The following is a 57,671-nucleotide window of genomic DNA, read 5'->3' as shown; positions in this document are numbered from 1 at the left end:
GCCTATTAAGGAATGGCAAATAAGAATGGAATTTCAAATGCAGAAATTGGTTGCGGAAGTCATCGAATTTATCTGCCTTTCGATTCTCAGAATTTGTGTCTATCTCATCTTCTTTATTCAAAAGATCTGGGCCTATATATTAATCATTCTTGGTCCTATTGCGGTTGGAATGTCCCTGATTCCGGGATTTGAAAACTCTTTTTACAGCTGGGTTTCCAAATTTATCAATATCAATCTCTACACTTTTGTTGCCTATACGATTATCAACATTGGTCAGCAGTTAATTGCGTCAGGCTATACAATGGAAATAGAAAGATATGATACGCTTTTAACGAATGGAACTATTACCAACCTGGATGCTTTAATGGTCTATGTTTCAAATTCCGGAATGATTTATAATCAGCTTTTTACCTGCGTGGCTTATATCGTTACAGGAATCGGAGTTCTAATGACTCCAACCATTGCTGATACTATTGTGACAGCAGGAGGGGCAGGTGCTTTGACAAAAATGAAAAGTGCAGCAGGTAAAATGGCTAGCGGTGCAAAAGCAGCTGTTTTGGCTATTAAAACTGGAGGAGCTTCAGCAGTTGCAGCTTCTGCAAAATCAGCTGCCGCAAGTTCTGCATCAAGAAGAGTACAGGATTCAATGAAAAGTAAAAAGTAATCTAAAAGAATAACTAAAAATGCTTATAAAAAATATTGAACAGAGAATCAAGATCAATAAAGTGGTGTCATTGGGAGCTATTGCATTTGCAGTCTTTATCATCATTGCAGGTTTCTTCTTTGCTTACAGAATGATTCAGGATTCGAGAAAATCAATCTACATTCTGGACAATGGCGTTCCAGTTCTTGCCAAGCAGACCGATGTACTTCTGAATAGACCTGTAGAATACAAAGCACAGATCGAACTATTCCACAGACTATTTTTTACGCTCGCTCCCGATGATTCTTATATCAAGGAAAATATCCAAAAATCATTATACCTCATCGATGACAGTGGGAAAAAGGAATATACCAATCTAAGAGAAAAGGGATTTTATAATCAGATCGTTGCTTCAAGTTCAATGGTCAGTATCCATACCGATTCCATTAGCCTGAATATGGAAAACAAGAAGTTTCAATTTTTCGGAAGACAGATGATCACCAGAAAATCGTCTGTTATTACCCGAAAATTATTTACTGAAGGATTTTTTGATGACATCATAAGAAGCCCTAACAATCCTCACGGTGTCCTTCTCAAAAACTGGCGAATCATCAACAACGAAGAATTGTCTAACCAAAATAAAAACTCATACTAAGATGAATGCTTTTTTTAAAAAAAACGGACAGAAATGGTTAGGCTGGGCAGTCAGAAATCCTAAGAAGTTTTTTATGTATTCGATGGCTTTCCTATCCGTTTCATTCATCATATCCATTGTGCAAGGTATCTTCTTTCCTTCAGATATGACATTCAAGATAAAGCCTCCAGTTATTTATTCCAAGAGTTCAGTCATTCAAAATACTTTACCTAATAATGACAAGGAAATGGAGAAAATAGTTGCTGAGCTCCAATCATTGAAAGTAAAAAGAGATAGGCAAGATTTAAGAAAAGAAGACAGCTTGAGAATAGAATATCTGTTTAACCAATACCAACACTTAAAAAATGGACATTAAGAAAATCAACTTTAAAGAAAAAAAATATGTTCTGCCTCTCCTTGCTTTGCCGTTCATTTTACTGTTCGCCTATGTGGGCGCTCAATTTGTGAAAGAAGATAAACCTACTGAAAAACCCAAAGAACTTTCCATAACACTTGGTGAATCGCAGGATTCGATTATGACCAAAAATGATGCGTATGATGCATTCTTCAAAAAAGAAGATAACAGAACAATGCTTGGAGGATTGGATAAGGAACAGGATAGTCTGTTAAGCTATGACGACCAATTGTCGTTAGCTCAGAAAAGAAGGATTGATTCTTTAAAAGCCTTCAATTCAAGGCAGAATCAATATCAGGCAGCAGGAAATCCTTCATCGTACTATACCCCTAAACAGGCTAACGAAAATCAGGACTATAAAAGATCGACTGAGATTATTAAAATGTTGAATGACAAATCCTACGGAAAAGCAGAAGATAATATTCAGAGTGAAAAACCCAAAACAAAAGAACAAAATATACAGCAGGATCCAGTAAAATATCTGAAGCAGCAAATGCTGGTGATGGATTCTTTAGAGAAAGCAAGAGACCCCGATTATCAAAGCAAGCTGGCGGCTGAACAAAAGCTAAAAGCCAATAAAGAAAAGATGGACGAGTTCATTAATTCTACATTCAATGTCAGTAAGTCAGATATCAATAATGACTTCAACGCAATTTATAAAGAAAAGGAAAATAGTTTTATCAAGGCAGTTATCGATGAAAATAACAAAGGTTTTTTAGGAAGCAGGATTAGATTCAGATTATTGGAAGACATCTTTGTTGGAAACAGGAAAATCAGTAAAGGTTCCATTTTGTATGGTCAAATCTCAGGATTTACAATGCAACGAGTCGATTTGAAAATCATCTCAGTATTTTCTAAAGGAGAGATTTTTCCAATTAACCTTTCGATTTACGATGTTGATGGTATGAAAGGCTTGTATGTTCCCCAAAGTGTATTCATAGATATGATCCGTGAAATGGGAAGCAACTCGGTTCAGGGAACCCAAATGGATATGGGAGGAGAAGGATTTTTTACCACCATTGTTTCCAAACTATTTACATCCACTTCCAAGTCGATCGCTAACCTGATTAAAACCAACAAAGCCAAGTTGAAATACAATTCCTATGTATTTCTGATTGACGAGAAACAATTAAAAGAATCTCAAAACCAACCCAAACCTTAAAGCAATGAAATCATTTTTATATACACTTTTACTATTTACAGCAACCCTCAATGCACAGACAGCAACCAAAGAACAGATCATTTCTGATTTACCGAAGATAGAAATTACCGAGGGTATTAACCTGCATATTATTTCTCCAGAACCTATACAATACGTCGATCTGTCTACAGAAAAACTGACAGGAGATTTACCAACAACCAATATTGCAAGAATCAAAATTACAGACAATCCAACATCTGAGGAAAAAGATACAAAGAAGAAATCCTCCGCTTTTTTCAATGGATATCAAGTCGGAATTATTACCGTTGTTGGACAATCTTTTATTGCTCAATATAAAGCGGTTTACAGAAACTCTGAAAGCTTGAATACAATCACCAATATTCACATTCAGCCTGAAGCGATGCAGCCGATTGAATTTGACAAGATGGTATTCTCTAATCTTGAACTCAGAAAATTTGCAATGGGAATCATTCAGAAGAAATCTGAAAGCAACCCCATCAGAGAGGAGAAAAATCTTAAACTCAGTTTCCAGCTCAACAATGTCTATGTCATCAGTGATTACATTTTTCTTGATATGACTTTTAAAAACAATTCTAATCTGAGTTATGATATTGAGGCGTTGAAATTTTCCATAGAAGATAAAAAGATCCATAAGGCAACCAATAACCAAAGCATCGAAATGATTCCGCTTTTTCAGCTGAATCCTCAAAAACATTTCAAGAAAAATTTCAGAAACATCTATGTTTTCAAAAAGTTCACTTACCCGAATTCTAAGGTAATGATGATAAGATTAATTGAGGAACAGCTTTCAGGAAGAACCATTGAAATGAAAGTTAATTATTCTGACATTCTAAAAGCCGATACTTTCTAAGTCGAAGTTCGATTTCCATTTTATAATAAAAATAACAAAATGCAAGAGCAACAACATCAAATCAAAATCTATGGATTCCTGCAAAAGGTAGTCTATGCTGTGGTTGCATTGGATTGTGCCTCGCTGTTTTATCTGAACGCTGATGTTCCTGTGGTTTCGAATTTATTGAAGAACTTCTCAAAGATGAGCTTTATATATCCTCCCATCAATGCCAAATTTGCCACGGTGATTTTAATTGGATTGGTTGGGGTTGGAACAAAAGCTAAGAAAAAGAAAGACCTCAATATCTATACAGAGATTGGAATTCCTATGGTGTTAGGATTATTGATGATTTTTTTATCCTTGATCTGGCAGAATGAAGCAGGAAATGAAGAGCTACCTCATATTTTTCCAGGGCTTAATCTGTATCAAATCATTTACGCAGTTCTTTCTTTTTTAGGAGCAGTTATTCTTCAGATGGGAGCAGACAGTATTTCAAAGTTGATGCAACAAAAAATGGGAAAAGATCGGTGGAATGTGGAAGAAGAATCTTTTGATCAAAACAAGGAACTTGTAAACACTGATACCTCAATCAATATCCCGTATGTTTTCAGATACAATAACAAAACCTATAAAGGCTATATTAATATAGATCCTTTTAGAGGTACTATTGTAATCGGAGTACCGGGTTCCGGAAAATCGTTTGGGGTAATTAATCCTTCCATTCGACAAATGATTGCTAAAGGTTTTTGTCTTTGTATTTACGATTTCAAGTTTCCTGATCTGGCGCAGATTGCCTATTACCATTATTTATTGAAGAAGAGTAAAGAGTCAGATTATAACTACAGTTTTCATATTATCAATCTGAATGAAGTAGAAAAATCAAGAAGAGTTAATCCATTTCACAAGAAATATATTCAAACCTTAGCTGAAGCTCAGGAAATGGCAGAATCAATGGTTTCATCATTGCAAAAAGGAGGAGCAAGTTCCGGAGGTGGTTCAGAGGCATTTTTTACCCAGTCGGCAATTAACTTCCTGTCTTCTTGTATCTACTTTTTTGCCACGCTGGAAAATGGTAAATATTCAGACCTGCCTCATATCTTATCTTTTATGAACCACAGTTATAAGGAAATCTTTGATACACTTTTTACCAACGAAGAAATTTTATCCTTGCTTTCACCATTCAAAACAGCATATGACAACAAGGCTTTCGATCAATTGGAAGGGCAAATTGGAACTTTAAAAATCTTTCTTTCCCGATTGGCAACTAAGGAAAGTTTTTGGGTGTTTTCAGGAGATGAAGTTGAGCTGAAAATAACGGATAAGAAAAATCCTTCGATTCTGATTTTAGCATCTGATCCCAGTACGCAGGATATTAACTCAGCTTTGTATTCGTCAATATTGAACAGGACTTTACGCCTAATCAATTCCAAGCATAATCTGCCGGGTGGAGTTGTTGGTGATGAATTTCCAACCATCTACATCCATAAAATAGATAATGTAATTGCAACAGCACGAAGTAACAGGGTTGCTGTATTACTTGGGCTTCAGGAAATTCCGCAGCTTAGACAGTTTTATAAAAAGGAAGTTGCAGATACTATTTCTGCGATTGTAGGAAATGTTCTTTCCGGTTCTGTAAGAGATAAAAATACCTTGGACTGGCTTGAAAAATTATTCGGGAAAATTAAACAGAAGTCTTACTCCCAATCCATTTCACAACAAGGAACATCGACGAGTATCAATGAAAAAATGGACTTTATGATTCCTGCTGGCAAAATTGCAGCCCTTAAAACCGGTGAAATGGTTGGAATGATTGCGCAGGGTGAAGAGAATAGTACTGAAGAGTACAAAACCTCTGCTATAAAAGGAAAGATTAATCTTGATATGAATGCCATTAAGGAAGAGGGAAAAAATTATGCAGAGATGCCTTACTACTATTCATTTATAGACAAAAAAGGTATCAATCGAAAAGAAGAAGTCTTAATGACGAACTTCAGAAAAATCAATCGAGAGGTGGAGCTTATCGTCAATGAAAATATTAAAGAATAATAAAATGAAATTGATAAGAAAATACTTTATGACGGCGTTTGCTCTGGGCTGCCATTCATTGGTTTTTGCTCAGTTCAATACAATCATCCCTAAAAAAATTAAATCGAAGGCAGCTGATGATGAGAAACAAAGTTTTCAAAAAGAATCTGCTTTTAAGAAGAAAGAAGTTAAGGAAAAGGTTATTAAAAGACTTTTCAATGCCCCGACCAAACACGATTTGAAGAAGGAGATTGACTCCTTGAAATCAATGATGCTTCTTCATTACAACATATCAGGTTTTGAGCGAAAAGAAGCCAGTTCTGCAAATAATGATGATTCTCGTATGAAAATGAAAGATGAAAAATTGATTAATCAAGGGCAGACAAGTATAGAGAAACCAATTAAAAAAATCGATTTCATTAATGAAGAAGAATTTATCTCAAAAATAAGTATGCCTTTGGATAGAAGCATTGTGGTTACTTCTCCTTTCGGAAAGCGAAGCCATCCTGTTTTAGGAACTACCAAAATTCATACGGGAACCGATCTCAAAGCCAGTTATGAAAATGTTTATGCTGTTTTGGATGGAATTGTTTTAGCATCGGGATGGGATCCAAGTGGAGGTGGGAATTATATAAAAATCAAACATTCCGGTTCATTTGTAACCTCCTATCTCCATCTTTCCGAAATTTATTATAAAGCCGGAGAAGCTGTTAAGGCAGGATTCATTATTGCAAAAAGTGGGAATACTGGAAATTCAACAGGAGCACATCTCCATTTTTCTGTTGCTGAAAACGGAAAATATATTAACCCAATCCGCTTTTTAAATGATCTTATTAAAGCCAACAATTTGATTGCTAATTATTATGATACAGAAAAAAACTCAAACAGCCGATATTAAAATACTTACCATTATGCAAAAACACAATTTACCTACGGACGAACTTAAAAATTTTGGAATCATCAATGATGATCTTACATTTTCCAAAAAGCTAAGCGAAGATGATATTCAGAAATTTCTGCAAGGATATACTATCGTTGCCGACAATGATAAGAATAGAGCCACTTTCCAGCTCACAGAAGATAATACTAAACTTAAGGTCATTTTTCTTGAACGTGATAAGAGTCTGAATAAACTTTTAGAAAATAGCAAAGACAAAGTTCAATACACAGATGTAAAAGAGCTTTCAAATGAACATCCTTCATTTGAAAAAAAGGCTCTTAACTACGATACTGAAACAGGAAAAGTTGTAGAGTTTGATTTCATCAAAAATGCAACAGAGCTAACCGCCATCATTGCTAATAAAAAGAATGCAGAGGAACTTAACCGTTACAAAAACGAACTTCTAAAACTTAAAGACTTTCTACAAGATAAAATTGACCGATATCCTGAAATAGCTAAGGAAATTACAAATGATGTGAACATTGTTTCGAGAGAAATTGCAACTGTAAGTCGCATTGCTGTTACAGAAAAACAACTTTCAAAAGGTGGTGATTCGGATATTCAATTGAATGTTAATGATAGAGATATGTATGAAGACGCTAACAGGAACAGGGAGGAACAGGAAGAACAATCTGAGGAACAAGAGAAAAGAAAAAGCTTCAGAAGGTAAACTTTCAAAATTATGGAGAAAAAACTATCCTGGTTTGACAGAGTGATTACTCCAAAAACCAAAGCTTACAAAGATTTTGAAAATGAAATCAAAAGTACGGCTCCAGAAATTTTTTTTAGAGACGGGGAAAGAAATTTTTCTGATCAAGAAAAAAGATTTATGCAAATCTATAAGTCTATAGAAAGTCAAATAATTCAAGAATCTGCCTATACTGTCAATTCTATTTTTAATGCACATACTAAAGCTCCGGTTGAAACAAATTTTGAAAGTTTTGGTGAACTAAGTTTAGGAATGACCAATACACCAATAGATGAACGGCAGGCTAATCATTACCGTAATTATGAGATTGAAGCAAAAAAATTAGGGACTGAAATTAAACCTCTCGCTGAAGAGTTTAACAACAGTAAAGAAAGTAGTAATCAGCTTGGTTGGCAAGAAGACAATTTCGAAATTGATGATGCGTTTTCGCAAGATGACTTTAACGAAAACTTGGTTTCTGCATCTGGTCTTCCTGAAGGATGGGTTTGGCGTGAATATGATGATGGAAGTGGTTCGTTGAAAAGTCCAAGTGGTTTTAGCTACTATGGCTACGATATACAGACTCAGGAATATAGATTACCAACATTAGACAATCGTTGGACAAACATGAAAGATTTTTACGACCGATCTAAAAGTTTGAACGAATTTAAAACCTATGCGGAAACTGATCTAAAAGGAAAAGCAGCACAAAATAATCTTTCCCCGAAACTTTCTGAAGATGAGAAAAATGATCTACTCAATTACATCAAATTTAATAAAGAAAATGGATTCATGCTTGAAAATCTGTACATAACCGATGAGCAAAGAAAGAGTTTTTCAGAAAAGGAGGAATTTGGGACAACGAATGGCTATTACTCACTAACAAATAAGCAATTAGAAAAAATTCCAGATGTCCTTGATGGACATTTTTTATCAAAGGCTGATAAATACGCATTAGCCTTTGGCTTTTTAGAGAAACAAGTAAATGGAGAATCATATGAATTATTAGAAAATGGTGAAATCTTAAAAACCTATCTGGATGAAGATTGTTTACAATTATTTAGAACATTAACAGTCAATGATATAAAATTTAACACACAAAACCCAAACATTATGGAAACACAAAAAGAATTTGACCAAGTAAAATACCTGAAAGACCAATTGAAATATCTTGGCTTTGGCGAAGATGAAAAAATTCATAAAGATTTAGAAAATGGTATTAATTCAAATAAACAGGAGTTCACAATTAAAGCAACTTCTGACAAAACCTTACCTGAAAATAAGGTTGACTTTACCTTAAATTATAATAGAAGTGAAAAAGGTGGAATATTTCTAAACTCTTATGATGCAAATCTTATTAATGAAAAAGCAGAATCTATTGTACAGAATTTTAGAGTTAGTAGAGAGAGCTCATTTACAGTGAAAGAAGCTATTAACCTTTTAGAGGGTCGCTCCGTGAAAATTGAATTTGATAACCCAAAATCGAACGAAAGAGAATCTGCTTTTGTAAAGCTGAACTTTGGAGAGGATAAAAACCAATGGGGCAACTACAATTTTCAGACTTTCTATAAAAATTATGGCGTAGATACAGCCAATATTGTTGAAAAATCCAATCTCGTATTTGATAACCCGGAATGGAAAGAAGGTGTCCTAAAATCACTAGAGAAAGGAAATATTGTGAAAGTGAAATTCAAATACAATGATCAGGTCATTGAAGGTAAAGCAGTGTTGGATCCTCAAAACAGAAATCTTAAGCTCTACGACAATGAAATGAACAGGCTTAATACAAACAAACCTTTAGAGGGTTTGGAACAAGATAACAAGCACGAAAAGTCGAATGTTAGAGAACAAAGCATCAAACGATAAAGATTTTACTCACTTATATTTTCATCAGGAGCGGTAAATCTTTTAAAGACTTACCGCTTTTTTATAAACTCACTTGATATGAATTTAAAATTAATATTTCCTTTTTTTGTATTTCACATTTTTCTAAATTCCTGTCAAAAGGAAATCAAATTAGAAAAGGGTGGTATAGACCTTATCTCAAACGTTTATTTTAATGCTTCCAATGGTTTGGATCAAATGAAGAGCATTCATTTATCCAAAATCAATTATTCGCAAAATCAAATCATAGAATTAGTTCCTGATACTGCGTTTCCTGAAGTTTGCAAAAGGATGTATTACATTAGGGATTCATTATGTTATCAATTGGATCAATCCCAGAATACTATTATATTTTCAGATGTTTTTCAAAAACAAAAACCATTTTTAGTTTGGGATAAAAAAGAAGGTGCTGTATTTTCAAAAGACTGGATTCTTAATTATAGAAACAGAAGAAATTTATCAGACACGGTTCTATTTAATAAAAAATACAAACGTTTTGAGATCAATTCTCCATGGAATTACACTCGCTTTTATATTTATCCAACAGATACTATTGTACCATACTCCTTCTATAAACATGCCGAAATAGACTATCACGGAAGGTTGGAGCGAATTGATTCTTATAATAAAAAGAATGACATTTTCGTAACCCTTCAGCTGTTACCTAGAAATAGTTGGGATGAACAGGCTAAAGAACTATTTGAATTCAATCATTTCGTAAGCAATAAAAACGGTAATTAAGTATGTCATTGGATTCTTTTAATTATAAAGACGATATTTCTATTATTAATGGGAATAAGAATGAGCTTATAGTCTTTGAAAAGGAAGCTGATACACTTTCGTTTTTAGAGTTGTTAAAACTTAATAATCAAAATAATAACAGGAGTCTTATCACGCTCAATTCTACAACGAATACTAAAAAATTTCTGAATCGCTATCAAAATTTTGATGGAAAAATTTTTCTTTGTCTGGAAGGAAGCAAGATAGGGGATGCAGCCACACATAAAATTCTTCTAGAATTTAAAGAAAAAAATATAAAAGATATAAGAACTATGTATGAGATTTCCCAAGTGGGAAATAAAGATCTAAGTACATACCTTCAAAATAAATTAGATCTTCAAAATAAAAATATTACTTTAGTTGAACCAAAAAATTCTGAAAATGCAGATGTTATCATTAAATCAGAAAGATTATCCGACACTCAGCACTTGGGATCCAGTTTTTCTGAACGAAATTCTGGAGAATCTCTCGAAAGAAGCCAATCCGAACAAAACGGAGATTACTCAGGAGGACAAACTTTGGGCAGTAACAATGCTGGAAATGGACTTGAAAAGCCAGAGCGGAGCGATACTGGAAACGGAGGAAGCGAATCCATTGACACAGCAAAACCTGACAATGTTAAAGAGAATGAAGGAAGAAAAGATTCCTTTGGCGGAATCTTATCCGGGAGAGTTGTATCCGATAGAATCGAAAGAAGATTAGGTGATTCCAAAAATATTGAGGAATTAAATTCTCTTATTTCAAAATATAAAGGTCAAAAACTGACCAATGAACAGGTTGCGGAGGTGGTTTCTGCAGCTTGTTTTGTTTCTGAGGATAAAAAAATTACTTTTCATCCCAATGTTGAAATTACTGATGATCTAAAAAACATTTGCAATCAATATAAAAGCGGCGGTACTGCTAAGGAGGGACGTGGAATTCTAGATGAATATTACACCGATTCAAAAATCGTAGAAACGATTCGAAATCTTATCAAAGACCAGTTTAAAAATCAAAAAGAGATTTCAGTTTTAGAGCCAAGTGTTGGGACTGGAAATTTTCTCTACGCTGTAAAAGAGCTTTCTTTAAAAACTAAAGTTACAGCTTTTGAAATCAATGATACTACAGCCAAAATAGCTAAAATTTTTCATCCTGAAACTGACATCAATCTACGTTCATTTGAAACTGAATTTATTGATGACCGAGGACAAAAGACTGAAGCAAAAGAATATGCAGAGAAATATGATTTAGTTATCGGTAATCCGCCCTATGGGGAACATCGTGGTTTTTATAAGGGATTGGGAGAAGAACCTAAGATTAGTAAGTACGAAGATTATTTTGTTAAACGGTCTTTAGATTCTTTAAAATCAAATGGTCTTTTGGCAATGGTGCTTCCTTCAGGTTGGCTGAATAGACAAAAGAAACTAGAAAATGCTGAGATTTCAAAGGCATACCGTTTACCAACCAGAGCCTTTGCTGGAACTCAGGTAGGAACTGATATTATTATCCTTAAAAAATCATTGCTAAAAATCACTAGAGATATTTCTAATTATTTTGAAGAGAATCCCGAAAATATATTAGGGGAAATTCGAGAAAAAAGTAATCGTTTTGGAAGAATAGAACAATATGTGTACGGAAACTTAGATGAAGCTTTAACCATCTGGGAAAAGCTGCAAACAAAAAAAGAAACCGAACGAATTGGAAACCTTTTTGAAGATTTGTTTTTAGAGAGTTCAGATTCTGAAAATCCCGTCATTGACGTTATACAAAAGAATACTCAAATTGAAATTAGTGTTGATGAAGTTCAAGAGAAGATCGAAAAGGTACTTTCAACCTTACATGAAATCAAATTTAAATCTCCAACAGTTATTAAGGAAATTGAAAAGTACATCAAGCTTAAAGAACAAATAGAAACAAATAGTCAGTCATTTTCTGCTGTAAAACTAAAAGAGACTCTTGATAAATCTGAGAAAATTCTTCAATCTCAAAATAGAAAAGATTTAGAATATAGAGTCCAGACGAAACCGGAAATAAAGAAAGGTATTCTAAAATATCTGTTTTCCAAATCTGATGAAATAATAAATACATCTCTTCAAAATAACACTTCCATTTCCCATGAACAAATTGAAGCTTTTCGTGATACAAATTACGATGGAACTTTGAATAATAAAGACAAACACTACCAATTTGCCAATTTCATTGACGGAAAATGGGTACACGATTTTTATTATGCAGAAGGAAATATTTATGCTAAACTGGAGCAGTTGGAAAAAGACTTTGTTGATAAGTACGCCGTTGATAGAACTGAGGAGCAGTATCATAAGCAAATGAATCTACTCCTTAAAGTTGTACCTATTCCAAAATCTTTGGATGAAATATCAGTCAGTCCCAATCATGAATTTGTACATCAATTTACTCTAGGTCAGGTAGAAAAAGAACAATATAATAGTGCAACTAGACTTGTGGAAACTGTCATTGTTGATTACAATCTTGCTGAAAAATTTAAAGATTTTGTTGGGAGTTTATCAAATGATGCTTTTGCAGGCTCTTCAGCTTGGGAGGTTAAAAGTTTTGTAGATAATGAAACTGTAACAGGAAGTGATAAAGAGCGAAATGCATTAGTTCGTGAAAGACGTAAAGTTGCAGCTAATGATCTTTTTCACAAATTCGTTCGTGAAGAGTTATCAGATGAACTAAGGGAACGTTTTGTAAAGGATTTTAATCGAAATTTCAATAGTATTTACGTTCCAGATTATTCCAGATTTCCGTTGTTTTCTAAAATTTTCCAAAATTTCAAAGGGAAAGAACTTAAATTGACTGAAGTTCAGAAAGCCGGAATCGGACGATTGACGACAAAAGGAGTTGGCTTATTGGCGCACGAAGTTGGTTTTGGAAAAACGCTTTCCGGAATATTGTCAATGCACGAAGCAATGGAACGTGGGAATGCAAAAAGACCATTGATTGTTGTTCCTAATGATAGCATTTTAAAACAATGGGTGGAAACAATATTTGAAACCATTCCAAATGCAAAAGTAAATGTGTTGGGCAATCTTGGAAAGGATTATGATCTATCCAAATTTGATAACAAAGACGGAGAAATAACCATTGTTACCTATGAAGGCTTCAACAATATCGGTTTTTCAGAAAACATTACCCAAGATTTAGCTTCAAAATTCTCCTACATATCCGAAAGCGAATTAAGAAGTGTGAACTCTATCAGCGAGAGAGATTTTCAAATAGAATTGGAAAAAGAGAAAGAGATTGAAGGAAAGATGAAGCGAGGTAAAATCTACGATTGGGAAGATTTTGGTTTTGATCATATGACTTTTGATGAAGTTCACAATGCCAATCATATTGTAGGAAAAGTTAGAATTGAGGATCGAAGATTTGCTTCAGATTTTAGAAGTCAAAACCAACAAACTTCCAAACTGGGGATTAATACCTGGATGGCCTCACAGTATATTCAAGATAGATATAATGGTAGAAATGTAACTCTACTTTCAGCAACGCCTTTTACCAATAAACCTCTAGAATATTATTCAGTCCTATCGTTGATTGCCAATAAGCGGTTAGAAGAATCAGGATATTTTAATGTGAATACATTCTTTGAAACCTTTATGGAGGCGGATAATGATATGGAAATCGATGCCAAGGGAGATGTGAAATTTAAAGCCAATGTTAGAAGGTTTAAAAATAATTCTTTATTTCAACAGCTTTTGTCAGAGTTTATTGATATAAAAGGAGAGGAGGATAATCCTGAATTGATCAGACCAAATAAAATAAACAAAGAGTATAAAATTGAACAGAATGATCTAACTCAAGAACAGTATGACTTACTAACAGATAACTTTGATGATACTCAAAAAGGCGCAATTTTAACTCATATTCTAAATGCGAGGCTTATAGCAATTTCACCATATTTGTCATCCTATTATGATAAAGAATTACCTTCAGTAAAAGAATTTATTGAGAATTCTCCTAAGCTTAATGAAACAATGAATCTCATACGACAGAATAAAATGGATATTCCTGATTCAGGTCAGATTATTTATTCTGAATTAGCGGTCTCAGAGTTTCTTAAAATGAAGGACTATCTTGTGACTGAAGTAGGTTATAAACCAGGAGAAGTAGGTGTGATTACAGGGGTAACTACTAAGCCCAACAGATTGAAAATTCAGGATGATTTTAATTCAGGAAAAATTAAAATCATCATTGGTAGTGAAGCGATCCAGGAAGGAATGAACCTTCAAGAAAATACTACAGATTTGTATTTGCTTTCTCTTCCCTATAATTTTACAACTTTGAGACAGGTTGAAGGTCGTGCTTGGCGACAAGGAAATAAGCACGAAAATGTTAGGGTAAACTTTATGCTTACTAATGATAGTATTGATGTTTTTATGCTTCAGAAACTTCAATCCAAACAGGCAAGATACTTGGAAGCAATGAAGAAAGGGGCGAATGTTCTAGATGTTTCTGATATAAGTACACAGGAACTCAAAACTTCTATTATTACTGATCCTGAAACGAGAGCAAATATTGAAATTGAACTCCTGAAGAAAAAGATAGAAGTGGAGAAAAATAAGCATTTGGCAGATATAGCCTTTGTGCTGAGGAAGCATAATGACTTTTTGAAAGTGAAAGAGATGGTAACCAAAGCAGAGTTATCTTATAACAGGATCTTGGGATATTCAAATGATGAAGGTGAGAATTCGGGATATTGGAAAAATCAACTTCCATCCTACCAGAAAACAATCGATTTGGCTAAAGCTGAATTGCAAAAAACAATTGAATTTTTAGCTGAAAAAGGAATTAACGTTGCAGAAATAGAAGCCCAAACAAAAAACACTGAGGATAAAATTAGTGAGTTAGATAAAAAATTTGAACAGCTTCCTGATATAAAATTAGATTTAGTTACTCGATATAAGAAAGAAAAGGATGAAAGCTTAAGATTAAATCAATTTAAAGATATTGTAAAGGAGAGAAATATTGAAAACAAAACTTTTTTTGTTATTGGTAAGGTTGTTTCACATCAATTACTCAAAGAAAATCAAATACCGCCAAAAGAAGGCAAATCTGAACAAATTTTTTCGGGTTCTGCTGGAATGAGAAGATAGAATTAAATTATTCGTAAAATACAAATCTTTAAATTTTATATTCACTTTTAAATGAATTTGACTATGACAGTTTGACACGTAGTAGCACAGGCTTTGAATAAATTAACTGTCAAAATTTCATTTTTTATAAAAGGCTCAACTTTGGTGATTGTGGTCACTAAATCTCTGTGTGACAGTGAAAAAAATCTAACCATTAAAATTTTATTTATGAGAATAGGACGCAATGATCGATGCCCTTGTGGATCTGGATTGAAATACAAAAAATGTTGTATTGATAAGCCAAAGAACAGCTTGTTACAGATTAGACCTTCGAAGAAAATGGATAGTATTACATTTTTTTCAAAATATGATAAGTTAGAATTGTTGAAGATATTTGCTGGGCTATCAATTCTCCCTGAAAATCATGGGAAAAATGTAAGACTTGAAGAATTGGTTGTTAAAACATTTCTTTCTGAAAAATACGGAGCGGATGCCCCAAATAGTACCGTATTAGATCAATTCTTAGCTGAAGCATATTCTTCTCATGATATGGAAGATCTCTGTACAAATACTTTTACAGATTTGATTACTTTCCTTGGAGGCGACTATGTTATTTTTCCTGGTATTACTGAAAATGGACAAGGACTTTTGAGCAACCAGCTTGGATCTATTTTCCATTGGCCGAATAGTAATATTCCAGAATGGTTTAAAGATAATACTGTTACGGCATCATTATTTATGCTTGGTATTTCTGATCTTATAGCAAAACGTTTGGGGTATACTAGATATATGGTAGACTCTTCGGAGACTAATAAATTGATTGTTCCTGATAATTATAAGTTGGAACAATTGAAAAATGCCATCTTTATTAGTAAAGAGGAAATGACAGATTTTTTAGAAAAGAAAAACATTTCACCAGAAATAGTGGATTTTTTTACTATTGATCCCGAAAGAGAAATCACAGAATCTTCAATAGATCCTTTCAGTAATGCAATTTTATATAAACCAATTTTAAAAACAGAGGAGGGGTACATAATACTTTCACCTACGACAATTTGTCTTTCTCTTAGTCGTTTTATTTGGAACATGGCTGAAAATAATCAATGTATGAAGGAGGTTAATGACGCTTACCATGCCTTTGCTTGGAACAATTTGCAATTAGGATTAGATAAATTAGGGTTTGATTTCGTTTCAATTCATGAAATAGTTTTGGATGAAGATATGAAGGCTGGTTTTTACCAATTTGATAGTGATAAAATTGCGTTTGTGAGATACCTTGGAGATAGCGGGAAAAACTACAGCTTTTCTGAGTTTGGATTTGAGGATATTGCAAGTCTTGAAGGAGTAGGGCAACCAACAAAAATAGTAAGTGCCCTAAGAAATGTTGAAAAGTATAAAGATTTCAAAATTTTTTCGATATCCATTCCGTCAGTAATTGGCGGAATTTTAATGTATTCAATTAAAGAGGATGGAGCAGATGAAATTTTAGCAATGCCGATTCAGGAGCTTGATGTTTTGATTCAAATGCGGAATGTAGATGCGATTGATCTGTGGAAATTTGCCAAATCCCGAAAAGCATTGGTGAAGTCAAATCCTTTGTTTTTCAGTTTTTCAACTTTAGATTTATTACAAGTCTTTATTGAAAATTCCAATTCCTTTTATCTTTCTGATGAAAGTGCAAATGTAGCACCATTTGCTGAACCTGGTGATGCGAGGGACTGGTGTATCGAAGCGAAAACTAAAACTGATAAGCACTCAATACTCCGAAAAAAAGGAAGCGGTTATTCTTTTGTTGGTGTCGAAAAGAAGGATAGTTTTATGCCTGTATATTATAATCAGCATGAGCTTTTAACTGGGAATCCTTGTTTTGCTGTTGAAGGATATGATAACCCAATATGGGTAATGCCTCATAGTACTCCAACTGTTGCATCCTATGGTCTAAAAAATATGTATTTCCAAATTTCTGAGGGGATTAGCTATTGGCTTTGGCAGATACAGGAAAATATTAAGATGTACATTAAACCTCTTCTAGTAAAACCTTTTGAAATTAAATTTGAATTTGATAATCCTGAGAAATTTGATGCAATAGAGAGAAATTATAAAAGAGAAGAAAATCTTGAAACATATTTTAACCTTGTCTTGGAAGATAGTGGTTTTAAATTAATAATACCTAAAGAAATTGTTGCCTATCTTTATGGAGGTGACAATGAGGGTGAAAGAGTTTTAGTGAGTCAAATACTAAAAGGTTTTAACGAATTATTGGTTAGAGAAGGTTTTGATATGATTCCAGAAGCTAAAGTTGAGGAAACAGTAGAGAATGACGTTCCACTTGGGATGAAGAAAAAGTTTTATATTTTAGATACAGTTGATAATTTGTTGATGGACCCTACTAATCTTAAAAATTATAGGTACATTCAGGAATATGATTCAGGAAAAGTATTGGATCAAATTGTGGGTCTTCTTGGAGACAAATGCCCTGCCATTGGCGAAATAGCTACTAAAGATGAACGTTTAAAACTTGTAAGAGGAATAACAAATGATGCTTTGTTTGGTCTTTTGAATGCCAAGCTTGAAAATTTTAATTCGTTAGAATTGCTAAAACGGCTAACAGGTTTGAATGAAAGTTTAATTAGAAAAAGGGAACTTTTAAAAATAGAAATCCCCACAAGAATAGCCTGTTTTGTCACTGAAGAACAACAGATAGAAGACGTTTATCTTACACTTTCTAAGCTCAACAGGACCACGGTTTCTGTTCGATGTCTCATTGAACATCTTGCTGCAGAACAGAAAGATGGTGGTAAGATTCCATCTACTACGGATGTTGACGAATTAATTGCTATAATGGATCAAATTATAAAATGGGGATCAATAGCAGACATGATATTCTTTGACCTATTTGATGTTAAAATGAGTGTTTTGCCGTCGGGTCGTATCGGAACTATAAAACAAGAAATGGCTGATGTTTTCGACCCCTATCATAAGTCGAAAACATCAGAAAATGTTCACGATACTGTGGAAGCATTTGACCAAATCTTTGCACAAAATCTGCAAGATAAAAATGTTTCAGATGTACCTGAAAAGCTTGATAAAGCATTTATAGAAGATTATGGAGTGTCTTTTACGAGGATATGCTATTTTATTGATATTTTGTCAGAAATTGGATTCAAACAAGCATTTGATTATGCCTCTTTTCCTTTAGATAAATTAAAAGAAGAGATAAATAAAAATGCTGTACTCAAATTTTCTGACTCGGAGTTTGATAGTGTATTGAATTATTTATCCTTAGAAAAAAGAGGAACCGTACATTTTCTGCCAAAAAATTCAGGTTTCGAAATTTCGGATATAGTTCCTTTCAAATATAATAGAATGCTTTCGCTGCTAAGGAAACCTATAGTACTTTTTGGAGAACAGAGTTCATCTGACAGAATTGTATTTTGGGGGCCTAGACAGGTTTTGGACAGTAAGAGAATTTTGGCAGACCAGTGCCAGTCTGGAAGACTCCGTGTACCGAAAAAGGAATCTGCCATTATTTCAGTCTTAGGAGCATTTGCTCAAGAACGAGGAGATGGATTAGTTAGGGCTATTATTGCATCTATTGATCCAACAAATTTAGTCATTGATCAGGAACTATTTATTGGACCTGGTTTCGAATTTAAACATTCTAAAGATATTGGAGATATTGATGTGTTGATAATTGATGCTTCTAAAAAAATACTATTTAGCCTAGAAAGCAAAAGCATGTCTCCTAGTCGCAATATAATGGAAATGGTTTCTGAAGTAAATAAATTATTTGGTAGTGATGGTACAAGCGGATGGGTTAATAAGCATATGGATCGTGACACTTGGTTAAAAAGTAACAAGGATCAAATAACTAAAAAATATGGAATTGATGTCACAGATTATCAAGTAAAATCATTTTTTGTCACTGAAGAAGATATGCTTACTCCCCATCTTAGGAAGATGCAGTTGCCTTTACCTTTTATTACACGATATGAACTGGAAAAGCATGGATACCAAGTACTACTTAAATAGAAGTATAATTTGAAATTAAGTGATAATCTTTGATAATTTTAATGCTATAATAACAGAATAATTTTTGAGGTTATTAGTGGTATAGCGGGAGGAGGAATTCCCTTCTCCCCAATCGTAAGAGCTAAAATAACTAGAATTTAAAAACATCAATCATTTCTCTATACCATCTATTTTTTTATTATAGAATATTTAATGAGTGAAAAAACTATATATAATGATCAGTATGGTTTTTTATTGCATTTTGAAATAAGTGATATTTAAGAAATGTCTTTTAGTCGCCAAGTAAGCTCTAAAGCTTCCTGCCAGCCTGAGCTTGCAAATTGGTCTAAAATTGTTAAAAGATTCAAAAAACTTACCTTATTGTTCAACACCGCTTTATGATCAGATAAAGCTTTTTCTGTTAATTTAACTATTTCCCGCAATGTCATATAATCATACGTAAAACCATTTGTAGCTGAGCAATTAACTACTTTAAAAGCTAAAGACAATAAGTATTCTGGATCAAAATCAAAAACAACATTTAATAGTTGCATAAAGTAATAGCCTGTATTTGCAACCATATAACCAGAGTCGACTTGAAGCGAGCGGTCAGTTATCTTATCAAGTAAAGGTTTAATTTTAAAAAAGAATTCCTCAACTTTGTAATTATCAATCTTTTTATTTACATTCTCACCTCTACCTATTGAAATTGCGAAGTACAATTGTTGTACACAGTGATCAATTAATGTAAAATCATCTTTTAAATCATCTTTTTCTAAGTTCTTTTTTAGTAATGACTCAAAGCGGAAATCAATGATTTCAAGTAATATATCAAGAAGAGAATTCTCGTTTGTAATTGTTACATTATCATTATGTGGATCAATAGTATGTACAATAGAAATTACTAATCTTTTGCTAAATCTAAAATCATTTATGCTTTTATATATGATAGTTTTTGAAATTAAACTATTATGAAAAAGATATAATTTTAAGAGTAGAACAACGTAACTACCAATTATTTCTTCTGCACGCCTACCTGATAAATTCTGAAAGGCAGGAAATAAATTATATACTATACTTTCTATCTTTTCAATATTTTGTGATATAGTATCTGAGTAGCTTATATTTTCTATTAAACCCGTTAAACATATTTCTTTCTGTTCAATATTTGAGCGCTGATGTAGAATGTTCCAAAAATCTTCATTTCTGTTATGCCAAAACCAACCTGCATTATTTAAAAATTCGAGACGAACTTGTGGATCATCATCATGGGAAATCATAATCATCAGCTCAGCTAATTCGTCGGTTTTTTCTTTCCTAAGCATGTTAGCGATTGCTCTAGCTATATTAGGCCTAAGATTACTTTCTTTTAATCTTAAATGTAAATTATCGTCTTCACTGGATAATAGTTTTGGCAGTTCTATTATGTAGTAATTAAATAAACGTTTAAAGAAAATTTTATGTTCATTTCTAAATCTTATGTTGGAATTGGTCAAAATTCTAATACATTTTGATGTAATATTATCGTACGTTAACCGAACTCTATCATTTTTGTAATTGCGTGTATTGACATGTTTAGATAATTTTAATAATGTTGGATAAATTTTTTCAAAATCTCTTTTTAATGGTTTCTTATTATTTGTTTTATCAAATGTCTTATTAAATACATCAATTATTTGACAAGTTTTAAATGCACTGATATCTTTTTTATTTTCTGGATCAAAACCAGCATATTGCATTTCTTCTTCAATACTTCGAGAAACTATATCTGCCATAACGACACCTCGAAAAGATGGTTTATTTTCAACATGCTTGTTATTTAGTATAAAATTGTTTGTTTCATTCAATACTGTATTTCCTTTAGGAATACAATTTAGCAAACGACTTACAATTATATTTCGATATTTAATCATTGGCTCTTCTCGCACATCATATTCTAGGTCAAGTATGAGTTTTTCCAATAGCTTTCTTTCAGCCGTATTAAGGTGTTGCCAAACCATCGACAAGAGAGAACCTGCTTCTTCAGAAGTATCACTACACAACAGTATTGTTTCGTTGCAAAGCAAACTATAGCCTGTTTTATATGTAATATCAGGATATTGGGTTAAGAATTTTAAAAATCTGCGCCACAAATTGCAGCTATGTGCTTCTTTTATAAAAATATTTAAGTAAGCATTTAGAAGCTTATACTCCTTACTCTCAATTAACTTTACAAACCATTTAAAAATATTAGTTCCAAATGATAAAACGCCATGATCTTGATCATCAATTATATCCTCAATAAAGCTCTCAATAATAAAATATGTGCTAATATTATTTACATTTAGAATTTTTTTTCGAATTGCGTTGAAATCGAAACTGTGATATTTGTTCACTAATTCAATTCCTAAGCATAAAACTTTATTTGGATAACGTTCTAACAAAGTAGAAAATTCTTTTTCCAATCTAAAGTAAATTAAGCTGTAATCCTGTGATCTTGTACTTCTTAATGATAATAAAACAGTTCCAAAATTTGTCTCTTTTTTGCTGGTTTCATGATGTTTGTAGAGCCTTCTGAAAATATGACAACCGAGATTTTGATCGTATTTGAAAATATGGGGGACGAACTCCGACAAACTTAAAAATGGCCGAATTGGGAAGTCTTCTTCATCAAGAAAATCAAGAGTATTATGAATCAGATTTTTTATATTAGTCTTATTATATTGAAAAACTTTACATAAATTATCAATACCAAAAGGACTTTTTTGATCAATAAGTTCTTTTTGAGAAATTGATAATTTCCTTTCATTAAGTACATATTCCCAGTAATTACAGCATATTTGGGCTAAGATTTTCCATTCATATTGATTAGATTCATTTGATTTTTCAAGTAAAATGATATAATCATTAATTTGTCGTCCGAATTCCCACATAAAGGACCAATGCATTTCATTACTTAAAGACAAAAATAAGTTGAGGTCTTTTTTTCTTAAATGAGCGTTCGTAATAAACCTGATAGCCTCCAAAATCTTATTAATATAAGTCCCCTTATCGATAATATCTAAACCATTAAACATTGGTAAAAGATCTTGTGTGTATTTGTAAGAATCTACAATAACATAATTTAAGATTGTCTGATGTAATAGTCTGAATAAAGGAATTTCTTGTTTTTTTATACCACGGTAATGTGTCCAAAATAGTTCTTTGTGTTCTCTCCAAAGTTTATCATAGAAATACACAAATGCCTGACGAAATATAAATGGCATTTTTTCATACATGTTGACAAACTCAATAAGCTCGAATACATCTTCTGAAATTACATATTTAGACAGAGCATAATCCAGCATAATATTATGATTAAAACCAATTTTACGATTATTTATAGACATAGAACTAATAACACCTTTACTATTCAATTCATCAAATACTAAGACGTTAGATTCATTTAAAATCGTAGTTTTATCGACAATCAAACTCTCTTTTTCTGCCAAACCTAAAGTCAAATTGTACAAGAATATATCTGTACCAGAAGATTCAACAACTTTTGTATTCCAATAGAACGAGAGCAACTGTTCTTCAGTTTCAATCTGTGCAATTTCTTTAATTGATAGCTTATTTTCCTGCTGTAAAATTTGGTTTAAGATGTTAAGGAAATAAGGTATATGCAAAAGTTCTCTTAATTCTATGCTAGCTCTTTTGAAAACTGCGCTCAGTGAAACATTCGATAGTAAAACAGTTTCTAGTTCTTTGCTCGATAGTTTGGGGATTTCAAGATGACGGCAATAAATATCTTTCTTTAAATTATCTATTGGAAACATTTCACGTAATTGAAGTGATTTGGAAGCATCAAAACTTCTTACACTTACTAGTATATTCCATTTAAGTTTTAGAACGGTAATTGATTTTTTAATTTGTTTTAAAACTGTTTGCTTTAAAAGGGAATCCTTTGCTGTATCATAAGCATCAAAAATCAAGATACCCTTTTTACCTTTGTAAGGTAACGTATAAGAAGATAAAATTTCCAGCCATCCTTTTTTTATTTGGAGCTGCTCATTAATTTCATCATCTATTCCTGTAGTTAATTCATTAATTCTAATAATTATACAAGGAATCTTCTTTACTTCGCAAAGTCTTTTTAACTCCTCTAAAATAAATGTCTTTCCATATCCGTGACTACCAATTAATAAACCATTATCAATTTGAACGAAATGGAAAATTTCTTTTATAAGGTTTGTTCTTTTAACATATAATCCGCTCGATAATTCTAGAGAGGGCTGGTGAATTTGATTAACAGTAACAACATCTTTTCCATAAGTGAATCTTAACTTTACAGGTTCAACTACATCTTCTAGAATTAAGTTTATTTTTTTAAGATCTGAAGGTGTTGTATTTTTATGATAAATCATTTTTGATAGTTTGTCAATATCAAGACCTTCAAAACTGATATTTTCTATTACTTCTTCTTTTAAGATAGAAGATGAACATTTGTGAGTTATGAACAGAATGAAAAACTTTATTTTCTTTCTGCTCCGATTATGTTTCAGAAATGATTCTTGGCAACTTTTTCGTTTGGATCTATAATTCTTATTGGACGTCACCTGCACATAAACACCCTTTTTAACATCATACAGATCAAAACTATCCTGATTACTTTTTTCTTCATTGGCATTTACTAAATTCCATCCGAAACTTAAGTTTAAAATATTTAAAAAGATATTTTCAGCGTTAAGTGCTTTATCTGTTAATCCTAAAGAATTATTAGTAGAAATGACTTCGCTATATTGGACTAAGTATTTTAATATACCATCAAAAAACACTTCTGAACTCATATCTATAATTAATTTTTTTCTAATTTATTTAATTTCCAGAATACCAATTTAAGAATTTAATGTGGTCAGCAAATCAAATTATTTAAGCAGATTGTGGAAATAGAGAAAATTTAAAACAACTTCATATCTGATCACCTTCACCTTGCTTCGATAAAAAAGCTCGCATCGATTCTGAAATAGGAGGTGTTATAAGAAATTCCCCATATTTTGATTTAAACTTATCCCATCTGGATTTCAAGATGCCTGATCTTCTTTCTTGTGGACAAACCCATATCCAATCTAGTACCCATTTAAAGTCATTTATAACTTTCTTAAACCTAAAACAACAAGCTCCAACAATTGAACCTTGTTGATTCGTAAACAGGTATCCTTCTACATCAGAATTACAATTCTTTTTTCGACTGTGCCATTGTAAGAAATCAAAATGTAATTCCTGTTTAAAAGCTCTTGCACGAATAAGCATTTCGTTATGTTTCCAAACAGGAGAATTGTGTGTAACCAATTCAAATTCTAAATTTTGCTCAATCTCTTCTAACATCTTCGGTAATGGTTTTGGATTTAAGTACCACATCCTTTTTTTATGTTCTTTTCTATGATTATAGCTAGATGATGGATTGCCTTTTTCCCATCGTATCCCGCAATCTACACAATCAACAAAACTTGTAGTCCGAGGGCGCCTGAATTTAGAAGGGAAAATCTTTATGATTTTCAGATTCTCCGATAAACCATATGAAACTATTTTATAATTTTTTTGATTAATAAAAGATTGAAGCATTTGGGGCTCAAAGTCAATCTTATCATTGGTGCATAAGCTTATTGATAACTTATGCTGTTCTCTGTAAAACATTAAAATTACTGCTTCAGATTCATTAATTAATTGTTTGGTTTTATCTTTAATTTGAGGAATTAGAAGATCAACTAAAGCTTCTGGATAAATTTGAAATCCGATTCTTTCAAATAGTATTAATAATAAAGTTGCTTGTTCAAATTTAATTGCTTCAAACCAAATCGCCTCTCTAGCATTACCATTATTTTTGAAGCAAACGTTTTCCCAATTTATTCCAAGCTTAATTGAAAGATCCATAACATCTAATCTATAATAATCTAGACGACTATCCATATAATATAGAAGATCTTCAAAATCAGTTTTTAAAAACCAACCCATTCTGAAAGCCCTTTTTACCATAATATCTGTAACTCTTAAATCACTGGGGAAAGTATCTTTTTTTAGACATTCCAAAAGAACCAAAAGATAGTGCTTGTCAAGTACGAATTCACGAAAGTTATTTTCTTGCAGTTTCATTTTGAGGTATATAAATTATGTTTATCTATTTGATTTTTTATCTAATTTAAGAATGATTTTAGTTAAGTAACGGTTCAGATGTCAAGTTTTTTGGATTTTTAATGATAAATACTGTATAGAAATAAATTGAAAACATAAAATAGTGACTAAGAAATTTATTTGTTTTTCCCAAATTATTCGGAGATTAGATTGTTACTTTGGTTTAAATATTTAGTATTGAACGTCAAAATGAATTTATTCATTTACTTTATCGAGGCAGGAATAATATCACAAGATAAACAGTGCTATCAGTTCAAAAAATGCAAAAAAAAAATATTCTTATCGTACATGACAATTTTTGGCACTATTTACTAAAGTTATAGTAATTTGCAATATAATCGTTACTAAAACTATTTCTTTGCTTTCCACTTGTTTAAATTTCAGTACTTTAAAACAGTATTTATTTGTTATAAAGTCCAAATTTATTTGTTAAAAAATTCAAACTCACTTTATAACAATTTGCTGGATTTTTTTTAGATAATTTTTTGTTATAAATAATAATTATGGAGTTGTAGGGATTTCATTATCTTCATTAGAAATAAGACTTTTAATATTTTATACTTATGCATTGGACTTATTTTTAAGAAAATGTAGTTGTATCGGATTTACAAAAAATATAACATATTTATTATGTAGCAATAGACTGGTATGTAAGTTGAAGATTATGGCTTGGATTTTTAATCTAAGCCTTTCTTATATTCAATTATTTCTTAAAGGATTATACGTTAGGCTTAAAATTGATATTAAATTATTAATTCCAAGGTAGTATTTTTTCTTCGTTATTACTCTTTACATTTTCCAGATTATTCTTTAGTATTCTTAATTAAATCAATTCTTTGTAATGCTATTGCTTTCAATAAATTGATGTGTCAAATTTGTAAAAACAATTAGTAAATACAAATCCGGAGTCTATGAAAATAAATCTTGTTACTATAGAAGACCTTCAGGAGTTCAAAACCGAATTACTTGAAGAAATTAAAAATCTTTTTTACATAAAAAATTCAGAGCAAAAATTATGGCTAAGATCATCAGAGGTTAAGGAACTTCTGAAAATTTCTAGCGGAACATTACAAAATCTACGTATTAACGGTAGCCTATCTTTTACTCGTGTTGGTGGAACATTATATTACAATTATAAGGATATCGAAAAGATGTTGGAGAACAAAGGGTAATTAACTTCCTACTTGCAATCTAAATTTATTAAAATGAATTACATAAAACATCTTACTGGCTTTTACGAAAAATTACTCCTTGATAATACACTTAATCCTACGCATATAAGTCTTTATATAGCTCTATTCCAATTCTGGAATTTCAACCGTTTCAGAAATCCGATCAGTATTTCTCGAGATGAGGTTATGCGGATCAGTAAAATAAACTCAAAAGCGACTTATCATAAATGTCTGAAGAATCTACATTCTTTGGGTTATATTGATTACCAACCTTCATACAATCCATTTAAAGGGAGTCAAGTTATTATGTTTGATTTTGCAGGAAATTTAAAACCAGCAAAAGAAAAAAGTTAGACTTCTTCAAAGAAAATATTTATTATTGAATTTCACTTTCCCATTAAATTCAGTTTTTGACTTTTATAGTTAGCCTTTACAAAAAAGCAGTTTAGTTTTTGGTTCAAAAGGTTGTAGATCTGAACGAAAATTCCTAGTTTTACTAAGTAAAATTTAGATTAGGATTTTACCACTTTTTTGCAGGTGACCTATTTAGGGACCTTCATAAGAAGCTGCAGCGAAACGCTTATCAATAAAGGGATGATGGGAGGTTACAAAATCCCTCACTCGCCACTTTTGATAGTTGGATTTGTTCCAAGTCAAAATCTTCATTTTTTCTATCTCCTCCCTTCAATATTGAAGATTTGACTTACCATAAATCATATTTTTATAATGTCGCAATAAAAAGTCATACATAATCATTTCAAATAATCGCTGATTTGAAACAAATGATCTGTTAATATGCATATGAAATATACTTTGGAAAAACCTAGATAACGAATCATTGTTATGCTCTTTAACTTTTTCAATAGCACTATTGCTCTCAGTTATATTTCTAATAATCAAATTCTTTATATCCGAAAACTCATCTGAATGAACAAACTCCAAATATTTGGGTTTAAACGATCTAAATTTTTTGTCTAATTGGCTATTTAGGTATTTATCACCATTAAATTCCTTCTTAAAGGCGGTGTTATAATCGCCAATCCATTGTAATTTATCCTGATCCAATAGTTCTATTTTTGAAAGAATCGTATCAATATAAAACATTGAAACCATCAGCTTCTCTTCATCATCAAAATCCAAAAAATTTAAAATCAATTCACTACTTTTAAAGAATAATTGTTCAGCATCTTGAATTGTAGTTTCTCCGTATCTCCCAATTTCTCTAACATATGAATCTAATATTACATTTGATATTTCCCCTGAATCGACAAAGCATTTAAATGCACTACTGACATTGTGTAAAACAATTTTGAAGTAGTTAAGATCAGTAAGTTTAAAACGTAATCTTAAATGAAATTTAGGGTCATTATAACGAATGAAGAACCACTGACTGATATATTTCTTATTCTTAAAACAATCCACTAAGGGAAATACCACTTGTTCTAGAATTTGATCAGAAGTTTTTGCACCAGTATAAATTTTGATGTATAGCCATTCATCTCCTGGAGTAAATTTTCGAATTATCATTTATCGATCGTTATAAATTGAAAAGATGAATTGGTGTGCGAATTTATTTTTCTGATCATACAATAATTCTTCAACATAGATCATATCCTCATTCTTTACTGAATCTAAAAACATATGTATCATATCCAAATTTTTCAGATTAACGACCAAAATATTATCCGATTTTACCCATTGGATCCATTTCGGAATTTTTCTCCGTTTTCTCCATATTTCTATTTCTATTGGTAATTTAGAGTTATCATTGATGAATGATATCAAAGTTTTGATTTCGTGGTGATTTATTTTCCATTGAGCTTTTGATAAAATAATATTTTCGTATTCAACTCTGGGTAGAAAACTATAGATATCTTTCAGTCCGCCCCAATCAAAATATAAACTCGGACGTTTGTTTTGGGTATTGAGATCACAGAGAAAATGATAGACTGGTAATGAATTCTTTGGATAGTTATGGGCATTCGTCAAACAAGGAATTATTTCTTTGTTATGTTTTTTTGATCTCAAGATGACTCTCCCATTTTTTATAGAAATATATAAATCACACATAGGTATTTGAAATTCTGTTGGTAATGAAGATTTAGCTAAATAAGGAATTTCGAATTTTCTCATCGTAGGACGCCTAAGTATATTCCCAATTCTGGACTCTGGAAGGTGGATAATCTCTGCCAAAATTTGATCTGAATTTATTTCAGCTTCTTTGCCAGCTATTTTCAGTACAAAATTTTTGATATTTGATTTTTCTGAGCAAAATCTTGCCGACAGTCTACCAGCATTCCCACTACCACTATTTAAAAATAATTTCTCAGTATCATTATCTGATACTATCTCCGTTATAAAAGACATTGTTGCTGGCAGATCCTCCCAAACTTCTTTAAAATCTGTGAAATCATTATCCGTTAATTTTATTGATGAAACATCTCCTGATAAAATCAAATCCTGAATTTTACTATTCAGAACAATATGAATTGGATTAAGCTTCAATTCCAGTGTTTTGGCTTTCTTAGATTCAGGAAGAATTATATCATCAAGATAAGGATGAATTCCTTTAGTGCGTTCGTCTGATAGATATCCGATTCCTAGTTCAGTATCCAAGGCGAATGAAAGCAAGATCTCCTCATCTTCGAATCTTTCATAAAAAGCTTTTTTAAACTTTTCAAAATGAGTATCGCTCCCGTAAGGTGTAATTTTATTCAAAAAAGAAATTCCTTTTTTTAAAGTTTTTTTCCAGCTATATGAAAGCTGTTTTTCATTTTTAAAATAAAGATCAGTTTGGAAAAGGTATTTTTTTTCATAGTCAACACTGAACAATTTTATAAGTTCTATTATTTCCTGATAAGCAGAAATATTGTTTCCAATATGAGAATCCAGTCTTTGTATTTTTTCTTTTATAGAAAGCAAAAGGTCCCTTTCTTCATACGCTTTAATTTTATTCAATATTGAAATAATTGAATCCTGAAAATCACTTCCGGAAATAATAGGATCTAGCTCACTTATCAACAGCTGATTGACAATAAGTTCTTCTACAAAATCTTTTGCTTCATGTTCGGAAATTTCTTCATTAGTAAGAATATTTTTGATTTCATCAATAGTTTTACCTTTTTTAGAAAAATTTAATATGTCTTCTAATTCCTTAGTATCTCTAACTGATGAAATAATATATTCTCTTATCCCATCTATATTTTCATATTCAACATACCTGATATTTGTACCCACCTTATAAATACTGTTATTTGGGAAAAATAAAATTCGTTCTTTAATTTTTGGTATCGTCAGCAGGTGCTGAGAAAGTGCGACTAGAAAATACATATCCTGTTTCGTATCTCGCGTCAAATCTCTTGCATCTATTAGCTCATCTTGACGTTCTTTATCAAACTGTCCAATTCCGACACCAGAGAATAAACCAAATGGAGTACATCGCGTACTCATACGAGAATAATATTTAAGAATTGTATTTCTTAACTTAAGTGAAAGTGTCGTGTCTGTTAGAAGCCACTGTTCAATTTCTTCATAAATTAATGGAGAAGCCAGATAAATAGATTCTTGAAAAATCTTGTTTTTACAGATTTCAAGAAAGTTTTCTTGTGTTAAATTTTGTTGCGAAAATGTTGTCAGAAATTTATCGAATTGAAGTATTGGACTTCTAAAAATAAAATCATCAAAAAACTGATATGGAAATCGGGGCATATTATTTTGCTTTTGGCTGATAGTCAGGGTGTCCTAATTGCCACAATGCGAAAGCAAAAACATCAGCTGTATTAGCATATTTCTGTTCTACAGGAATATCACTACCATGTCCGCCATTATAATCGATTTTTAAAAGAATAGGATTTTCTGAGTTACTGTTTGCAATCAGCTTGGCTGCAAACTTTGTTGGCATCCAAACCGACACTCTTGGATCATTGATACCGGAAGTAATTAAAGTAGCAGGATAATTCTCATTTTTTTTGATATGCTGAAAGGCATCCATTTCCAGTAAACTTCTAAACTCAGATTCATTACTCAAGGAACCAAATTCTTTTGCGTTGTTCAAACCATTGGGTGTGAATTCCATTCTTGTAGCATTGACAATACCAGCCTCAATAATAGCGACTTTAAAAAGATCGGGTCTTTCTGTAATAGCTCTACCAATAGTAATACCGCCTGCACTACCACCCCAGATCGCTATCTTAGATTTAGACGTATAGCCTTGCTTTGTCATATAATCCGCACATGCAATCAGATCCTTCCAGGAGTTAGGTTTTGTTTTCTTGAATCCACCTTCATGCCATAACTCGCCTTTTTCACCTCCGCCTCTTACATGAGCCACAGCAACAATTCCGCCTTTAAGTACCCAAAGCATGTAGGTTTTAGATAATGAAGGACTGGCATTGACGCCATAGGCACCGTAGGCATATATTAACAAAGGGTTATTGGAATTTTTTTTAGTACCTTTCTTGTACATTAAAGATATCGGAACATCAAGTCCATCATGTGATTTTATAGTAATTTCCTCTACTACAACATCATCAAATTCAGGATATTTAGAAATTGCAGCAATATTCTCTGGAGTAAAGTCCTTCTTATTAGCATCATACTTAAATCTCTCATTATCATTTTTCCAACCACTACAGGTTATCCAAAAATCATTAGAAAAATCATTTTGTGTCGTGATGGAAATATCTCCGGTTGGAATGGGAAGAATAAATATTTCAATCTTATTGTCTTGGTAACGATATAATTTTGCTTCTACACCATTTTTTGATGTGTTGAAAATAAATCCGTTTTTCAAACTATAAACACCACTGATTGTCTCTGTTGCGATTTGAGGAACTAATAATTCTGGATGCTTAAAGTCTGGGTTTTGTAAAGACGTTTTATAAATAGCATTGGAATTATTTTTTTCGGAAATATAAATAATATAATCCCCTTGGATAATAAAGTCACTAATTTTATCTTCTTTGGAAAATAGAAACTGCCATTTTATTTCTTTTTTAAAGTCATTGACTGGTGAAAAATATGTATCCTTAAAAGTTGCTGCACCTGATATTTGTCCAATAAAATACTTAGAACTTTTAGTAGGGAGACTTGCACGTGGAAAGTCTTCAGAATTTATTTTCAGGTCAGGGTTGTTTTTTTTCGATAATATAATACTTCGCTTTTCGGGATCATCTCCTAATTTATAAATTACAGCTTCCATGTCCTTCAAAAATAGTTTGGAAGTAGGATCAGTAACTGGATAATGCAAGTAAATAAAGCTCTTATTATCAGGAAGCCAGGAGATACCTCCACTATCCGAGGGCCAGCAATTGGTAATGGTAATAGGAAGAAGTTTGTTTAAGCTTAGATCATATATTACCATTTCGGAGATTTCCTTTCCACTTTCTGTGAGTGCTATAGCAACCTTAGAACCATCGTGATTAGGCTTAATGTAATTGATCTGGTAACTTATGTTTTTACCAAGTCTATAATTCGCCGGATCAAAGATTTCAATTTCCTGTCCCGATAATTTTTTTTTATAAAATAACTTGGATGTTTTCTCCTCCGGGCTTCTTTTTAAGTAAAAGTACAGCTGGTCATCCGTTATACTTAAATGACTTACAGAAGCTACCTGTTTACGATCATATTCGATCCTTTTATCAATATAGTATTGTCTATTTGGTATGGCTTGTAACAAAGACAGTGAATGTTTTGTTTGATCCTTCATCCATTGAAACGTCGAGGAGTCTTTTATATTCTCTAGATTTCTATATTCATCCTTTACCTCCAAACCGAAATAATTATCAGTAGCAACTACTGATGGGGCAAAATTATTTTTTTGAGCAGTAACTAACACAATAAACGAGATAAAATAAATTAAAAAGAACTTACGTCGATTTTTCATGGATTGAATAAATTTAAAAGCAGTTACTAAAATTACAAAATATAATATCAATAACTGCTTTTATAACATTTATCATTTAGAAACACCAGGATGTGTTGGATCAGTTCTTGTATCACCAGTTTGTCCGGTATTATCTCCAACTGCTCCGCCTACAATAGTACGAGGGTTAGTGATTTTTACAATTTGCAATTTTTCTAATGATAATTTTTTGACTGTTTGACTCTTCTTTTTCATGTTGATTTTAATTATGCCAGCAAATTAAATTAGAAATAATATTTATTCCTAAATAAGCAAGTCGAAATTGATAAATTTGGAGTTGATAAAGAATTAACTATTTGTAATTCAGTTAAATATAAACTAGCTGTTTTTATTGAGGGCTTTTATAAAATATGAAGGAAGAGTTCCTGTTATCTTTCTAAAAGCATTAGTAAATGATTCAGAATTATTAAAACCAGCAGATTCGGCGATGGATGCAATCGTATATTTCTGAAGTGTCTTATTGATTTTTAGCTCTTCTACGATATAATATATTCTTAGTTCATTTAAGTACTGTGAGAAGTTTTTACCTTTAAGTTCATTAACCGATTTTGATAAATAAGCTCTATTTGTATTTAGTTCTTTAGCCAAAATATCCAAATTAATATTTTTATTTAAAAAGCCTTTCTCTTTTTCGAATTCATATAATTTTATATCTAGCAGCTTTAACTGATCGTCAGATAATGTGGTTTTTATTTTTTCTTCTGTAAAACGGTCAGCTATTTCTGAGACTTCAAAAATAGGAACTACAGGAATCTGGGATAGTTTTTCTGCTTTATTCTTATATAACTTAATCTTTTTTCGGTTGTCAACAAATAAGAAGATTAAAATACAAATTACAAATCCTCCTAAACCAACTACCCAAAATAAGAAGTGGTTTTTAGAATTAAGTTCATAGATCAACTTTTCTTTTTCACTTAATAAAATAGGGGTGTCATATTTCTTACTGATTTCAACTGCCAATTTATTATATTTCTTATACAATAAGCTGTCTACTATTAAGAGCCGTTCAATATAGTACAACTGTTGATCTTTATTACCGTTTTTCTTATAAAAGTCAATTAAAGTAGGGTAAACATCTCTTAACTCAAAGGAAACATCATTAGTTTCTTTAATATATGCATCAACATTTTGGTATTTATTTAAAAATCCGTCTTTACCTGTTTTCGTCAAAATCTTACCTGAATAATATTCACTTAAAGCTATATTAAGATTATCAGGAGAATATTTCTTTAAAAGAATTGCAACTTGCGAAAAAGTTTCCAATGATTTATTATAATTCCCTGAGGAATATTCATTCAACCCCGTTACTAGCATTAGATTCGCGTATGATGATCGGTTTCCGCTTATCTTGTTTTTTTCAAATCCAAGTTTCAAATACTCATCTGAAGTATTGACTTGTTTTATTTTATTATAAGAATATGCCAGAGCATAAAGACATCTTTCATAATTATCGTGCTTAGATATGTGATTTTTTTCTAAAAAATTTTTATATCCTAAAAACAGATTAATTGCCTCATCATAATTTTCTAATTCCAATTTCAGCAAACCTATATTAAAATTTATAATATTATAAGTTTTAATATTGTTTTCTGCATAGCCTCTTGCTGTCAAATAGTTATCAAGAGATTTTGAATACTCTCCTAATGAATAGTAGTAATTCCCTTTATAAGTATATGCTTTAGATAAATTGTCTGTATCTTTTAATTTCTTTGAAACTGAAATCATACTATCCAGATACTTTGGAGAATTCTGACTACCGTTTAGCTGAGAAATAAGAAAGTAACCCTCAGCCAAATGGATGTTGTTTCCCTGTTTTTTTGCTTGGTAAATAATTATTTTAGCAAATTCAATTGCTTTTTCAGGATTAATTTTAATTGTTTTGTCAAAAAGAATTTTTAATTGTTCGTGATTTCTAGTCTTTGCAGGATCCATCATTCCAAAATCCTTCGATTCTTGTGAAAAGTATATATTTTGATATAAAAAAAATATCAAACAAAACATAAATCTGCTCATTAGTCCATTGTAAAATGCAATAATACTTATTATATACTTACAAAACTATACGGAATTTTACTAAATAATATAAATGACTAATGTGTTATTGGATATAACTTAAAATCTAAAATATAATAACACGATATTTATCAATTACGGCATGTTCTTGTTGTTTAAGCAAGTAGACTTATTCATATTTGCTACAACAAAAACACATATGTTTATTTTTTGTACGTCGACAGTAACGAAGATTTATTAAAATGCTAATCAGCAAAAGGTCCTACACTAGGGTCTATATGGCAGAAACAATTATTAAATTTAAAAAAATTATCTTATGAAAAAATTAGAAAGTTTGAAATTAAAGAAATTCAAAATGCAAAGCGTAACAGGAGGAAATTTAACAATTGAACCCGGTACTTATGGGGCTGAAGCTACTTATAGAGGAGGTATATATTATACTGACATGGTTTCAAGAGATTAGAACACAAGTGGTTCGTAAAAACTAAATTTTTGAATAATTAAACAGCGGAATCCGAAAAGCTAAAGAGTAGGAAAATTTAATATATTATTTTATGAAAAAATTAGAAAGTTTGAAGTCGAAGAAATTCAAAATGCAAAACGTAACAGGAGGAAAGTTAGCGATGGATCCATATACTTATGGACATGACTATACTTATCGCGGGGGTGTATATGTTAATGACACCGTTATAACAGACACGAACACAGGTGCTGCGTAAAAATTAAAATAGGCTATTTGTAACTAGAAATACAAATAGCCTAATTTTATGATTTGACATTATGATCATTATTTTTAGTAAAAATTACGGGGAGAATACAACAGATGATGTTTTAAATTGGTTATATCATCATAAAAAAGACAATGAAGCAATAGTTCGGATTAATGGTGATGACTTACTAGATAAAGACTTTTATATTGATATTTCCAATTCTGAATTTAAATTTAATAATCAAAAAATTGATAACCAAATCTCCAATACTATTTGGTTTAGACGCACTTTTGATGAAGATTTTATAACGATTGAACCTCAGATTTTTAGTGAATTTTATAATAATAGAACTCTACAAAATCACTTATTATCCGAATTAGGAACTATATACAGGTATTTGGAATCGTTTTTAGACAATTCTATCTGGATAAACAAATACAGCGAAAGTTTAAATAAGCTGAAAACTCTGAAACTGGCTGAAAAATTTGGTCTAAATATTCCACAAACACATATAAGTAACAAAGTTGAGATTATCAATAAATTAGTAATAGAAAAAAATCTAATCACAAAGCCGATAAGTGATGCTGTAACATTTTATGATACTGATTCTCATTACATGATGTATACAAGTGAGGTGAGCGAGATTAAAAAGGATGGATATATTTTTCCTACCAAAGTTCAAAATAAAATAGAAAAAAAATTTGAACTTAGAATATTCTACATAGATGATGTATTTTATTCAATGGCAATATTTTCTCAAAATGATAATAAAACTAAGGTTGATTTTAGAAATTACAATTTACAAAAAGGAAACAGATATGTGCCATATCAATTACCCATTAATATAGAATTAAGTTTAAAAAAATTAGTTAAAGAATTAAATCTGAAAACTTGCTCAATAGATATGCTCGTTTCAAAAGATGAAGAGTACTATTTTCTTGAAATAAATCCTGTAGGGCAGTTTGGAATGGTTTCCAAACCTTGTAATTATTATTTAGAAGAACAAATGTCTTTGTTAATATTAAAAAATTATGAAAAAAATAGAAACAAAATTAAAAAATAAAAAACTTCCGCTTTGCTATTGGAACATACAAAAAAAAATATCAAAAAAAAATTTGAGTGATATTGCTATGATGTATTCAAGTTCGGATTTTTATCAAACAAGGGGTTATATTGTAGAAAGCTCCAGAGTAGTTATATCTAAAATTATCAGTTAATTATGAAAAATGTTATTGCTTGTTCTATCCTATTTTTAATATTAAGTTCTTGTGTGAAACATACTAATGCAGAATTAAATTTAGTAAAAGTAATGCAAGAGGCAGATAGTTTGAATTTGCTATCCGATAGTGCAACCATTTCAAATTATACCCATAAAAATTTAATTCCATTATTTCATTTATATAATGATTCAAAAAAAGCTATAATTTTAAAATATCTAACAAAATCAAAAGAAAAAAATAATCTTTTATTAGCTGAAGAACTTATAAAAAAAAACTATAATAAAATAAATAAATGTGATTTAATAACCATAGAACTTATACAGATATATAATCAGTACAGTAAATGCAATAATAACAGTGAATTAAGCCAAATCAACTGGAATAAAATTTATGAAGATGATCAAAAATACAGAAGATTATTCACCAAATACAAAGAAGATTTTCAAAAACAAGACAGCATAGTTCGTTTGACTATTAAACAAGATTCAATAAACAGAGAATTTGTGAAATTTTTAATAAAAAAACATACTTTAAATAAAATAATTGAGGATGATTGTGATTGTTTAGCTAGCCAAAGCATTTTTTATATAGCTCAACATAGTGACAGGGAAATTAATTTTAGAAAAGAAATATTAGAATATTTCTTAAAATTAAAATCCTATTCTTTAAATAATAAAGCTCTTTTAATAGATAGAGATCTAACGAGTGGAAAAAAGAAACAAAAATTTGGCACACAGCTAAAATTTAACCCAGATACAAAAAAATTCGAATCATCTCCAATAGAGGACATTAAAAACCTGGACTCTTTGAGATATGAAAATAATTTACCAAAGCTAAGTATATATTTAAAATACGTTAATAAAACAAAATGACTTATTTCAATAGATTTGCTTGTTGCTTAGTAAATTATGGGCATACAAGAAGCATTATTTGCGACACACAAAGAAATAATTATTACCTGATTCCAAATTCTCTTTATACATTGCTTATTGAAGAATTTCCAAATTTTTCCATTGAAGAAATTTATGATAATTATGGAGAAGAAAATGAAAAGCACTTAAAAGATTATTTACATTTTTTGTTAGTAAATGAAATAGGGTTTATAGATACCCAAATCATAAAAGAACTAATTCCCTTAAATTTAAATTATAAGGTTGCCGAACCAATATCCAGTATAATAATTGATTTAAATAAAGAATCTTTTTTTCTAGAAGATTCAGTCCAAATTGTAAAATTTATTGATATAAATAGAATAAAACAACTACAAATAAGATGTTATGATTTAATTGATTTAAATATTTTTTTGAAATTTTTGAATAGCTTATCTAACACAACTTTGAAAGGTATTGAAATAATCCTACCTTATAAAATTAAATTTGAAAACAGATTAATAAATAAAAACATTATTAAATCAAATGATAAAATTAATAGGTTGATTTATTTTGGATGTGATAAAAATGAAGTAGATAAATATTTGAATAGAACGATAACTTATGTTGAAGATAAAATTGTAAATAAAAAGAATTGCGGATTGATCTCTTCAAACTATTTTAATTCTAATCTTGAAACATATACTTTATCCAACAACCATAACTCCTGTCTCTATAAAAAAATTTCAATAGATTCTGAAGGTAACATTAGGAACTGCCCTTCGATGCCTCAAATCTTTGGAAATATAAAAGATACTACATTAGAAGAATCTCTCAATAACAAAGATTTCAAAAAATATTGGAATCTTACAAAAGACAAGATTGAAGTCTGCAAAGATTGTGAATTTCGGTATATCTGTACTGATTGCAGAGCGTATACAGAAAGAACGCATGAAAATTCGGACGGTTTAGATACATCCAAACCTTTAAAATGTGGGTATAATCCCTATACAGCTGAGTGGCAAGAATGGAGCAATAATCCATTTAAAGAAAAAGCAATTAATTTTTATAGAATGCAGGAAATTGTAAAATATAAATAAAAAGATTATTCTACTTAAGATCATTGGAAACGAAATTTATCAATATTGATATCACAAAGGCTGAAATTGATAAATTTCGAGATGCTCTCGTTGTATAGTTTAAAACACATTTTCATATTTGCTACAGTAAAAAAAATTATTGTTGGTACTTTATTCAATACAAACAATAAATACTGATCAGTAAAATAAACCTAATACTAAGGCAAAAATGGCAAAGTTAATATTAATCTCAAAATTTAATCAAAATGAAAAATCTTAAAAAACTTTCAAGAAGAGAAATGAAATCAGTAGCTGGTGGACTGGCTAAAAAATGGGTATGTTGCGCAGATAATGGATGTAGTCCAGTTCAAACTGGGGACTACACAAATTGCAATAAGAGTGGTGGTACTGTAGTTATCATCAAGTAATTAGTAAAAAAGTATAATGAGTGTTTTTTTTATATGTGTACAGTATAAAAATCAACATAATTGCTGATCAGCAGAAAACCCTAGGCCAGGGTTTGTATGGCAAAAACAAATTATTAATTTTAAAATTTAACAAAAATGAAAAATCTTAAAAAACTTTCCAGAGGGGAGATGAAGAAAATCGATGGAGGTAAAGCAGGTCTATGGGTGTGTTGCGTATATGGACAAGGATGCAGTACAGCTGTGTATGGTAATTCAGACGATTTATATTGTAGAACAGGTGTTTTATTACCAGCCTAAACTATCATTTAATTGAAAAGGTTACTTTATTAGTAGCCTTTTCTAAATTACTCACATATGAAAAATACTTCTTTTATTCTCTTTTTTTTACCATTACTATATTTTTCTCAAAGTATTAGATTTACCTATAACTACGAATTTGTTTCAGACACTTTAACAAGAGATGTTGTTTCAAATGAAACTGTCGTTTTAGATTATTTTAAGAAAGAGCAGCGATCTTTTTTTACAGGACTAAAACATATTATATCCGATTCTACTATGATTGAAGATTCAAAGAAGGGAATTCATTCTTTTCCTGATGGTTCTACGAAAATAAGATATGTGGTCGAAAAAATTAATAATGGAAACTTAATGTATTTCTATACTACGAATCATATGCCTGATCCGGTTTTAAAAGTTAATGATGAGAGAAGGATGAAGTGGGAGATTACAAATGAGCAGGAAAAAATATTAGGATATTTAGCTCAAAAAGCTACGACCTTCTTTGCTGGTAGACAATGGACGGCTTGGTTTACTACTGAAATCTCTATTCCCGATGGACCATATAAATTTCACGGATTACCTGGACTTATCTTAAAAATAGTTGACGAGACACAAACTCATTCTTTTGATATTATATCTGTTAAAAATCAAAAATCGAGTTATTATATTTTAAATGAAAATGCTTATCCAAAGGTAAAACAAATTGTCCAAAAAGATTATGAAAATATGCCTGACCCAGCCGAACTATTTAAGCAAAAAGTTTTAGCGGATGGTATTTTTCATAGTAATGATGAAAAACAAACATTTATAAGAGATATAGATGCACAAATCGAAAAAAGTAAAATACACGATAATAATCCTATAGAGCTTTATAAAAAATAATGAAATTTGAACAAATTACTTCAAGCTTAGGAGTCAATTCTCAAGAATTCACTTTCCAATTCCAATCCCATCCCGATTATCCTTCCGCATTAGCTTTTAGTGATACACTTAATTTTTTGAATGTAAAGAATGATGCTTACGAATTACAGAAAGAATATTGGGGGGAATTGCCTGAGGAATTTATCACAATCTATAATGATACTTTCGCATTAGTGAAAAAAGAAGAGTCTGGGATTCAAGTTTTCTCTGATGACGTGCAAAATGTTTCCAAGGAACAGCTTTATGAAAATTCAACAGATTTTGTTCTGCTGTTTGAGAAAGAAATTATTTCAAAAGAGAAGAGAATTCTCAATTTTTATTGGTTGTTGAATGGGTTTTTAATTTTTCTTTCTGGATATACTATAGTATTTTTAAATTTACACAACACACTTTTTAATCTACTTTCGATATTAGGATTGTTTGTTTCATTTGAAATCATTCGAGAAAAATTCGGGGATGAACCTGCCATAATTAAAGGAATTTGTAGAAGTAATGCAACAGATACAACCGCCAAAAATGATTGCAATAAAATTATGAATGCTGATAAAACGGATGTCCTTGGTTTAAAATTATCGGATCTTAGTTTATTATATTTTAGTGCATTATTGGTTTTGGGCATTTTCAGCCCTTTTACAGATTCTGTCCTAAAATTTTTGTCGTTTGTTTCCTGTTTAGTAATTGCCTATTCACTTGTGATACAAATTTTCATTGAAAAGGTTCTTTGTAAGGTTTGTTTATTACTAATCGGTATTTTAATTGGGCAAATAATTATTTCTTCCATATATTTTGGAAATTCAATAAAGTTGAATACTATTGCTTTGTCCGTATTAGTATTTTTAGTTTTATTTTTCGCATTGGTATTAATTAAAAATCTTATAAATCAAAAAGAGCAGTATAGAAAATCGGATATTAAAAACTTAAAATTTAAACGGAATTACGGAATTTTTAAACGGGAATTGTTAGAAAAAAAAAGAATATTTTTTCAAAATACAGAAATTTTCCGACTTGGGAAACCTGATGCAAAACTTCACATTTCTTTGGTTTCAAATCCCTATTGCGGTTTTTGTAAAGAGGCACATCACATTTTGGAAAAACTTTTGCAAAAGTATCCCGATGATATTTCTGCGCAGATCCGTTTTAATTATTTTCCGAGTGCAGCCAATACAAAATATAAAAATTTAATTAATGATTTTTTGTACGTTTTTAATAAAAAAAATATAGAGCTTTTAAAATCCGTGGATTTTTGGTTTGAGCATAAGAACGAGAAAAAACTAAGAGAATATTATAATTCTCAAATACATAATTCTGATTTGACAGAAATTATAAATATCTCTATTGATAATGAAAGTAAGAGTCTCAATTTTACTCCAGTTTTCTTAATAAACGGATATGCCTTCCCAGACAAATACGATCGAGAAGATATTTTTTATTTTATGGAAGAACTACTTGAAGACGAAGAAATCACAAATGAAGCATAAAAATTTTCCTTTCTACCTCCAACCCGACGCCAAAGACTGCGGACCAACTTGCCTTAGAATTATTGCCAAATACTATGGTAAAACTATTCCCCTGCAACAAGTACGAAATCTTTCCGAGACCACAAGAGAAGGCAGTAGTTTACTGGGACTTAGTAATGCCGCGGAGAACATGGGTTTTAGGTCCCTTGGAGTTCAGATAGATTATAATACATTGGTAGAGGAAGTTCCTTTGCCGTGCATTGTCCATTGGAATAAGCAGCATTTTGTGGTCGTATATAATATTGACAAATCAGGTAAGGTTCATATTTCCGATCCCAGCTATGGATTAATAACCTATGGAAAAGAAGAATTCATCAAATATTGGATTGGAGAGAATGCGGGTGTAGATACAGAAGATGGCATTGCTCTAATTCTGGAAACTACTCCTGTCTTTTTCAAAAACGAATTTGATGGACAGGAAAACAAAGCCAGCTTTTCATTTCTGTCGAGATATGTATTGAAATATAAATCTCTTATTATTCAGTTGGCAGTCGGACTTTTAGCAGGAAGTTTAATGTCCTTGATTTTGCCCTTCCTTACGCAAAGTATAGTAGACGTCGGTATCCAGAATCAGGACCTTAATTTTATCTATTTAGTTTTGCTTGCGCAAGTAATGCTATTTTTGGGAAAAATGGGAATCGAAATAATCAGGAGCTGGATTTTACTACATCTCTCTGCCAGGATTAATATTTCTATTATTTCTGATTTCTTTATCAAATTAATGAAGCTACCAATCAGTTTTTTTGACACAAGAATGACAGGTGATATCATGCAGAGGATTAATGATCATCACAGAATAGAACAACTTCTCACAACTTCTTCGCTAAACACATTATTCTCTCTTGTCAATTTAATCATTTTTAGCATCGTACTGTTGTTTTATGATTATCGGTTGTTTCTTGTTTACTTGATTGGAGCTTCTTTGTATGTTTTATGGATCACATTTTTTCTTAATAGACGCAAAGAATTAGACTATAAAAGATTCTCTCAGGTTTCTCAGGAACAGAGCAAAGTGATAGAACTCATCAACGGAATGCAGGAAATCAAAATGCACAACGCTGAAAAGAAAAAGCGCTGGGATTGGGAATTTCTACAGGTTAAATTATTCAAAATTCAGATCAAATCTTTGTCTTTGGAACAATGGCAATCTGTTGGTGGGAATTTTATCAACCAGATGAAGGATATTCTGGTAAGTTTTCTTGCAGCTAAATTAGTTTTAAGCGGGAATCTCACTTTAGGAATGATGCTCTCAGTTCAATATATTATAGGTCAACTAAATAGTCCATTGATACAATTAATTGATTTTATTAAGCAAACTCAGGATGCTAAGATATCACTCGAAAGATTGGGAGAAATTCATGATAAGGAAGATGAAGAAAGCTCCGATGAACATTATACTTCCGAAATTCCGCAAAAAGATATAGAAATACAAAATATGTCATTTCGATACATCGGTTCAGAAGATTTTGTTTTTGAAAATTTGAGTTTGAATATTCCCTATCAGAAAACAACGGCAATTGTCGGAGCAAGCGGCAGCGGAAAAACGACATTATTAAAACTATTAATGAAATTCTACGAACCCAATTCCGGCGATATTAAACTTGGAAGCACCAATCTTAAAAATATTTCTCCAAGATTCTGGCGTGATCAATGCGGCGTTGTAATGCAAGACGGCTACGTTTTCAATGATACAATTGCGCAGAACATTGCTATTGGGGAAGACTATATTGATAAAAATAAATTAAGGAAAGCGGTAAAGATCGCCAATATCAAAGAATTTGTGGAAAGTTTGCCCTTAAGCTACAATACGAAAATCGGAAATGAAGGTGTTGGTATAAGCGGCGGGCAAAGACAAAGATTGTTCATAGCCAGAGCCGTTTACAAATCTCCGGAACATATCTTTTTTGACGAAGCAACTTCTGCTCTCGATGCCAATAATGAAAAAGTAATTATGGAAAATCTTGAACAATTTTTCAAAGGGAAAACAGCGGTTGTTATCGCACATAGACTTTCAACAGTAAAAAATGCTGATAAAATCATCGTTCTGGATAAAGGAAGAGTGGTAGAGGAAGGCAACCATTTAGAATTGGTTGCAAATAAAGCAGAATATTACAGACTTGTAAAAAATCAATTAGAACTTGGAAACTAAAAAAGATATATTAGATAATCTCGAACTTCGTAGTGAAAGTGTTCAAGATATTCTATCTCAACCTCCTAACTGGATGATTCGTTGGGGGAATTCGTTTATTTTAATTATAATTTTGATGATTATATTGATGAGTTATTTCATCAAATATCCTGAATTTGTTCCAGCTCCAATTATCGTCACTTCACAAAATCCGCCCGAAAAATTAGAAGCTAGGATTAATTCCAAAATTGAAAAAATACTAGTTAAAAACCAACAGGAAGTCAAAAAGAATGACATTTTGATGATTTTGCAGTCTACCGCCAATTATCACGACGTTCTAAGGCTGAAAAAATTAGTTGATTCCATTCCTCCAAATCAGATTTTTTACTTTCCGATTAGTGAAACTTTAGGATTCAAACTGGGCGAATTACAGAGCGATTACAACACTTTTGCAAAGGCTTTTCAGGATGAGAAACTATATGCTAAACTACAACCATATGCGCCAGAAAACGTTGCTGCTAATCAAGGATTATCGGAATATAATGGCAGAATTGCAACTTTAAAACAACAACTTAGCCTCGAGAATGCAAAATTTGATCTTAGCAAAAAGAATTTCAGTCGTTCGCAAACCTTATTCGATCAGGGTGTAATCTCAAAGATGGAATTGGAAAATGAGAAAATAAAATACCTACAGGCAGAGCAGAATCTTAAGACTATTAGTATTTCTCTATCTCAGATGCAGGAGGGAATTTCCAATTTTAATAAAACTAAAAGCGGTGCTTCTATAAACGCACAAAAAGATAAAAGTAATTACGAATCCCAGACTTTGCAAATGTTAGAGCAATTAAGAAAATCTCTAAAACAATGGGAACAATCTTATTTACTTATTTCATCAACAAATGGTATTGTCAGTTTTCAGCAGTTTTGGGGAGAGAATCAGTTTATCAAAACTAATGATGCTGTCTTATCTATTTTGCCAACAGATAAAATAGCAGTTGTAGGCAGAATGCAGGTTCCATCAGTTAATTCGGGAAAGATAGTTCCAGGAGAAAAAGTGTTGATAAAGCTGGACAATTACCGTTTCCAAGAATATGGCATTATAGAGGGAAAAGTACAAAATATATCCCTTTCTCCGGATGAAAAAGGGAATTATTATGTAGATGTCATTCTTCCGAAAGGGCTTAAAACATCTTACAATAAACGTCTTCCTTTTGACAAGGAACTGAAAGGCAATGCAGAAATTGTCACCGAAGATCTAAGATTGATCGAGCGATTTTTCTATCAGATAAGGAAATTGCTTGGAAATCAAAATATTTGAAAAATCTAAATTTATTTATCCATTAAGTCCTAATTAAAAATAAGACAAACATGATCAAAATTTAGCAATCATTACATACAAATTCCAACGGAAATTCGTAGTTTTACTAAGTAAAATTTAAATTAGGATTTTACCGCTTTTTTGCAGGTGACCTATTTAGGGACTTTCAAAAGATGCTACAGCGAAACGCTTATCAATAAAGGGATTACGGGAGGTTACAAAATCCCTCACTCTCCGCTAGTTGTAAAAACAAACAACATCAAAAGTCTTTAAATCGTAGTATTTGAAGGCTTTTTTGTTTATTACACTATCTCATACTGCATCAAATAAGTGCAAATAAGAAGTGAGTGATTAGGTGCGTATTAAAAAATCATGTACTTATACGCACCTAAATTTATGAAAAGTGCCTATTCATAATATATACACGCTATTGAATATCTTGTAGGTTTTAAGGTTCAAAGATAATTTTATAATCTTTAAATTTTAAAAAATGCAAACTTACAGTCTTCTTTTTTATTTAAAAAAAGCAAAAGGAAATGTACAAACTTCAACAATTTATATTAGGTTGACGGTTGACGGTAAAAGGAAAGAATTTTCTACAGGAAGAACAATCAGAAATAAAGATTGGAATGCAAAAGGTGGAAAAGTTGTTGGAAATTCTCCAGCATCGAAATCTCTAAATTTATTTCTTGAAAGTTTAAGAACAAAGATTTTTGATTCATATAATTCATTATTTAATAGTGGTAAAACAATTACTAGTAAAAGTCTTAAAAATAAATTTCTAGGTATTGATGAAAGAAATTTTACACTTTTAGAGGTTTTTGGTAATCATAATGATGAAATGGAGGAGCTTATAGGTAAAGGTTATTCAGAAGGAACATGGGAGCGATACGAAACATCATTACGGCATGTACAGGAGTTTCTTATGTGGAAATACAAGATTTCAGATATTAATCTTTCGGAAATAAAACCTTCCTTCATATCTAATTTTGATTTTTTTTTAAGAACAGTTCGGAAATGCGCTAATAATACTGCAATAAAATACATCAAGAATTTCAAAAAGATTATGCGTCTTTGTATGGCAAACGGTTGGCTATCAAAAGATCCTTTTCTGGGCTACAAAGCAAAACTTAAGTCGTGGAACGTCCTTATCTCACAAAAGAAGAAATCCAAGCGATTTATGACAAAGAATTTGCATCAGAGAGATTGAGTCAAGTACGTGATATTTTCCTTTTTAGTTGTTATACCGGCTTTGCTTATGTTGACGTGAAGAAATTATCTAAATCTCATATTAATGTCGGAATAGATGGCGACAAATGGATATTTACAAATCGCCAGAAAACCAATACTTCAACAAGAGTTCCATTATTACCATTAGCGCAAGAACTGATTTTGAAATATGAAGAACATCCTGAATGTGTAAATTTAAATGTCTTGTTTCCTGTTCTTAGTAATCAGAAAATGAATTCTTATCTCAAGGAAATTGCCAATGTCTGTGGGATAAATAAAGAGCTTAGCTTTCATATCGCAAGACATACATTTGCTACAACAGTTACTTTATCCAATGGGGTTCCGATAGAGAGTGTAAGTAAAATGCTGGGGCACACGAATATAAAAACGACACAGCATTACGCAAAGATTCTGGATAAAAAAGTGAGTGATGATATGGCGGTTTTAAGGGAAAAGCTTTAAAGGGAAAGGAAATAAAAGCTAGAATAGCAAAGGAAATCAAAGATGAATTTTGAGAACTTTTCTTAATAGATCTTCAAAAAATTGAGTCAGATTCGCAACTAATTGATGTGGGGAGCAGAATAGCGGTACGAAATTCATCTTCCGATAAGATTCTAAGAAAAGTCATAAAAAAAGTCCGTTTCAACAACTGTGAGACGGACTTATGATATTAAGAAACTAAACTTATTTTTCATCTCTAAACTTCTTGACGTATGATTTTTAAAGCTGGATGCATTGTTTTTATAAATTAATTTGATGTTAATTACAGACAAAAATCATCATAAGGGGGACTTTAAAATTTTGATTTAAGATTTTATTCAATTCCAAAATTGATATTTTTTAGATAGTAGAAATCTCAGATATTGTTGACTGCATATATAAGGATATTACGCTGAGTCTATCGACTCCCATAAAATAAGTGTCCGACTCTAATAATAGTCTATCAGAAGGAATGTTCTAAATAATTTTAACACCATTTTTTTGCTTGAGTCATTGCATAATTAATGGAAAATAAAAACCAAACGATACCACTTTTTCTAAATCACTGATTGATCCTGAATAATTTTCAATTCTTAAAAGAAAGAATCGAAAAAGCAACTAAATTATAAGTTAGAGGTGTTTTGTTGAATATTTACATTAACAATAACAATGATTCGGTAGCATGGGAAAGCAGATAAATATATCAAGAATTTCAAATAGATTATGCGAATGCATATGATGTAGGCTAGATGTCAAAAGATCCATTTATGTGGCTACAAAGCAATTTAAAGCAGTAGAACTTGCCTTGGTATTTATGGTTTTGCAAACATTTACGATTTTCTTTTCAAATGCCCGATGGGTTGATTTTTCTTTCGCTTATAATAATGAGAGAGATGACTTTGATCATTAAACCCGAATTCATCTGCAATCTGCTTTAAAGTAACTTTTCCTGTTTCAATCCGTTTTTCAATAAGAGCCAGACGGTAGTTGCTGATATAATCCCTAAGCGAAATTTCAAAATTCCTTTTAAAGTAATTGCTGAAGTAACTTTCTGAAATATTAAAATGGGCAGCCAGATTATTAATTCTGATCTTTTCTGGCTTGTAGATGTTATGATGCAGATAAGTGATAATTTCTTCTTTTCCGGGCAACCCGTGATCTATCCTGATCTCCATTTTGGCTACGGTCTCTTTTATTAAAGCGAAAATGGAGAAAATCTGATAAAGTATGATTGGGGAAGTTGAAGAATCATCATTAAGATCATAATCCACGATATTTTCTATCGTGCGCCGTAAAATGGATTTGGTAGAGCTATCGAATTTCAACTTTACTTCTTTCAGCATTTTATGGCGCATCATTTTCTCAGGGGTTGTCTTGAAACTATCCTGCGATAAAGACCTGAGGACTTCAAAATACTGATCCGTAAACTTGATAAAAACCATTCTCGATGGTGTCGCAAATTCAAAATGATGTTCATCTTCAAGTGAGATAAAGAAGAGATCGCCTGGCTTATAAGGCGTAATAAGATTATTTAGATAATGTGTGCCCCTGCCTTCTAAGACATATACCAGTTCATAGTAAGTGTGGCTATGGCTGGGCAGGTGAAATGTATCTGCTACGAGGTCGTGAATGACCAGTGTATTGAACTGCTTTTTCTTCAAGAAAGTGGATTTATAACAAATGTACAAAAAAATCCATTATTTGTACAATTGTTGCCTTTTTGCCTTGTTTTAATTTTATAAAACAAATTTTCTGCTGTTAGCAGGTAATAAAAATATCCTCTCACATAATAAAATATCAGGTATGGAAAAACTCAAATCTATCATTCTCTTATTGTTAAATATCACTTATATGCAGGCACAAAATTCAAAAGCTCAGGTTATTGCTTCCATTAGTCCTCCCAATCCTGATATGTCTGGTATTGCGGTGAGTTCAGACGACCGAGTTTTCCTTGGTTTTCCACGACACGCAGACAATCACAAGGAATTTGCATTGGCAGAATTGAAAGACGGCAATTTAGCGCCCTGGCCAGACAAGAACTTTGTTTATCCTTCTGCAAAGCCGGTAAAAGATTGGCTGGTTTCGCCACACGGAATGTATATGGACAAAAATGACGTACTCTGGATATTGGACGACGGAAAACGTTCAGGAACAGATGAAATACCTGAAGGGGCGGCGAAAGTGGTTGCCATTGACATTAAGACAAAAAAGATTTTGCATTCATTGATTATTCCGAAACCAACCTTGCGCAGCACGGCTCATTACAATGATCTTCGTGTTGACCTTTCTCACGGTAAGAGCGGTACGGTGTACATTGCAAATTCTGGCTTTAGAAACGATTTTTCGTTGGTTATTATTGATGTGGCTTCGGGAAAGGTAAAGGAAGTATTGCGAAATCACGTGTCCACTTCTCCCGAGCCTGACTTTATGGCGTTCCTGGAAGGAGAACCTAGACGCCGGGAAAACAAACAGTTCAGTCTCCCTTCCGGTGGGGCCGATGGCCTTGCGCTCAGCCCGGATAACCAAACCTTATACTGGACAAGCATTTCGGGAAGAGTTATGTACAGTTTGTCAACTGCTGTGTTAAGTGATTTTGAGAAGACGAAAATGGACATTGAAGCGGCCGTAAAATCTGAGGGTCAGCATCCTGCTTGCGACGGCTTAGCGGAAGATGAGAATGGCAATATTTACTTCGGTGCCTTTGAACAACAATCATTGGTAAAAAGAACTCCAGACGGGAATTACGAAACCGTTTCACACGACACCAAAAACTATGTATGGCCTGATGGTCTGGCATTTCGCAACGGTTATCTGTATGTAACCCTCGGGCAATGGAACCGGCTTCCGGACTTCAACAACAAAAAGGATCTGCGTAAACCGCCTTATCTCGTAATGAAAATCAAGGTTCCTGAGTAACACAAACAATAAAGAATATGATAGATTAAATCACACTGAACGATGGTAATAAAATACCACAATTGGGTTTCGGCACCTACAAAGCTGCCGAGCAAGAAGGTATTGACAGTGTAAATTTGCACTTCAAAACGGTTATCGATTGCTGGATACAGCTGCTATCTATGGAAATGAAGTGGCGGTAGGCAAAGGCATTATAGAAAGCGAAATACCTAGAAATGAAATTTTTCTGACCACAAAGCTGCATCGTGAAAACCTTGGCTATGAAAGTGCAAAAAAAGCTTTTGCAGAATCTTTGGAAAAGCTGAAGCTGGACTATGTAGATCTGTACCTGATCCATTGGCCTGCCAATCCAAAAAATTACGATAACTGGCAAAAAGCCAATGCCGAAACGTGGCAGGCAATGGAAGAGCTGCAAAGCGAAGGTAAAATAAAATCGATCGGCGTGAGCAACTTCTGGAAAGAACACCTGGATGCGCTTTTGCAGACGGCAAAAGTGGTTCCGGCGGTCAATCAGATTGAATTTCACCCCGGTTACTGGCAGCCGGAAGTTACGAAACTCTGCAACGACCTTTCCATATTGGTAGAAGCGTGGTCGCCTTTGGCAAAGGGAAAAATTTTTCATAATGAAGTTTTGCGGTCAATTGCAGAAAAATACGGCAAAACAGTTTCGCAGGTGACTTTAAGATGGATTATTGAACTGGGTGCTGTACCCATTCCAAAATCGACCACCAGTGAAAGAATACTTGAAAATCTGGAAGTTTTCGATTTTGAACTTTTACCTGAAGACGTTGCCATTATCTGCGAGCTGCCTGTAATGGGCTTCAGCGGCGAACTGCCTAACGAATGGCCGGATGTAGTGAAAGTTGATCATTAAATAATAGAAATATGAAAAAATTAATCAATCTATCGGCATTGTGCCTGACATTGCTTGCGTTTTTCGGCTGCGGCAGCGAAAAGAAAGCTGGTGAAAATTCGACGTTATTTAAGAATGCCACTGTTCTTTCCGGTAATGGTGACGATGCAAAGATTAGCGACATTCTTGTGGAAGATGGAAAAATTATAAAAATTGGCGAAAACCTGAGCGATAAAGCCAATGATACGGTTGATTTGACGGGGAAGTTCCTGATGCCGGCATTGATTTCTGCGCACGTACACATCGGGCTTTTACAGGGAACGACCAATTCGGGCGATCATTATACCGAGCAAAATATTATGAACCAGTTGAAAAAATACCAGGATTATGGTGTTTTGAACGTGCTGGCTATGGGGAGCGACCGCTCGCTGATTTTTGAAAGCGGGTTGCGTGATAAATCGGTTGCAGGAACATTGGAAGGGGCACGGTTTTACAGCGCCGGTTACGGCTTTGGCGTTCCCAACGGTGCACCGCCAAAAGAAGTGGGAATGGACTATGTTTACCGACCGACTTCACCCGACCAGATTGCTGCAGAAATGGACAGCCTCGTAAAAGTAAAACCAACGGTAGTGAAACTTTGGGTAGATGATTTCAATGGGAAATATCCAAAAAAAATGGGTCCGGCCATCTATAAAAAAATCATTGACGAAGCACACAAAAGAAACCTCAGGGTTGCCGCACACGTGTACTACCTGAGCGATCTGCAGCATTTGGTAAAAGATGGTGCAGACATCATCGGTCACAGCGTTCGTGATAAGGTTATTGACGATGCCACCTTACAGGAAATGAAAGTTAAACACGTTATATATATACCTACGCTTTCGCTGGATGAATTTGCTTACATCTACGCCAAAAAACCGGAATGGCTGAACAACGAGTTTTTCAAAAAATCATTGGAGCCGGGAGTTTACGAAAAGATTACGTCCGAAGCTTATCAGAACGAACTTAAAAAAAGTCCGCTCTTTGCAGTAAATACCGAAGCTTTTAACACGGCATTGCAAAACCTGAAAAGGGTATTTGATGCCGGTATCCCTGTGGCATTTGGTACCGATAGTGGAGCGATGTTCCTGAGGGCACAAGGTTTTAGCGAACATCTGGAACTGCAATTAATTGTAGAGGCAGGTTTGACACCAAGTCAGGCGATAACCATTGCGACCAAAAATGCGGCAAAGGCTATTGGTATCGATAAAGATTTTGGAACCATCGAAAACGGTAAAACAGCAGATTTTCTCATTTTGAATGCGAATCCGTTGAACGATATCAAGAATACTGAAAATATCAATTCAGTTTATAAAGCAGGAAAAGAAGTAAGTAAAGGGCCTTTGGCAAAATAACTAAAAGTGAACGGTATGGATAGAAGAACGTTTTTACTGCAATCAACCCTTGCCACAGCGGGGCTTGCAACAACAACAGGCTTATCTGCCTTTGCAATTTCACCCAATAATAAAAAAACTATGGAAGATATAAAGATAGATGAAATCGAAAACCATTTTCCACAGCCTGAATCGTCACGTTTCCGCCCGAAAACAAAAATCGGGATGGGTGGCGTTGCACTGGGCAATGGCTTTCACGTGAACCCCGACGCAGAATGCATACAAGCGGTTGAAGAAGCCTGGAATTCAGGTGTCCGTTATTTCGATACCTCACCCTGGTATGGATTGGGAACAAGCGAAAGAAGAATGGGGATCAGCTTGAAAGACAAAACAAGGGAAGAATTTACACTTTCATCGAAAGTTGGCAGGATACTTTCGCCGCAGGAAGATTTCAAGATGGAAAGAAGCCTATGGTATGGAAAGCTTAATTTTTCATATAGATACGATTATTCTGCTGCCGGCGTAAGGAAAAGTGTCGAAGACAGTTTACAACGTTTGGGCGTTTCTTCGCTCGACATTATATTCATCCACGACCTCTCACCGGACAATGGCGATATGAAGCAGGACTGGTTAAAGTATTTTGACATCGCTGCAAAAGGTGCAATGCCCGAACTGACCAAAATGCGTGAAGAAGGCTTGATTAAAGCCTGGGGTTTAGGCGTGAATACCATTGAACCGATTTTAAAAACCATTGAGGTTGCCGACCCTGATATTTTCCTTTCGGCCTGCCAGTACAATCTCATCAAACACGATGAATTGTTTAATAAGGTTTTTCCGAAGGCTGCCAAGCGGGACATTTCTTTTGTGATCGGATCACCGCTTTGTGCCGGCTTTCTTTCGGGAAAAGACCGCTATCTATACAGTCCTGATTTTCCGTCTGGCGTTAAAGCAAAGTTGGCGGCGTTGCAGAAAGCTGCGGCTAAACACAAGGTCGATTTGCGTACTGCAGCGTTGCAGTTTTGTGCAGCTCCTGAAATTGTTTCGGGCGTTATTCCTGGTTCGCACACTATTCAGCAGGCAACGGAAAATGCAGCTTCGTTCGGTGTAAAAATTCCTAATGAATTTTGGGACGATTTGAAAAAACAGCAATTGATTTTGGAAAATGTGGCAATTCCCAAAGTTTAAAACGGGAAAAAGAAACAATAAATACCAAATTCCGCCAAAAGAATTGGGAGGTAAACATGATGCAGAAGCAAACCCATCACTAGGCTTTGATTTAGCAAACCACAATGCCCTCTTCCACATCTTCAATCTGATACGGGATAAGAATTTGTTCGGGAAAGAAGTGACTGACCTTGCATTTGCAGTTGGCTGTAAACTATTTACAGAAGGAATTATTACCATCTCCTTTTTGAAGCTTTGCGACCGTAGATGTTTGAATCCATAAAAAAACTGAAAAGCAGTTCAATAGAGTATAAAATAATTGAATAATGAAGAACGCAATAAAAATGGCGGCAATCGTCCTGGCGCTTTCCGTCAACAAAAAAACATTTTCACAAATGCCAAATCAAATACCAAAAAATACCAGTTTGGAGTACCAACTCGAAAAGGAAGCAGCCGGTGTCGCAGTGAGCGATGACGGAAGGGTTTTCCTGGCACTTCCCCGTGGAGGCGAAAATCATCAACTGCCATCGATTGTAGAAATGGCAGGACAAAAGATGGTAGCCTTTCCGAATGAGGAAATCAATAAAAATCTAAATTCGGATTATAAAAACCACTTAGTTTCCGTATTGGGTATCACCGTCTACAAAAACACACTCTGGATACTTGACCAGGGCAAAAGAGCCGGTGTAGATGGTATTCCTGATGGCTCCACAAAGGTTGTTGCGGTAGACATTAAAACAAAAAAAGTCATTAAAAACATTCCTATCCCCAAGCCATTTTTCAGGGAATCCATTCAATTGAACGACCTGCGCTACGACCCTACACACGGCAAGGAAGGAATGATCTATATTACCAACAATGGCTATTCAAAACATGACCAATCGCTTATAGTAATGGACGTGGCAAGTGGGGAACTGCGAGAAATGTTTAAGGATATTCCCGAAGTGTCACCGGCAAAAGGTTTTATGAGCTTTGTAGAAGGCAAACCACATGTTTTGAACTTTGATAAACCCACGATGCCACAAGGCGGCGTCAACGGGATAGAATTGAGCAAAGATTTTAAAAAGCTCATTTGGACTACGCCGACCAACCCGGATTATTATAGCATCTCTACCGATAAAATCAGTGACTTTACGCTTACGGATTTTGATTTAAGAAAGGAAATAAAATGGGAAGGAAAAATTGTTTCCAATGGGGGTATTGCTATTGACGAAGAAGGCAGTATTTATTTCGGTGATGCTTCCCGGTATAGCATTATTAAAAAAGACTCGCAAGGCAATGTATCGCTTGTTGCCTACGACCCACGTTTGATTTGGCCGGATGGATTGGCGGTAAAAAACGGTGTTCTTTACGTAACTATCGGGCAATGGCACCGCCTTCCAAATATGAACGATGGCAAAGATTTGAGGACACAGCCCTATCAGGTGCTGAAAATCCCATTAAATAACTAAAAACAATATTATTATGAATTATCAAAAATCAGAAGTGCGGGCAATTGATCATATCGGTATTACAGTACCTGATCTGGAAGCTGCAGCCACATATTTAGAAAAAGCTTTCGGTGCAGTATCTATCTACGATAATGTTGTGCCTACTGATGAACCACAAACAGGGGCTGATACAGAAGCCAAACTTGGTCTTGCAAAGGGTTCAGCCATTGTACATATGCGGATGATGCGGATTGGTGATGGTGCCTGTATCGAACTTTTTGAGATGAAGGTTCCCGGCAATCGCAAGAAAGATATTATACCAACGGATATAGGATTGCAGCATTTTGCCGTCTATACTGACAATATTGAGGAAACAAAACAAAAGGTATTGGCTGCTGGTGGACGTGTTTTGAAAGGCCCGAATGAAATGCTCGGACGTGAAGGCGGAGAAGGCAACCAGTTTATGTACACAGTTACTCCCTGGGGTAGCTTTGTGGAACTGATCACCTATCCATCTGAACTGGAAATTGAAAAGACAACGCCACTCAGGAGATGGAAACCCGAGCCAGGAAAAGATGAGTAAAAATAAATACAATGGAAAAAACTAAAATTTCAAGAGGGATAGACCACATCGGTATTACCGTTCCAAATGTAAATGACGCTTCGGATTTTCTGGTAAAAGCTTTTGACGCAGAAGTTTTGTACGATGTGCAACCTGAAAATGACAAGCCAATGGAAGGCAAACTAACCGAGCAGCAACTGGGCATCCCGAAAGGCGCAAAGATTGTGCATATGAGGCTGGTACAGATTGGAGAATCGGCGACAATAGAATTGTTTGAGTTTGAAAATACAAACCAAAATGATCCGGCAAAGCTGAATGATTATGGATTGCAGCACTTCTGTCTGTACACGGATGATATTGAAACAGCCGCCAAACAATTTGAAATAGCAGGCGGCGAACTGCTGTCGAAAATACATCCGTTGACGGGAGTGGAAGATGCTCCCCGCAACAAAGGGGTTTACGGGAAAACCCCTTGGGGAAGCCTTGTAGAATTGATTACTTATCCCGATGGCCTTACAAATCCGAAACTGCACAGATGGACACCGGAAAAATAAATTAACAATGCCTACACTCACAGTAAAAACCATAGATCACGTTTTGATTAGCATTCCAATTGGCAGCAGAGCTGAAGCGGTCAATTTTTACACAAAAATTCTCGGGTTTGATTATATCGCCAAGGATCATACACCGACCGCAGAATGGTTCCAAATGGGTGATAAGCAGTTGCACATCCGCGAAGAAGAAAACATTAATAATTCCGAAAGCAGCCGACATCTCGCCTTGGTTGTAGAAAATTTGGAAGCCGCGAAAACTTACCTGGAATCTCAAAAAATAGACATTTCCCGGTCAACGAAAATTGAAGGGCGGGAAAGGATTTTTTTTCGCGACCTGTGGGGAAACCGGTTTGAACTAGTAGAAATAACTTAAAGATTATAAGAAAATTGTTTGACCATAATCAAATTAAAAAATGATATACGTAATCGCCAAAAGCGTCGCGAAAACCAGCAAAATAGATGAGACAAAAAAAGCAATGACCGCTCTGCTGGAGCCTACGCATAATGAAAATGGGTGCATCCAATATGACCTGCACCAGGATCAGGACAAACCGGAAATTTTCTTTTTCTACGAAAGATGGGAAAGCCGGGAGATACTGGATAAACACCTAAAATCTGACCACTTGAAAATCTGGAGCGACGAGCAGAAAGAACTGCTGGCAGAGCCGATGGAAGTGATTTTTTTGGATAAAGTTGATTCAAGAATGCAAAAGTGAAAAGGAGAAGATTTATACAATTATCGTCATTGGGAATCGCGGCGATGCCTTTCTTCAGCATTACAGGAATACTGAATTTGGAAAATATGGAAGTTAAAACTTTTTACTTTAAAGATGACGGTATTATCCCCAATAGCAAATTCCCGCTTTTAGTATATAAAAACGCGTTCAGCGAGCGGGGAAACTCCGGTGCTGATTTTCTGGAGAAAAAATTCAGGGACCATAACTGGTACAATTCCTGGCGTTGGGGCGTTTATCCGTTTCACCATTACCACAGCGTTTCGCACGAAGTCCTGGGTGTTTTTCAGGGAACTGCGCTCCTACATATGGGCGACCCAAACGGTGAAAAACTGAATGTGGAAGCAGGCGATATCCTCATTATTCCAGCAGGCGTTGGCCACAAATGTATTTCGCATTCCGAAGATTTTACCGTTGTGGGCGCTTATCCGAACGGAATGGATTATGATCTGGTAAAAGAAGAAAAATCAAAGCACGCCCAATCGGTTAAAAACATACAAAAAGTTTCTTTTCCTTCTGACGATCCGCTTTTAGGGAAAACCGGCGGTATAAAAAAGTATTGGAAATAAGTTTTTTTATTACGATTTGATTCTCCAATGCTAACAACATCACACCAACCCTCAAAAAATTATTATGAAAAATATATTTTAATCACACTGGCACTAATTTGTATCACCAACGTTATGAATGCACAAAATTTTAAATCAATACTTTGGACTGCGAGAAAAGCAGGCGACAGCTATATTGTAAGTGTAAAAGACAAAACCAGCATCCTGGATGCGCTCACGGATTTTGTGAAAAATCAGAAAATTCAGGCCGGCCAAATTACAGGAATCGTCGCTGTGAATGAAGCTACTTTGCGTTTCTTTGATCCCACTACAAAAAAATATGTCGATAAGACATTTACAGAACAAATGGAGATCTCCAACCTTTCCGGTAATATCTCCGAAGAGGAAGGTAAACCGCTACTCCACATTCACGCAACACTCGGAAGGAGAGATTATACCGCATTCGCCGGACATTTACAGGATGCAAAAATACGCGGCGCCGGCGAGTTTTTCATCTACCCTCTCAATCAGAAAGTCGTAAAAGTGAAGAATGAAGAAGTGGGGCTTAATTTTTATGATTTTGAAAAGTAAACAATCAATTCATAAAGTTCCCAAGCTTGCTCAGCACTATTTGTGAAAGTTTTTTCCACAATCGCAATTTTACCTGATAGCAAATCTTTCTTTTCCAGATCTTAATGAGTATCAATTTATTAGTTAACTACTACTAATTCTACCAGATTTGTCCTCTAATAATTCATCTAAAATCCATAGGATTTTACATACTCATAATCAGTCTTGATTTTTTTTGTATTTCTTTCTACAGTACCTGCCAATTCATAACCTTGATGTAAATGAAGAAACGGGGCAAAGAAACTCGAACCCATGAAGCCATAGCCAATGATGGCTGTGTTTATTTTTTGTGTCATAAATTCTATATAAACCCGTAGTGCATTATAAAAAAGGCTACTCATAATACGAAAATTTCGTATATTG

Annotated in this window: 46 protein-coding genes and 1 pseudogene (1 of these 47 running past the window's edge); 38 read left to right on the top strand and 9 right to left on the bottom strand. The window is 33.1% G+C overall.

The window, feature by feature from the left end; translation table 11 throughout:
* The 12 genes from RTY06_RS10690 to RTY06_RS10635 form a co-directional block, all read left to right on the top strand.
* A protein-coding gene (locus tag RTY06_RS10690) for a type IV secretion system protein (RefSeq protein ID WP_312824808.1) crosses the window boundary here: on the top strand, nucleotides 1-664 show its 3' portion. Its footprint begins 584 nt before the window's first position; 664 of the gene's 1,248 nt are visible here — the last part of the coding sequence; its start codon lies off the left edge, out of view; its stop codon occupies nucleotides 662-664.
* Nucleotides 665-683: 19 nt separating this feature from the next.
* On the top strand, nucleotides 684-1,298 hold the full coding sequence (traK, locus tag RTY06_RS10685) for a conjugative transposon protein TraK (RefSeq protein WP_312824807.1): 615 nt from the start codon (nucleotides 684-686) through the stop codon (nucleotides 1,296-1,298).
* A gap of 1 nt (nucleotide 1,299) precedes the next feature.
* The gene (locus RTY06_RS10680) at nucleotides 1,300-1,653 is read left to right on the top strand and encodes a hypothetical protein (protein ID WP_312824806.1); all 354 of its coding nucleotides are present in this window, start codon (nucleotides 1,300-1,302) and stop codon (nucleotides 1,651-1,653) included.
* Nucleotides 1,643-2,854 (top strand): conjugative transposon protein TraM, encoded by a 1,212-nt coding sequence (gene traM, locus RTY06_RS10675; protein ID WP_312824805.1) that lies wholly within the window; start codon nucleotides 1,643-1,645, stop codon nucleotides 2,852-2,854. Before RTY06_RS10680 ends, traM begins: the two co-directional genes overlap by 11 nt.
* 4 nt (nucleotides 2,855-2,858) lie before the next feature.
* The gene (gene traN, locus RTY06_RS10670) at nucleotides 2,859-3,725 is read left to right on the top strand and encodes a conjugative transposon protein TraN (RefSeq protein ID WP_312824804.1); all 867 of its coding nucleotides are present in this window, start codon (nucleotides 2,859-2,861) and stop codon (nucleotides 3,723-3,725) included.
* 39 nt (nucleotides 3,726-3,764) lie between these two features.
* A complete protein-coding gene (locus RTY06_RS10665) occupies nucleotides 3,765-5,753 on the top strand; it encodes a type IV secretion system DNA-binding domain-containing protein (RefSeq protein WP_312824803.1) in 1,989 nt (662 codons plus the stop codon).
* Between the two features lie 4 nt (nucleotides 5,754-5,757).
* Complete coding sequence (locus RTY06_RS10660; protein WP_312824802.1) at nucleotides 5,758-6,630, top strand: M23 family metallopeptidase; 873 nt, start codon at nucleotides 5,758-5,760, stop codon at nucleotides 6,628-6,630.
* A gap of 13 nt (nucleotides 6,631-6,643) precedes the next feature.
* Complete coding sequence (locus RTY06_RS10655) at nucleotides 6,644-7,342, top strand: hypothetical protein (protein ID WP_312824801.1); 699 nt, start codon at nucleotides 6,644-6,646, stop codon at nucleotides 7,340-7,342.
* 12 nt (nucleotides 7,343-7,354) lie between these two features.
* Nucleotides 7,355-9,226: a hypothetical protein gene (locus tag RTY06_RS10650; protein WP_312824800.1), complete on the top strand. Its 1,872-nt coding sequence runs from the start codon at nucleotides 7,355-7,357 to the stop codon at nucleotides 9,224-9,226.
* 78 nt (nucleotides 9,227-9,304) lie between these two features.
* Nucleotides 9,305-9,985 carry a hypothetical protein gene (locus RTY06_RS10645; protein WP_312824799.1) on the top strand — a complete coding sequence of 227 codons (681 nt, stop codon included), beginning with the start codon at nucleotides 9,305-9,307 and terminating at the stop codon, nucleotides 9,983-9,985.
* Between the two features lie 2 nt (nucleotides 9,986-9,987).
* Nucleotides 9,988-15,117, top strand: coding sequence for an Eco57I restriction-modification methylase domain-containing protein (locus RTY06_RS10640; protein WP_312824798.1), 5,130 nt, complete (start codon nucleotides 9,988-9,990; stop codon nucleotides 15,115-15,117).
* A gap of 93 nt (nucleotides 15,118-15,210) precedes the next feature.
* Entirely contained in the window at nucleotides 15,211-19,128 is a 3,918-nt protein-coding gene (locus RTY06_RS10635; protein WP_312824796.1) for an SEC-C domain-containing protein, read from the top strand.
* 257 nt (nucleotides 19,129-19,385) lie between these two features.
* On the opposite strand, the gene RTY06_RS10630 is transcribed toward RTY06_RS10635, so the two are convergent.
* Nucleotides 19,386-23,915, bottom strand: coding sequence for an SMEK domain-containing protein (locus tag RTY06_RS10630; RefSeq protein WP_312824795.1), 4,530 nt, complete (start codon nucleotides 23,913-23,915; stop codon nucleotides 19,386-19,388).
* A 121-nt stretch (nucleotides 23,916-24,036) separates the two neighbouring features.
* A complete protein-coding gene (locus tag RTY06_RS10625; RefSeq protein ID WP_312824794.1) occupies nucleotides 24,037-25,218 on the bottom strand; it encodes a hypothetical protein in 1,182 nt (393 codons plus the stop codon).
* A gap of 950 nt (nucleotides 25,219-26,168) precedes the next feature.
* Here RTY06_RS10625 and RTY06_RS10620 point away from each other — a divergent pair.
* Entirely contained in the window at nucleotides 26,169-26,429 is a 261-nt protein-coding gene (locus tag RTY06_RS10620; protein ID WP_312824793.1) for a helix-turn-helix domain-containing protein, read from the top strand.
* Nucleotides 26,430-26,462: 33 nt separating this feature from the next.
* Complete coding sequence (locus tag RTY06_RS10615; RefSeq protein ID WP_312824791.1) at nucleotides 26,463-26,783, top strand: hypothetical protein; 321 nt, start codon at nucleotides 26,463-26,465, stop codon at nucleotides 26,781-26,783.
* Between the two features lie 330 nt (nucleotides 26,784-27,113).
* Here RTY06_RS10615 and RTY06_RS10610 read toward each other — a convergent pair whose 3' ends face one another.
* The 5 genes from RTY06_RS10610 to RTY06_RS10590 all read right to left on the bottom strand — a co-directional run bounded on the left by RTY06_RS10610 (nucleotide 27,114) and on the right by RTY06_RS10590 (nucleotide 34,287).
* The gene (locus RTY06_RS10610) at nucleotides 27,114-27,956 is read right to left on the bottom strand and encodes a thiopeptide-type bacteriocin biosynthesis protein (RefSeq protein ID WP_312824789.1); all 843 of its coding nucleotides are present in this window, start codon (nucleotides 27,954-27,956) and stop codon (nucleotides 27,114-27,116) included.
* Nucleotides 27,957-30,137 carry a lantibiotic dehydratase family protein gene (locus tag RTY06_RS10605; RefSeq protein ID WP_312824787.1) on the bottom strand — a complete coding sequence of 727 codons (2,181 nt, stop codon included), beginning with the start codon at nucleotides 30,135-30,137 and terminating at the stop codon, nucleotides 27,957-27,959.
* 1 nt (nucleotide 30,138) lies between these two features.
* Nucleotides 30,139-32,313 carry a prolyl oligopeptidase family serine peptidase gene (locus RTY06_RS10600; protein ID WP_312824785.1) on the bottom strand — a complete coding sequence of 725 codons (2,175 nt, stop codon included), beginning with the start codon at nucleotides 32,311-32,313 and terminating at the stop codon, nucleotides 30,139-30,141.
* Nucleotides 32,314-32,385: 72 nt separating this feature from the next.
* Complete coding sequence (locus RTY06_RS10595) at nucleotides 32,386-32,547, bottom strand: hypothetical protein (protein ID WP_312824784.1); 162 nt, start codon at nucleotides 32,545-32,547, stop codon at nucleotides 32,386-32,388.
* Between the two features lie 123 nt (nucleotides 32,548-32,670).
* Entirely contained in the window at nucleotides 32,671-34,287 is a 1,617-nt protein-coding gene (locus tag RTY06_RS10590) for a helix-turn-helix transcriptional regulator (RefSeq protein ID WP_312824783.1), read from the bottom strand.
* A 394-nt stretch (nucleotides 34,288-34,681) separates the two neighbouring features.
* Here RTY06_RS10590 and RTY06_RS10585 point away from each other — a divergent pair, with 394 nt between their 5' ends.
* The 12 genes from RTY06_RS10585 to RTY06_RS10535 all read left to right on the top strand — a co-directional run bounded on the left by RTY06_RS10585 (nucleotide 34,682) and on the right by RTY06_RS10535 (nucleotide 46,526).
* Nucleotides 34,682-34,828, top strand: coding sequence for a hypothetical protein (locus RTY06_RS10585; RefSeq protein ID WP_312824782.1), 147 nt, complete (start codon nucleotides 34,682-34,684; stop codon nucleotides 34,826-34,828).
* A 317-nt stretch (nucleotides 34,829-35,145) separates the two neighbouring features.
* Complete coding sequence (gwsG, locus tag RTY06_RS10580) at nucleotides 35,146-36,138, top strand: grasp-with-spasm system ATP-grasp peptide maturase (RefSeq protein WP_312824781.1); 993 nt, start codon at nucleotides 35,146-35,148, stop codon at nucleotides 36,136-36,138.
* 156 nt (nucleotides 36,139-36,294) lie between these two features.
* A complete protein-coding gene (locus tag RTY06_RS10575) occupies nucleotides 36,295-37,167 on the top strand; it encodes a hypothetical protein (RefSeq protein WP_312824780.1) in 873 nt (290 codons plus the stop codon).
* On the top strand, nucleotides 37,164-38,264 hold the full coding sequence (gene gwsS / locus RTY06_RS10570; protein WP_312824779.1) for a grasp-with-spasm system SPASM domain peptide maturase: 1,101 nt from the start codon (nucleotides 37,164-37,166) through the stop codon (nucleotides 38,262-38,264). Before RTY06_RS10575 ends, gwsS begins: the two co-directional genes overlap by 4 nt.
* Nucleotides 38,265-38,509: 245 nt before the next feature.
* Complete coding sequence (locus RTY06_RS10565; RefSeq protein WP_312824778.1) at nucleotides 38,510-38,671, top strand: bacteriocin-like protein; 162 nt, start codon at nucleotides 38,510-38,512, stop codon at nucleotides 38,669-38,671.
* A gap of 135 nt (nucleotides 38,672-38,806) precedes the next feature.
* Entirely contained in the window at nucleotides 38,807-38,968 is a 162-nt protein-coding gene (locus RTY06_RS16210; RefSeq protein ID WP_409450844.1) for a bacteriocin-like protein, read from the top strand.
* A 57-nt stretch (nucleotides 38,969-39,025) separates the two neighbouring features.
* A complete protein-coding gene (locus RTY06_RS10560) occupies nucleotides 39,026-39,832 on the top strand; it encodes a GLPGLI family protein (RefSeq protein WP_312824776.1) in 807 nt (268 codons plus the stop codon).
* Complete coding sequence (locus RTY06_RS10555; protein ID WP_312824774.1) at nucleotides 39,832-41,349, top strand: vitamin K epoxide reductase family protein; 1,518 nt, start codon at nucleotides 39,832-39,834, stop codon at nucleotides 41,347-41,349. Before RTY06_RS10560 ends, RTY06_RS10555 begins: the two co-directional genes overlap by 1 nt.
* A complete protein-coding gene (locus RTY06_RS10550; protein ID WP_312824772.1) occupies nucleotides 41,339-43,537 on the top strand; it encodes a peptidase domain-containing ABC transporter in 2,199 nt (732 codons plus the stop codon). Before RTY06_RS10555 ends, RTY06_RS10550 begins: the two co-directional genes overlap by 11 nt.
* Nucleotides 43,527-44,834 carry an HlyD family efflux transporter periplasmic adaptor subunit gene (locus tag RTY06_RS10545; RefSeq protein WP_312824770.1) on the top strand — a complete coding sequence of 436 codons (1,308 nt, stop codon included), beginning with the start codon at nucleotides 43,527-43,529 and terminating at the stop codon, nucleotides 44,832-44,834. The genes RTY06_RS10550 and RTY06_RS10545 overlap by 11 nt, the downstream gene beginning before the upstream one ends.
* Before the next feature lie 490 nt (nucleotides 44,835-45,324).
* Nucleotides 45,325-46,044 (top strand): phage integrase SAM-like domain and Arm DNA-binding domain-containing protein, encoded by a 720-nt coding sequence (locus tag RTY06_RS10540; RefSeq protein WP_312824768.1) that lies wholly within the window; start codon nucleotides 45,325-45,327, stop codon nucleotides 46,042-46,044.
* The gene (locus tag RTY06_RS10535; protein ID WP_312824766.1) at nucleotides 45,972-46,526 is read left to right on the top strand and encodes a site-specific integrase; all 555 of its coding nucleotides are present in this window, start codon (nucleotides 45,972-45,974) and stop codon (nucleotides 46,524-46,526) included. Before RTY06_RS10540 ends, RTY06_RS10535 begins: the two co-directional genes overlap by 73 nt.
* Before the next feature lie 848 nt (nucleotides 46,527-47,374).
* Here RTY06_RS10535 and RTY06_RS10530 read toward each other — a convergent pair.
* Nucleotides 47,375-48,205 carry an AraC family transcriptional regulator gene (locus RTY06_RS10530; protein WP_312824764.1) on the bottom strand — a complete coding sequence of 277 codons (831 nt, stop codon included), beginning with the start codon at nucleotides 48,203-48,205 and terminating at the stop codon, nucleotides 47,375-47,377.
* A gap of 142 nt (nucleotides 48,206-48,347) precedes the next feature.
* On the opposite strand from RTY06_RS10530, the gene RTY06_RS10525 reads away from it, so the two are divergent.
* From RTY06_RS10525 to RTY06_RS10470, 12 genes are all read left to right on the top strand, one after another.
* On the top strand, nucleotides 48,348-49,460 hold the full coding sequence (locus tag RTY06_RS10525) for an L-dopachrome tautomerase-related protein (protein ID WP_312824763.1): 1,113 nt from the start codon (nucleotides 48,348-48,350) through the stop codon (nucleotides 49,458-49,460).
* 139 nt (nucleotides 49,461-49,599) lie between these two features.
* Nucleotides 49,600-50,334: an aldo/keto reductase gene (locus RTY06_RS10520; protein WP_312824762.1), complete on the top strand. Its 735-nt coding sequence runs from the start codon at nucleotides 49,600-49,602 to the stop codon at nucleotides 50,332-50,334.
* 11 nt (nucleotides 50,335-50,345) lie between these two features.
* A complete protein-coding gene (locus tag RTY06_RS10515) occupies nucleotides 50,346-51,707 on the top strand; it encodes an amidohydrolase family protein (RefSeq protein WP_312824761.1) in 1,362 nt (453 codons plus the stop codon).
* A gap of 15 nt (nucleotides 51,708-51,722) precedes the next feature.
* Entirely contained in the window at nucleotides 51,723-52,871 is a 1,149-nt protein-coding gene (locus RTY06_RS10510) for an aldo/keto reductase (RefSeq protein WP_312824760.1), read from the top strand.
* Nucleotides 52,849-53,133: a DUF3861 family protein gene (locus RTY06_RS10505; protein ID WP_312824758.1), complete on the top strand. Its 285-nt coding sequence runs from the start codon at nucleotides 52,849-52,851 to the stop codon at nucleotides 53,131-53,133. The genes RTY06_RS10510 and RTY06_RS10505 overlap by 23 nt, the downstream gene beginning before the upstream one ends.
* 43 nt (nucleotides 53,134-53,176) lie before the next feature.
* Nucleotides 53,177-54,301, top strand: coding sequence for an L-dopachrome tautomerase-related protein (locus RTY06_RS10500; RefSeq protein ID WP_312824756.1), 1,125 nt, complete (start codon nucleotides 53,177-53,179; stop codon nucleotides 54,299-54,301).
* A 13-nt stretch (nucleotides 54,302-54,314) separates the two neighbouring features.
* A complete protein-coding gene (locus RTY06_RS10495; protein ID WP_312824754.1) occupies nucleotides 54,315-54,863 on the top strand; it encodes a VOC family protein in 549 nt (182 codons plus the stop codon).
* Between the two features lie 11 nt (nucleotides 54,864-54,874).
* Nucleotides 54,875-55,396 (top strand): VOC family protein, encoded by a 522-nt coding sequence (locus RTY06_RS10490; RefSeq protein ID WP_312824752.1) that lies wholly within the window; start codon nucleotides 54,875-54,877, stop codon nucleotides 55,394-55,396.
* A gap of 7 nt (nucleotides 55,397-55,403) precedes the next feature.
* Nucleotides 55,404-55,769 carry a VOC family protein gene (locus RTY06_RS10485; protein ID WP_312824750.1) on the top strand — a complete coding sequence of 122 codons (366 nt, stop codon included), beginning with the start codon at nucleotides 55,404-55,406 and terminating at the stop codon, nucleotides 55,767-55,769.
* 40 nt (nucleotides 55,770-55,809) lie between these two features.
* Entirely contained in the window at nucleotides 55,810-56,112 is a 303-nt protein-coding gene (locus RTY06_RS10480) for a putative quinol monooxygenase (RefSeq protein WP_312824748.1), read from the top strand.
* Nucleotides 56,109-56,699: a cupin domain-containing protein gene (locus RTY06_RS10475; protein ID WP_312824747.1), complete on the top strand. Its 591-nt coding sequence runs from the start codon at nucleotides 56,109-56,111 to the stop codon at nucleotides 56,697-56,699. The genes RTY06_RS10480 and RTY06_RS10475 overlap by 4 nt, the downstream gene beginning before the upstream one ends.
* Nucleotides 56,700-56,813: 114 nt before the next feature.
* Nucleotides 56,814-57,269 (top strand): DNA-binding protein, encoded by a 456-nt coding sequence (locus RTY06_RS10470; RefSeq protein WP_312824746.1) that lies wholly within the window; start codon nucleotides 56,814-56,816, stop codon nucleotides 57,267-57,269.
* Nucleotides 57,270-57,436: 167 nt separating this feature from the next.
* Here RTY06_RS10470 and RTY06_RS10465 read toward each other — a convergent pair.
* Nucleotides 57,437-57,671 (bottom strand): annotated as a pseudogene (locus RTY06_RS10465) (hypothetical protein); the annotation flags it as partial.

The sequence above is a fragment of the Epilithonimonas sp. genome (genome assembly GCF_032055105.1).
Lineage (GTDB): Bacteria > Bacteroidota > Bacteroidia > Flavobacteriales > Weeksellaceae > Epilithonimonas.
This window is presented reverse-complemented; position numbering and strand designations above follow the sequence as displayed.

Bases quoted from the DNA above. Each gene is read 5' to 3' on its own strand.
- traK (WP_312824807.1), top strand. From the start codon at position 684: ATGCTTATAAAAAATATTGAACAGAGAATCAAGATCAATAAAGTGGTG.
- RTY06_RS10680 (WP_312824806.1), top strand. From the start codon at position 1,300: ATGAATGCTTTTTTTAAAAAAAACGGACAGAAATGGTTAGGCTGGGCA.
- traM (WP_312824805.1), top strand. From the start codon at position 1,643: ATGGACATTAAGAAAATCAACTTTAAAGAAAAAAAATATGTTCTGCCT.
- traN (WP_312824804.1), top strand. From the start codon at position 2,859: ATGAAATCATTTTTATATACACTTTTACTATTTACAGCAACCCTCAAT.
- RTY06_RS10665 (WP_312824803.1), top strand. From the start codon at position 3,765: ATGCAAGAGCAACAACATCAAATCAAAATCTATGGATTCCTGCAAAAG.
- RTY06_RS10660 (WP_312824802.1), top strand. From the start codon at position 5,758: ATGAAATTGATAAGAAAATACTTTATGACGGCGTTTGCTCTGGGCTGC.
- RTY06_RS10655 (WP_312824801.1), top strand. From the start codon at position 6,644: ATGCAAAAACACAATTTACCTACGGACGAACTTAAAAATTTTGGAATC.
- RTY06_RS10650 (WP_312824800.1), top strand. From the start codon at position 7,355: ATGGAGAAAAAACTATCCTGGTTTGACAGAGTGATTACTCCAAAAACC.
- RTY06_RS10645 (WP_312824799.1), top strand. From the start codon at position 9,305: ATGAATTTAAAATTAATATTTCCTTTTTTTGTATTTCACATTTTTCTA.
- RTY06_RS10640 (WP_312824798.1), top strand. From the start codon at position 9,988: ATGTCATTGGATTCTTTTAATTATAAAGACGATATTTCTATTATTAAT.
- RTY06_RS10630 (WP_312824795.1), bottom strand. From the start codon at position 23,915: ATGAGTTCAGAAGTGTTTTTTGATGGTATATTAAAATACTTAGTCCAA.
- RTY06_RS10625 (WP_312824794.1), bottom strand. From the start codon at position 25,218: ATGAAACTGCAAGAAAATAACTTTCGTGAATTCGTACTTGACAAGCAC.
- RTY06_RS10620 (WP_312824793.1), top strand. From the start codon at position 26,169: ATGAAAATAAATCTTGTTACTATAGAAGACCTTCAGGAGTTCAAAACC.
- RTY06_RS10615 (WP_312824791.1), top strand. From the start codon at position 26,463: ATGAATTACATAAAACATCTTACTGGCTTTTACGAAAAATTACTCCTT.
- RTY06_RS10610 (WP_312824789.1), bottom strand. From the start codon at position 27,956: ATGATAATTCGAAAATTTACTCCAGGAGATGAATGGCTATACATCAAA.
- RTY06_RS10605 (WP_312824787.1), bottom strand. From the start codon at position 30,137: ATGCCCCGATTTCCATATCAGTTTTTTGATGATTTTATTTTTAGAAGT.
- RTY06_RS10600 (WP_312824785.1), bottom strand. From the start codon at position 32,313: ATGAAAAATCGACGTAAGTTCTTTTTAATTTATTTTATCTCGTTTATT.
- RTY06_RS10595 (WP_312824784.1), bottom strand. From the start codon at position 32,547: ATGAAAAAGAAGAGTCAAACAGTCAAAAAATTATCATTAGAAAAATTG.
- RTY06_RS10590 (WP_312824783.1), bottom strand. From the start codon at position 34,287: ATGATGGATCCTGCAAAGACTAGAAATCACGAACAATTAAAAATTCTT.
- RTY06_RS10585 (WP_312824782.1), top strand. From the start codon at position 34,682: ATGAAAAAATTAGAAAGTTTGAAATTAAAGAAATTCAAAATGCAAAGC.
- gwsG (WP_312824781.1), top strand. From the start codon at position 35,146: ATGATCATTATTTTTAGTAAAAATTACGGGGAGAATACAACAGATGAT.
- RTY06_RS10575 (WP_312824780.1), top strand. From the start codon at position 36,295: ATGAAAAATGTTATTGCTTGTTCTATCCTATTTTTAATATTAAGTTCT.
- gwsS (WP_312824779.1), top strand. From the start codon at position 37,164: ATGACTTATTTCAATAGATTTGCTTGTTGCTTAGTAAATTATGGGCAT.
- RTY06_RS10565 (WP_312824778.1), top strand. From the start codon at position 38,510: ATGAAAAATCTTAAAAAACTTTCAAGAAGAGAAATGAAATCAGTAGCT.
- RTY06_RS16210 (WP_409450844.1), top strand. From the start codon at position 38,807: ATGAAAAATCTTAAAAAACTTTCCAGAGGGGAGATGAAGAAAATCGAT.
- RTY06_RS10560 (WP_312824776.1), top strand. From the start codon at position 39,026: ATGAAAAATACTTCTTTTATTCTCTTTTTTTTACCATTACTATATTTT.
- RTY06_RS10555 (WP_312824774.1), top strand. From the start codon at position 39,832: ATGAAATTTGAACAAATTACTTCAAGCTTAGGAGTCAATTCTCAAGAA.
- RTY06_RS10550 (WP_312824772.1), top strand. From the start codon at position 41,339: ATGAAGCATAAAAATTTTCCTTTCTACCTCCAACCCGACGCCAAAGAC.
- RTY06_RS10540 (WP_312824768.1), top strand. From the start codon at position 45,325: ATGCAAACTTACAGTCTTCTTTTTTATTTAAAAAAAGCAAAAGGAAAT.
- RTY06_RS10525 (WP_312824763.1), top strand. From the start codon at position 48,348: ATGGAAAAACTCAAATCTATCATTCTCTTATTGTTAAATATCACTTAT.
- RTY06_RS10515 (WP_312824761.1), top strand. From the start codon at position 50,346: ATGAAAAAATTAATCAATCTATCGGCATTGTGCCTGACATTGCTTGCG.
- RTY06_RS10510 (WP_312824760.1), top strand. From the start codon at position 51,723: ATGGATAGAAGAACGTTTTTACTGCAATCAACCCTTGCCACAGCGGGG.
- RTY06_RS10505 (WP_312824758.1), top strand. From the start codon at position 52,849: ATGTGGCAATTCCCAAAGTTTAAAACGGGAAAAAGAAACAATAAATAC.
- RTY06_RS10500 (WP_312824756.1), top strand. From the start codon at position 53,177: ATGAAGAACGCAATAAAAATGGCGGCAATCGTCCTGGCGCTTTCCGTC.
- RTY06_RS10495 (WP_312824754.1), top strand. From the start codon at position 54,315: ATGAATTATCAAAAATCAGAAGTGCGGGCAATTGATCATATCGGTATT.
- RTY06_RS10490 (WP_312824752.1), top strand. From the start codon at position 54,875: ATGGAAAAAACTAAAATTTCAAGAGGGATAGACCACATCGGTATTACC.
- RTY06_RS10485 (WP_312824750.1), top strand. From the start codon at position 55,404: ATGCCTACACTCACAGTAAAAACCATAGATCACGTTTTGATTAGCATT.
- RTY06_RS10480 (WP_312824748.1), top strand. From the start codon at position 55,810: ATGATATACGTAATCGCCAAAAGCGTCGCGAAAACCAGCAAAATAGAT.
- RTY06_RS10470 (WP_312824746.1), top strand. From the start codon at position 56,814: ATGAATGCACAAAATTTTAAATCAATACTTTGGACTGCGAGAAAAGCA.